Source organism: Micromonospora sp. RTBAU3-60 (genome assembly GCF_054963695.1).
In genome coordinates, this window is sequence record NZ_JBUEGB010000016.1 from 111,678 (window position 1) to 169,348 (window position 57,671).

45 protein-coding genes, 1 pseudogene and 1 riboswitch (2 of these 47 cut by a window edge) are annotated in these 57,671 nt (G+C 73.8%); of the genes and pseudogenes, 22 read left to right on the forward strand and 24 right to left on the reverse strand.

Annotated features, from left to right (window positions below):
- The 3 genes from ACY34I_RS18300 to ACY34I_RS18310 all read left to right on the forward strand — a co-directional run.
- Positions 1 to 528, forward strand: partial view of an alpha-1,4-glucan--maltose-1-phosphate maltosyltransferase gene (locus ACY34I_RS18300; RefSeq protein ID WP_462756194.1) — the 3' portion only. 1,569 nt of this gene lie to the left of the window's left edge; only the last 528 of its 2,097 coding nucleotides appear in the window; its start codon lies off the left edge, out of view; the stop codon is at positions 526 to 528.
- Positions 516 to 2,618: a 1,4-alpha-glucan branching protein GlgB gene (glgB, locus tag ACY34I_RS18305; protein WP_462756195.1), complete on the forward strand. Its 2,103-nt coding sequence runs from the start codon at positions 516 to 518 to the stop codon at positions 2,616 to 2,618. Before ACY34I_RS18300 ends, glgB begins: the two co-directional genes overlap by 13 nt.
- A 75-nt stretch (positions 2,619 to 2,693) precedes the next feature.
- Positions 2,694 to 4,181 (forward strand): M48 family metallopeptidase, encoded by a 1,488-nt coding sequence (locus ACY34I_RS18310; RefSeq protein ID WP_462756196.1) that lies wholly within the window; start codon positions 2,694 to 2,696, stop codon positions 4,179 to 4,181.
- Between the two features lie 139 nt (positions 4,182 to 4,320).
- On the opposite strand, the gene ACY34I_RS18315 is transcribed toward ACY34I_RS18310, so the two are convergent.
- From ACY34I_RS18315 to ACY34I_RS18325, 3 genes and pseudogenes are all read right to left on the reverse strand, one after another.
- Entirely contained in the window at positions 4,321 to 4,641 is a 321-nt protein-coding gene (locus ACY34I_RS18315) for a helix-turn-helix domain-containing protein (RefSeq protein WP_462756197.1), read from the reverse strand.
- 76 nt (positions 4,642 to 4,717) lie between these two features.
- Positions 4,718 to 5,043, reverse strand: a pseudogene (locus ACY34I_RS18320) (type II toxin-antitoxin system RelE/ParE family toxin); the annotation flags it as partial.
- Positions 5,044 to 5,186: 143 nt separating this feature from the next.
- Positions 5,187 to 6,227, reverse strand: a complete 1,041-nt coding sequence (locus ACY34I_RS18325; RefSeq protein ID WP_462756198.1) for an App1 family protein — start codon at positions 6,225 to 6,227, stop codon at positions 5,187 to 5,189.
- 128 nt (positions 6,228 to 6,355) lie between these two features.
- Here ACY34I_RS18325 and ACY34I_RS18330 point away from each other — a divergent pair, with 128 nt between their 5' ends.
- The 4 genes from ACY34I_RS18330 to ACY34I_RS18345 all read left to right on the forward strand — a co-directional run bounded on the left by ACY34I_RS18330 (position 6,356) and on the right by ACY34I_RS18345 (position 10,607).
- Positions 6,356 to 7,966: an ArnT family glycosyltransferase gene (locus ACY34I_RS18330; RefSeq protein ID WP_462756199.1), complete on the forward strand. Its 1,611-nt coding sequence runs from the start codon at positions 6,356 to 6,358 to the stop codon at positions 7,964 to 7,966.
- Between the two features lie 22 nt (positions 7,967 to 7,988).
- Entirely contained in the window at positions 7,989 to 8,786 is a 798-nt protein-coding gene (gene yaaA, locus ACY34I_RS18335) for a peroxide stress protein YaaA (RefSeq protein ID WP_462756200.1), read from the forward strand.
- A 96-nt stretch (positions 8,787 to 8,882) separates the two neighbouring features.
- Positions 8,883 to 9,548: a hypothetical protein gene (locus ACY34I_RS18340; protein WP_462756201.1), complete on the forward strand. Its 666-nt coding sequence runs from the start codon at positions 8,883 to 8,885 to the stop codon at positions 9,546 to 9,548.
- A gap of 96 nt (positions 9,549 to 9,644) precedes the next feature.
- A complete protein-coding gene (locus ACY34I_RS18345) occupies positions 9,645 to 10,607 on the forward strand; it encodes a TAXI family TRAP transporter solute-binding subunit (RefSeq protein ID WP_462756202.1) in 963 nt (320 codons plus the stop codon).
- A 36-nt stretch (positions 10,608 to 10,643) separates the two neighbouring features.
- Here the strand turns inward: ACY34I_RS18345 and ACY34I_RS18350 are convergent, their stop codons facing one another.
- Positions 10,644 to 12,092, reverse strand: coding sequence for a sensor histidine kinase (locus ACY34I_RS18350; RefSeq protein WP_462756203.1), 1,449 nt, complete (start codon positions 12,090 to 12,092; stop codon positions 10,644 to 10,646).
- 10 nt (positions 12,093 to 12,102) lie between these two features.
- Positions 12,103 to 12,759 carry a response regulator transcription factor gene (locus tag ACY34I_RS18355; RefSeq protein WP_462756204.1) on the reverse strand — a complete coding sequence of 219 codons (657 nt, stop codon included), beginning with the start codon at positions 12,757 to 12,759 and terminating at the stop codon, positions 12,103 to 12,105.
- 118 nt (positions 12,760 to 12,877) lie between these two features.
- Between ACY34I_RS18355 and ACY34I_RS18360 the strand changes: the two genes are divergently transcribed.
- Positions 12,878 to 14,140, forward strand: a complete 1,263-nt coding sequence (locus tag ACY34I_RS18360) for a hypothetical protein (RefSeq protein WP_462756205.1) — start codon at positions 12,878 to 12,880, stop codon at positions 14,138 to 14,140.
- A gap of 214 nt (positions 14,141 to 14,354) precedes the next feature.
- Positions 14,355 to 14,906 carry an acyltransferase gene (locus ACY34I_RS18365; RefSeq protein WP_148794223.1) on the forward strand — a complete coding sequence of 184 codons (552 nt, stop codon included), beginning with the start codon at positions 14,355 to 14,357 and terminating at the stop codon, positions 14,904 to 14,906.
- Positions 14,907 to 14,985: 79 nt separating this feature from the next.
- Here the strand turns inward: ACY34I_RS18365 and ACY34I_RS18370 are convergent, their stop codons facing one another.
- The 6 genes from ACY34I_RS18370 to ACY34I_RS18395 form a co-directional block, all read right to left on the reverse strand.
- Positions 14,986 to 16,269, reverse strand: a complete 1,284-nt coding sequence (locus ACY34I_RS18370; protein WP_462756206.1) for a nucleotide sugar dehydrogenase — start codon at positions 16,267 to 16,269, stop codon at positions 14,986 to 14,988.
- Positions 16,270 to 16,271: 2 nt separating this feature from the next.
- The gene (locus ACY34I_RS18375; RefSeq protein WP_462756207.1) at positions 16,272 to 17,831 is read right to left on the reverse strand and encodes a glycosyltransferase family 2 protein; all 1,560 of its coding nucleotides are present in this window, start codon (positions 17,829 to 17,831) and stop codon (positions 16,272 to 16,274) included.
- The gene (locus tag ACY34I_RS18380) at positions 17,828 to 19,390 is read right to left on the reverse strand and encodes a glycosyltransferase family 4 protein (protein WP_462756234.1); all 1,563 of its coding nucleotides are present in this window, start codon (positions 19,388 to 19,390) and stop codon (positions 17,828 to 17,830) included. The genes ACY34I_RS18375 and ACY34I_RS18380 overlap by 4 nt, the downstream gene beginning before the upstream one ends.
- Before the next feature lie 255 nt (positions 19,391 to 19,645).
- Entirely contained in the window at positions 19,646 to 21,895 is a 2,250-nt protein-coding gene (locus tag ACY34I_RS18385; RefSeq protein WP_462756208.1) for a glycosyltransferase family 4 protein, read from the reverse strand.
- Positions 21,892 to 23,328 (reverse strand): glycosyltransferase, encoded by a 1,437-nt coding sequence (locus ACY34I_RS18390; RefSeq protein ID WP_462756209.1) that lies wholly within the window; start codon positions 23,326 to 23,328, stop codon positions 21,892 to 21,894. The genes ACY34I_RS18385 and ACY34I_RS18390 overlap by 4 nt, the downstream gene beginning before the upstream one ends.
- Positions 23,329 to 23,389: 61 nt before the next feature.
- Complete coding sequence (locus tag ACY34I_RS18395; protein ID WP_462756235.1) at positions 23,390 to 24,925, reverse strand: glycosyltransferase; 1,536 nt, start codon at positions 24,923 to 24,925, stop codon at positions 23,390 to 23,392.
- A gap of 242 nt (positions 24,926 to 25,167) precedes the next feature.
- On the opposite strand from ACY34I_RS18395, the gene wecB reads away from it, so the two are divergent.
- From wecB to ACY34I_RS18410, 3 genes are read left to right on the forward strand one after another with little or no spacing between them, the layout of a single operon-like run.
- On the forward strand, positions 25,168 to 26,256 hold the full coding sequence (gene wecB, locus ACY34I_RS18400; RefSeq protein ID WP_462756236.1) for a non-hydrolyzing UDP-N-acetylglucosamine 2-epimerase: 1,089 nt from the start codon (positions 25,168 to 25,170) through the stop codon (positions 26,254 to 26,256).
- A 51-nt stretch (positions 26,257 to 26,307) separates the two neighbouring features.
- A complete protein-coding gene (locus tag ACY34I_RS18405; RefSeq protein WP_462756210.1) occupies positions 26,308 to 27,732 on the forward strand; it encodes a glycosyltransferase in 1,425 nt (474 codons plus the stop codon).
- The gene (locus tag ACY34I_RS18410) at positions 27,729 to 29,864 is read left to right on the forward strand and encodes a glycosyltransferase (RefSeq protein WP_462756211.1); all 2,136 of its coding nucleotides are present in this window, start codon (positions 27,729 to 27,731) and stop codon (positions 29,862 to 29,864) included. The genes ACY34I_RS18405 and ACY34I_RS18410 overlap by 4 nt, the downstream gene beginning before the upstream one ends.
- 100 nt (positions 29,865 to 29,964) lie before the next feature.
- Here ACY34I_RS18410 and ACY34I_RS18415 read toward each other — a convergent pair whose 3' ends face one another.
- From ACY34I_RS18415 to ACY34I_RS18430, 4 genes are all read right to left on the reverse strand, one after another.
- Positions 29,965 to 31,560 carry a glycosyltransferase family 4 protein gene (locus ACY34I_RS18415; protein WP_462756212.1) on the reverse strand — a complete coding sequence of 532 codons (1,596 nt, stop codon included), beginning with the start codon at positions 31,558 to 31,560 and terminating at the stop codon, positions 29,965 to 29,967.
- A gap of 31 nt (positions 31,561 to 31,591) precedes the next feature.
- Positions 31,592 to 32,629, reverse strand: a complete 1,038-nt coding sequence (locus tag ACY34I_RS18420; RefSeq protein WP_148794228.1) for a Gfo/Idh/MocA family protein — start codon at positions 32,627 to 32,629, stop codon at positions 31,592 to 31,594.
- Positions 32,626 to 33,735, reverse strand: a complete 1,110-nt coding sequence (locus tag ACY34I_RS18425; protein WP_462756213.1) for a DegT/DnrJ/EryC1/StrS family aminotransferase — start codon at positions 33,733 to 33,735, stop codon at positions 32,626 to 32,628. The genes ACY34I_RS18420 and ACY34I_RS18425 overlap by 4 nt, the downstream gene beginning before the upstream one ends.
- 100 nt (positions 33,736 to 33,835) lie before the next feature.
- Positions 33,836 to 34,486, reverse strand: a complete 651-nt coding sequence (locus ACY34I_RS18430; protein ID WP_462756214.1) for a TetR/AcrR family transcriptional regulator — start codon at positions 34,484 to 34,486, stop codon at positions 33,836 to 33,838.
- A gap of 150 nt (positions 34,487 to 34,636) precedes the next feature.
- On the opposite strand from ACY34I_RS18430, the gene ACY34I_RS18435 reads away from it, so the two are divergent.
- The 4 genes from ACY34I_RS18435 (at position 34,637) to ACY34I_RS18450 (ending at position 39,757) form a co-directional block, all read left to right on the forward strand.
- On the forward strand, positions 34,637 to 35,536 hold the full coding sequence (locus ACY34I_RS18435; protein WP_462756215.1) for an ABC transporter permease: 900 nt from the start codon (positions 34,637 to 34,639) through the stop codon (positions 35,534 to 35,536).
- A complete protein-coding gene (locus ACY34I_RS18440) occupies positions 35,529 to 36,344 on the forward strand; it encodes an ABC transporter ATP-binding protein (protein ID WP_148794232.1) in 816 nt (271 codons plus the stop codon). The genes ACY34I_RS18435 and ACY34I_RS18440 overlap by 8 nt, the downstream gene beginning before the upstream one ends.
- 171 nt (positions 36,345 to 36,515) lie before the next feature.
- A complete protein-coding gene (locus ACY34I_RS18445) occupies positions 36,516 to 38,039 on the forward strand; it encodes an SDR family NAD(P)-dependent oxidoreductase (protein WP_462756237.1) in 1,524 nt (507 codons plus the stop codon).
- Positions 38,040 to 38,041: 2 nt separating this feature from the next.
- Complete coding sequence (locus ACY34I_RS18450) at positions 38,042 to 39,757, forward strand: CDP-glycerol glycerophosphotransferase family protein (protein WP_462756216.1); 1,716 nt, start codon at positions 38,042 to 38,044, stop codon at positions 39,755 to 39,757.
- A 6-nt stretch (positions 39,758 to 39,763) separates the two neighbouring features.
- On the opposite strand, the gene ACY34I_RS18455 is transcribed toward ACY34I_RS18450, so the two are convergent.
- The 5 genes from ACY34I_RS18455 to ACY34I_RS18475 form a co-directional block, all read right to left on the reverse strand.
- Positions 39,764 to 40,522 (reverse strand): alpha/beta fold hydrolase, encoded by a 759-nt coding sequence (locus ACY34I_RS18455; RefSeq protein ID WP_462756217.1) that lies wholly within the window; start codon positions 40,520 to 40,522, stop codon positions 39,764 to 39,766.
- Between the two features lie 103 nt (positions 40,523 to 40,625).
- A complete protein-coding gene (locus ACY34I_RS18460; RefSeq protein ID WP_462756218.1) occupies positions 40,626 to 41,459 on the reverse strand; it encodes a C39 family peptidase in 834 nt (277 codons plus the stop codon).
- A 211-nt stretch (positions 41,460 to 41,670) separates the two neighbouring features.
- Positions 41,671 to 41,812, reverse strand: a riboswitch (cyclic di-AMP (ydaO/yuaA leader).
- A gap of 290 nt (positions 41,813 to 42,102) precedes the next feature.
- Complete coding sequence (locus tag ACY34I_RS18465) at positions 42,103 to 42,888, reverse strand: hypothetical protein (protein ID WP_462756219.1); 786 nt, start codon at positions 42,886 to 42,888, stop codon at positions 42,103 to 42,105.
- Positions 42,889 to 43,036: 148 nt separating this feature from the next.
- Positions 43,037 to 43,588 carry a hypothetical protein gene (locus tag ACY34I_RS18470; RefSeq protein WP_462756220.1) on the reverse strand — a complete coding sequence of 184 codons (552 nt, stop codon included), beginning with the start codon at positions 43,586 to 43,588 and terminating at the stop codon, positions 43,037 to 43,039.
- A gap of 126 nt (positions 43,589 to 43,714) precedes the next feature.
- Positions 43,715 to 44,878: an acyltransferase family protein gene (locus ACY34I_RS18475; protein WP_462756221.1), complete on the reverse strand. Its 1,164-nt coding sequence runs from the start codon at positions 44,876 to 44,878 to the stop codon at positions 43,715 to 43,717.
- Between the two features lie 303 nt (positions 44,879 to 45,181).
- Here ACY34I_RS18475 and ACY34I_RS18480 point away from each other — a divergent pair, with 303 nt between their 5' ends.
- Together ACY34I_RS18480 and ACY34I_RS18485 are read left to right on the forward strand one after the other, a co-directional pair.
- On the forward strand, positions 45,182 to 45,817 hold the full coding sequence (locus ACY34I_RS18480; RefSeq protein ID WP_462756222.1) for an alpha-ketoglutarate-dependent dioxygenase AlkB: 636 nt from the start codon (positions 45,182 to 45,184) through the stop codon (positions 45,815 to 45,817).
- A 168-nt stretch (positions 45,818 to 45,985) separates the two neighbouring features.
- The gene (locus ACY34I_RS18485) at positions 45,986 to 47,332 is read left to right on the forward strand and encodes a uracil-xanthine permease family protein (protein ID WP_462756223.1); all 1,347 of its coding nucleotides are present in this window, start codon (positions 45,986 to 45,988) and stop codon (positions 47,330 to 47,332) included.
- 202 nt (positions 47,333 to 47,534) lie between these two features.
- Here ACY34I_RS18485 and ACY34I_RS18490 read toward each other — a convergent pair whose 3' ends face one another.
- The gene (locus tag ACY34I_RS18490) at positions 47,535 to 50,024 is read right to left on the reverse strand and encodes a DNA gyrase/topoisomerase IV subunit A (protein ID WP_462756224.1); all 2,490 of its coding nucleotides are present in this window, start codon (positions 50,022 to 50,024) and stop codon (positions 47,535 to 47,537) included.
- 33 nt (positions 50,025 to 50,057) lie between these two features.
- Positions 50,058 to 52,115: a DNA gyrase/topoisomerase IV subunit B gene (locus tag ACY34I_RS18495; RefSeq protein WP_462756225.1), complete on the reverse strand. Its 2,058-nt coding sequence runs from the start codon at positions 52,113 to 52,115 to the stop codon at positions 50,058 to 50,060.
- 231 nt (positions 52,116 to 52,346) lie between these two features.
- Between ACY34I_RS18495 and ACY34I_RS18500 the strand changes: the two genes are divergently transcribed.
- A complete protein-coding gene (locus ACY34I_RS18500) occupies positions 52,347 to 52,964 on the forward strand; it encodes a class I SAM-dependent methyltransferase (RefSeq protein WP_462756226.1) in 618 nt (205 codons plus the stop codon).
- 42 nt (positions 52,965 to 53,006) lie between these two features.
- On the opposite strand, the gene ACY34I_RS18505 is transcribed toward ACY34I_RS18500, so the two are convergent.
- A complete protein-coding gene (locus ACY34I_RS18505) occupies positions 53,007 to 53,459 on the reverse strand; it encodes an RrF2 family transcriptional regulator (protein WP_462756227.1) in 453 nt (150 codons plus the stop codon).
- 161 nt (positions 53,460 to 53,620) lie between these two features.
- Between ACY34I_RS18505 and ACY34I_RS18510 the strand changes: the two genes are divergently transcribed.
- On the forward strand, positions 53,621 to 54,832 hold the full coding sequence (locus tag ACY34I_RS18510) for a globin domain-containing protein (protein WP_462756228.1): 1,212 nt from the start codon (positions 53,621 to 53,623) through the stop codon (positions 54,830 to 54,832).
- A 61-nt stretch (positions 54,833 to 54,893) separates the two neighbouring features.
- On the opposite strand, the gene ACY34I_RS18515 is transcribed toward ACY34I_RS18510, so the two are convergent.
- Entirely contained in the window at positions 54,894 to 55,679 is a 786-nt protein-coding gene (locus ACY34I_RS18515; RefSeq protein ID WP_462756238.1) for a YwiC-like family protein, read from the reverse strand.
- Positions 55,680 to 55,908: 229 nt separating this feature from the next.
- On the opposite strand from ACY34I_RS18515, the gene ACY34I_RS18520 reads away from it, so the two are divergent.
- Both ACY34I_RS18520 and ACY34I_RS18525 read left to right on the forward strand, forming a co-directional pair.
- A complete protein-coding gene (locus ACY34I_RS18520; protein WP_462756229.1) occupies positions 55,909 to 57,561 on the forward strand; it encodes a carbamoyltransferase family protein in 1,653 nt (550 codons plus the stop codon).
- Positions 57,558 to 57,671: the 5' end (the start) of a glycosyltransferase family 2 protein gene (locus tag ACY34I_RS18525; RefSeq protein ID WP_462756230.1), read on the forward strand. The gene runs 918 nt beyond the window's last position; only the first 114 of its 1,032 coding nucleotides appear in the window; its start codon is at positions 57,558 to 57,560; its stop codon lies beyond the right edge, outside the window. The genes ACY34I_RS18520 and ACY34I_RS18525 overlap by 4 nt, the downstream gene beginning before the upstream one ends.

A 57,671-nucleotide genomic window follows, 5' to 3' on the forward strand; every position in this document is an offset into this window, starting at 1 on the left:
GAGCTGCGCCCCCGAGAGTGGGCCGAGGCCCAGGCGCAGGGCCGCTCACTCGCCCCGTTCATCGCCACCCTCAACCGGGTACGCCGCGACAACCCCGCCCTGCACCGGCTGCGCAACCTGCGTTTCCACGACATCGACAACCCGGCCCTGCTCTGCTGGTCCAAGCACGACCCGGACACCGGCAACACCGTGCTGGTGGTCTGCTCGTTCGACTCCCGCGAGGTGCAGTGGGGCAACACCACGCTGGACATGCCGGCGCTCGGCCTCGACTGGCACGAACGCTTCACCGTGCACGACGAGCTGTCCGGGGCCAGCTACGAGTGGGGACAGCGCAACGCCGTCCGGCTCGACCCGTACCTGCAACCCGCGCACGTCTTCACGGTGCGGCGGCCCGACGCGCCGGCCGCACCGGAACCGGAGCACCCGGCGGCGCCCGACCTGACCGTCGAGGACGTACCCGCCGACCTGTCCGGCGGCACCGCCCCGACCGCACCGGCCGTGGAGGATGACGAACGATGGAGCAGCTGATCTCCGGCGAGGCGTACGACCCGCACACCGTGCTCGGCGCGCACCCGGCGGCCGGGCGCACCACCGTCCGGACCATGCGCCGGGGCGCGGCCGACGTGGTCGTGCTCGTCGGCGACCAGCGGCACCCGATGAAACGAGTGCACGACGTCGGCGTCTTCGAGGCCGTGCTGCCCGGCGAGGTGCTCGACTACCGGGTCGAGGTCGACGGCACCGTGCTCGACGACCCCTACCGCTACCCGCCCACCCTCGGCGAGCTGGACCTGCACCTGATCGGCGAGGGGCGGCACGAGCGGCTCTGGGACGCGCTCGGTGCCCGGGTGTTCGACGAGGGCGTGGCGTTCACGGTCTGGGCGCCCAACGCCCGCGGGGTCCGGGTGGTCGGCGACTTCACCGGCTGGGCGCCGGACGACGGCTGGCCGATGCGCTCGCTCGGCGCCAGCGGGGTGTGGGAGATCTTCGTGCCGGGCGTGCCGGCCGGCGCCCGCTACAAGTACCGGATCCTCGGCGCCGACGGGCACTGGCGGGACAAGGCCGACCCGATGGCCGCGCGCACCGAGGTACCGCCGGCCACCGCCTCCGTCGTGCACCACTCGACGTACGAGTGGGGCGACGCCGCCTGGTTGGAGCGGCGGGCGAAGCGGCGACCGCACCAGGAGCCGATGAGCGTGTACGAGGTGCACCTCGGCTCCTGGCGGCCGGGCCTCGGCTACCGGGAACTGGCCGAGCAGCTCACCGAGTACGTGACCGGCATGGGGTTCACCCACGTGGAGTTCCTGCCGGTGATGGAGCACCCGTTCGGCGGCTCCTGGGGCTACCAGGTCACCGGCTACTACGCCCCCACCGCCCGGTTCGGCGACCCGGACGACTTCCGCTACCTGGTCGACCGGCTGCACCAGGCCGGCATCGGGGTCCTCCTCGACTGGGTGCCGGCGCACTTCCCGCGCGACGAGTGGGCCCTGGGCCGCTTCGACGGCACCCCGCTGTACGAGCACCCCGACCCGCGCCGCGGCGAGCACCCCGACTGGGGCACGTACGTCTTCGACTTCGGCCGCCGGGAGGTGCGCAACTTCCTGGTGGCCAACGCGCTCTACTGGTGCGAGCAGTTCCACGCCGACGGGCTGCGGGTCGACGCGGTGGCCTCGATGCTCTACCTGGACTACTCCCGGCCGGAGGGCCAGTGGGTGCCCAACGTGCACGGCGGCCGGGAGCATCTGGAGGCCATCGCGTTCCTGCAGGAGACCAACGCCACCGTCTACAAGCACCACCCCGGCGTGGTGATGGTCGCCGAGGAGTCCACCGCCTGGCCCGGCGTCACCCGCCCGACCGGTGAGGGCGGGCTGGGCTTCGGCTTCAAGTGGAACATGGGCTGGATGCACGACACCCTGCTCTACACCTCGAAGGACCCGATCTACCGGCAGCACCACCACCATCAGCTCACCTTCTCCCTGGCGTACGCCTGGAGCGAGAACTACGTGCTGCCGATCAGCCACGACGAGGTGGTGCACGGCAAGGGCTCCCTGGTCGGCAAGATGCCCGGCGACACCTGGCAGCGGCTGGCCAACGTGCGGGCGCTCCTGGCGTACATGTGGGCGCACCCCGGCAAGCAACTGCTCTTCATGGGCTGTGAGCTGGCCGACGACCGGGAGTGGAGCGAGGAGCGCGGCCTCGACTGGTACCTGCTGCACGACCCGGCGCGGGCCGGCGTGCAACGCCTGGTCGGCGACCTGAACCGCGTCTACCGGGCCACCCCGGCGCTGTGGGCGCAGGACACCGAACCCGCCGGCTTCCGCTGGATCGCCGGGGACGACGTCGCCAACAACAGCGTCTCGTTCGTGCGGATCGCCCCGGACGGCGCCACGCTGGTCTGCGTGGCGAACTTTTCCGCCCGGCCGCTGGAGGGCTACCGGGTCGGCCTGCCGGCCAGCGGCACCTGGACCGAGGTGATCAACACCGACGCCGAACACTACGGCGGGTCCGGGGTGGGGAACCTCGGCGCGGTGCACGCGGAGAGCGTGCCCTGGCATGGGATGGCCGCCTCGGCGACGCTGCGGGTGCCCCCGCTCGGCGTCCTCTGGCTCCGCCGCGACTGAGTCCACCGGAAAGGGTCTTGTTCCGCTTCCTCCCCCGTCGATAACGTGCTCCGGCGAATCGGGGAGGAACAACGGATGATGACGTCGCTCCGGGCACTGCTGTCCGTCGCCCTGCTCATCGGCTTCTACGTCCTGGCGTTCGGCCTGGTCGTGGCGGTCGGCGCGGTCGGATTCGGGATTGGCACGGACCGGGACAGCTCCGGCAACGTTACGGTTCGGCCGTTCCTGATCGGCGGTGCCATCGCCCTCCTCGTCGCGCTGGTGGTCGCCCTCGGCAGGGTGCTGGCCCTCCGACCGTCCCCGCCGGCGGGCGTCCGGCTCACCCCGGAGCAGGCCCCACAGCTGTGGGAGATGGTGCGGGACCTCGCCGCCACGGTGAGCACCCGCGAGCCGGACGAGATCCGGCTGGTCGCCGAGGCCAACGCTGCCGTGACCGAGGAGTCGAAGCTGTTCGGCCTGATCCCCGGCTGGCGCACGGTGATCCTCGGGCTGCCGTTGCTGCGGTCGTACACCGTCGACCAACTGCGGGCGGTCCTCGCGCACGAGATGGGGCACTACTCCGGGCGGCACACCGCGATCGTGCGCCTCGCCCACCGGGGTCGGATGGTGATCGTCGAGACCGTGCGATACACCATTGACGGCGTGCTGAGCACGATTCTCTCCTGGTACGCCCGGCTGTACGTCGCCGTCGAGCAGGCCGTCAGCCGGCAGATGGAGTTCGAGGCGGACCGCTACGCCGTGGGCGCTGCCGGCCGCGACGCCATGGTCAGTGCGCTGCGCGAGATCCGCGTGGTGGGCACCGCCTGGGACGAGTACCTGGAGCGACATGTGCTGCCCGCCTACGACCGCGGGCACCTCCCGGAGGACCTGTTCGGCGGCTTCGACGCGTACCGGGCCGCGTGTGAGGAGGGGATCCGCGAGCGCAGTGTCGAGGTGGCCCCGGCCGAGCCGGCCTGGTGGGAGTCCCACCCGCCCATCGGGGAACGGATCGCCGCGCTGCGCTTCCTGCCGGACGTGTCTGTCGCCGTGGACGCCCGCCCCGCCAGCATGCTGCTGCTTGACCTCGAAACGGCCAGCCGGCAACTGCAGGTGGGCCTCTTCGAACGTGCCGGCATCCGGCTGCTGCCCTGGGACCGGCTCAGCCCGACCCTCGCGCACCGGTCGGCCCTGGGCCTGGCCCATCCGCTGTTCCAGGCCGCCACGCGACTGACCGGGCGCCCCGACGCCGACCTCGACCTGCTGCTCGACCTCTTCACCGCCGACCGGTACGCGGACCTCGCCAGGGAACTGACCCCGGACGCCGACGGTGAGGACGGTCTGTTGGCGTTGACGGCGGCCTTCGAGGGCGCGGTGGAGGCAGCGGCGGTCGACTCTGGCGCCGCCACATGGCGGCATTCCTGGTCCGGGTCGCCGGAACTGCTCACCACCACGGGTGGACCGCTGCCCCTGGGCGAACTGGTGGAGTTGGCGGCCGACCCCGCAACCGTGCCGGCCGCCCGGGAACGCCTCGCCGCCCTGGGGATCCGCTCGTCGGCCACGACGGTCGGCGCGGGCACCGCCTGACGATGCGGCTGCCGGGTCCGGGCGCGACCGGCCCCATCTGGACAGTGCGACCCGGACGTCGACGCGGCGGCCCGGATCGCCAACCGGCAGGCCGTGTTGCCCCGCCGACGTCCACGCCGGCGGTCTCGGCGACTGCGACTCAGGCAACCTTAAGTTGCTCGTCACCGAAGTCGGCGATGAGCTTCAGGGTGCCGCCGAGGGCTTCGATGTACCGGTTGAGCACGTCCTGCGTGGAGACCGCGCCACTTTCGATCTGTGAGACACGTGCCGTCGAGACGTTCATCCGGTCCGCGACCTGCTCCTGCGTCAGGCCGCGCCGCTTTCGCAGGTCCGCGAGCCGCCAGCCCCGCGCCTCGTCGAGCATCTTTCCCATGGCGGCGTCGAACGCATCCTGACCACCGGCGGTTTCCACTGCCCGCTCCAGATGCCCAGACTCTCGCCAACGGCGAACTTCGCTCATCGCCCCAACTCCTTCTCGCGTTCCTTGCCAGCAGCGCGGCGTCGATGGCTCGACCGAAGGCGACGAACCAGGGGTCCAGATAGGTCGCGTACAGGTCCTCCGCCTCAGGTATCGCGTCTCGGTACCACCGGCTCCACTGCCCCGCCTTGTCACCGGCGACCAGGAGGATCGCGGAGCGCCATGGGTCGAGCACGAACAGGATCCTGATCTCCGTACGCCCGCTCGACGGCGGACGCAACTCCTTCATGTTCGAAATCCTCGACGCGGTCACGGCGTCCACGAGAGGTCGCCCTTCGGTGGGACGTTTCGCTCAAGCACGAGGATCGCCTGATTCACAAGGCGATGGCTGGTCGGGTCCGCCTCGTAGAGATCGTCAAGGAAGCTCTCGACCTGGGCGGTCATCAAGATCTCCCAGTTCACCCTGCCCCCTCAGACGACTCCGACAGGTTAAGCATATCCTTAAGTCTGCGTGTTCATTGGCTACGCTCGCGGCGGCTCCGCGCGCCGGAATCCCGCCCGAGATCACGCGGACCAGAATGCGTAGCTCAGACCAGGCCCGCGTCCCGCAGCAGCTTCCAGAGCCCGGCGCCGTCCGGTGCGGAGAGCCACTTCTGGCCGACCGGGCCGGCGGAGGGGCGTCCGGGCGCGGCCGGCAGGCTACCGGCGAGCACCGACTGGGTGGGCGACAGCCGGCGGATCGCCACCCCGGCCACGTTGTCCGGGTGCGCGGCGGCGAACTCGCGGTAGATCTCCTGGTCGTGCTGCCCGTCGTCGCCGATCAGCAGCCACCGGACGTCCGGGAACTCCCGGGCCAGCCGGGCCAGGGTGGCCCGCTTGTGCTCCTTGCCGCTGCGGAACCACCGGTCGGCCGTCGGCCCCCAGTCGGTGAGCAGCAGCGGCCCCGCCGGATAGAGGTGCCGGGAGAGGAACCGGGTGAGCGTCGGGGCGACGTTCCAGGCGCCGGTGGACAGGTAGAAGACCGGGGCGCCGGGGTGGGCGGTGACCAACCGCTCGTACAGCACCGCCATGCCGGGCACGGCGGCCCGGGCGTGTTCGTCGAGGACGAAGGTGTTCCAGGCGGCGAGCAGCGGCCGGGGCAGCGCGGTGACCATGACCGTGTCGTCGATGTCGGAGAGGATGCCGAACCGGACGTTCGGGTCGAGCACGCGGACCAGAGCCTCCACCGGCTCGGCGTCGGGGACGCTGAGGCGTACGGAGGCCCAGCCGGGGATGAAGTCGGCCTCGATGACGGTGTCGACGAAGCCGCTGCGGTCCGCCGTCGTCTCGTGGCGTACGTCGCCGGCCTCGATGGTCACGGTGGCGTACTTGGCGGGCAGGGTGGCGAAGCTGCGCCAGCCGCGGACCTTCTCCGGCCGGGCCCGCTGCCGGACGTCCGGGCGGCCGAGCAGCACCCGGCACAGCACCCGCGCCCAGCCCGGGGCGCCGTACCCGGCGTACGCGATGATGTTGACCCGCCACCCGGTGCGCCGCAGCCGGCGCGCCACCAGGTTGTGGACGGCGTCCTCGATCCGTGCGGCCCGGTGCAGCCGCGGTACGGCGAGTTCTCCGGCAGGTGTGGCGGGCACGCTGCCACCCTGCCACACCGGGGCGACACCGGCCACGCGAGTGCGGCCGGCCCGACTCCGCCGATCCGCCCCGCCCCCGGGCGGCACCGTGACAAACTGCGGTCGGGACGACGACGGGGGCGTTGGTCGTGTCGACAGCAGGGCAGCACCGTGGGTGGTGGCACCCCACGCTCGACCGGCCGGCGCTCGTCGCGCTGGTGCTCGGGGCGGCCGGGGTCGGTTACCGGCTGGTCCTGACGCTGCTGACCCTGCCCACCTCGAACAGCGACGAGGCCACCTTCGGCATCGCCGCGCTGCACATCGCCGCCGGCCACGAGCGGCCGGTCTTCCTGTACGGCCAGCACTACATGGGCGTGCTGGAGTCGTACCTGGCGGCGCCGCTGGTCCGGTGGGCCGGGCCGAGCTGGCCGGTGCTGCGCCTGCCCCTGCTGGCGCTCTACGCGGTCTTCCTCTGGCTGGCCTACCGGCTGACCCGCCGCCTCTTCTCGCCCTGGCTGGCCACCTTCGTGGTCGGGCTGCTGGCGCTCGGCTCGGAGCGGGTGGTCCGCGACCAGCTCACCGTGGTGGGCGGCCGACCGGAGGTGAAGCCGGCGGTGCTGGCGATGCTGCTGATCGCGGTGGCCCTCGGCGAACGTCGGGTGCGGCACCGCTGGCTGGCCACCGGCGTGTTCGGGCTGCTCGCCGGGCTGTCGCTCTGGTCGGACTGGCTGATCGTGCCCTACCTGGCGGCGGCCGGGCTGGTGCTGTTCTGGGCGGCGCCCCGGGATCTGGTCGGCTGGCCCGGCGTGCTGCTGATCGCCGGCTTCCTGCTCGGGGTCGCCCCGATGATCAAGGACAACCTGGTCGCCCCGCCCGGGCAGGACTCGCTGTCGGTGTTCCGGCAGATCAGCACCCGGCCGGGCGCGGTGCCGTCCTGGTCGGACCGGGTGCACGGCGGCCTGCTGGAGGGGGTGCCGCTGGCCGGCGGGCTGTGCCGGGCGGCCGGCTGCGCCCGGTGGCAGGAGTGGTTCGGGTTGCTCTACCCCGTGCTGCTGGTGGCCGCCGCCGTGCTGGGGCTGGTCGCGTACCGGCGGGCCGCCGTCGCCGCCGGACGGGTCCGGGCGGTCGCGCAACTCGCCCTGGTCGTCGGGGCCGCGCTGACCCTGCTCCTGTACGTGCGCAGCCCGCTCGCCGCGACCGACCCGCTGGGCAACGCCCGCTACCTGTCGGTGCTGCAGATCTCGCTGCCGGCGGTGCTGTGGCCGATCTGGCTGGCCGCCGCGCACGCCTGGCGGGGTACGGCGGGGGTGGCGGCGCGGATCGGCGGTGCGGTGGCACATCTGGTGCTGGCCGCGCTGGCCGTCGCCACGCTGGCGGCGACCGTGGCGTTCGTCGCGGACGCGCCGTCGCTGCGGGCCGAGGAGCGGCGGGCCCGCGAGTTGGCCGACGCGGTGCGCGGGGCCGGGCTGCACGAGGTGTACGGGGACTACTGGACCTGCAATCGGCTGATCTTCAACACCGGCGAGACGGTGGCCTGCGGGGTGCTCGACGGCAACCTGACCCCGGGGCAGAACCGCTACCCGCCGTACTGGCGGCAGGTCGGGCGGGCGGCCCGGCCCGGTTACGTGCTCGAGGCCGGGTCGTCGGCGGAGCGCGCGCTGCGCCGCTGGCTCGGCGACGGGGCGGACGCGGCCGTGGTCGCCGAGGTGGGCGGCTATCGCGTGTACCACCCGGAGAGCGCCGTGCGGCCGTGGCGCTGAGGGTGGCCCGTAGGCTGAGCCGATGCTCATCCTGCTGCCTCCGTCCGAGGGGAAGGCCGAGGCCGGCACCGGCCGGCGGCTGGACCTGTCCCGGCTCTCCCTGCCGGAGCTGACCCCGGCCCGGGAGGAGGTGCTGACCGCCCTGGTCGCGCTCTGCGCCGGGCCGGACGAGGCGGCGGCCCGGGCCGCGCTGGGCCTCAGCGAGGGGCAGGGCAGCGAGCTGCGCCGCAACGCCCGGCTCCGGGCGGCGGCGACCGCCCCGGCGGGGCGGATCTACACCGGGGTGCTCTACGAGGCGCTCGACCTGGCCTCGCTGCCGCCCGCGGCGGAACGGCTGGCCCGGCGCTCGGTGCTGATCAGCTCCGGCCTGTGGGGCGCGGTACGCCTCGCCGACCGGATTCCGCCGTACCGCTGCCCGGTCGGGGCGCGGCTGCCGGGGATCGGGGCGCTGTCGGCGTACTGGCGCCGGGCGCTGGAGCCGGCGATGGCGGCGGCAGCCGGCCGGGGGCCGGTGCTGGACCTGCGCTCCGGCGCGTACGCGGCCACCTGGGCCCCGCGCGGGGCGGTCGCGGAGCGCACGGTGACGGTGCGGGTGCTGCACGAGCGCGAGGTCGACGGGGTGCCGACCCGGTCGGTGGTCAGCCACTTCAACAAGGCCACCAAGGGCCGGCTGGTCCGCGACCTGCTGACCCCCGGCGCCCGGCCGCGCACCCCCGCCGCTCTGGTGGGCGCGCTGCGGGACCTGAAGTACACGGTCGAGGAGCAGCCGGCAGTGTCCGGCCGGCCACGCCAGATCGACGTGGTGGTTACGGAGCTGTAGCCGCAATTTTTGCTCAAGGCTCGGGCGCAGCGGTTTCGCCGTGCCAGCCAGGGGGCCACGGTAGGGGAACCCCGACGCCGACAAGGAGTTCCTCCCATGGCCTCCGACTCCACGCTGCTCGACCGGCCGCACCGTTCGCTGCCGCCCCCACCGCTGGACTGGCTGACCCTGGCTGACGCATTCGAGGTCGCCTGCCTGGTGCGCTGCACCCCGCCCCCGGCCATCGACGGCCGCCGCGTCGACACCGGCACCTACCGGGGCGGGGTGGCCGAGTTCAACCACGAGGCCGCGGCGCACCGGATGCGGCAGCTGCTCGGCCGCCTAGACGTGCCGGTGGAGCACGAGCTGGCCACCGGCGGCCTGCGCCGCCGCTACGAACTGCACCGGCTGTCCGTGCCCCGCGAGCACCGCACGGCGTACGCGATGCTGCTGGAGGCCGGCTGGCGGCAGGGCCGCCGGGAGCTGCTCGGCGGCCCGGTCCCCGGCGCCTCCCCGGCCCGGCGGGTGTGGCGGCCCCGGTTGGCCGCCGCAGCGTGGCGCGCGGCGCTGCTGGCCGGTGGGCGGCACGTCCGCCGGCACTGCCTCGGTGTCCGGCTCACCGATCGGGACCTGGCCGCGGTGCTGGTCCGCAGCGCGGCGCTGCTGGACGTCCCGGCGGTGCTCCGGCCCGGCGGCGGCTGCTTCCTGGTGAGCGTGCCCAACGGCCCGCACCGCGCACGGATCGTGGACAGCGCCACCCTCGCCCCGGCGCCGGCCTGCTGAGCCGTTCACCCGGCCCGGCCCACCCGTGCCGGGCGGGTACAGCTACCCGCCGGTTGGGCTTGCGCGGCGGCGGGTGCACGGCGCAGAGTGCAGCCCGTGAGCCGACGCTGGTCTGTGCGCGGCCGGCGGCGGACCCCGATGCCGGCGGCCCTGGTGCTGCTGCTGGTGTCGACCCTCGGCGGGCTCGCCGGCTGCCGGGACGAGCCGACCCGGCCGGTGCGGATCCGGATCGCCACGGGCAGCCCGACCGCCGTCTACCACGCCTTCGGCCAGTCGCTGGCCGCGATCCTCAACCGAGAGCTGCCCGGGGTGCAGGCCAGCGTGGTGGTCACCGCGGCCTCCGCGCAGAACGTGCGGCTGGTCGGCTCCGGCGCGGCGGAGCTGGGCTTCACCCAGGCCGACGTGCTGCCGCCCCGGTCCCCTGAGCATCCCGCCGTGCTCGCCGTGGCCCGGGTCTACGACGACCTACTGCACCTGGTCACCACCGCCGGCGGTCCGGTACGCACGCTGGCCGACCTGCGCGGCCGGCGGGTGTCGGTGGGCGCCGACGGCTCCGGCACCGAGGTCACCGCCATGCGGCTGCTGGAGGTGGCGCAGCTCGGCGGCGACCAGGTCCGGCAGGAGCATCTCGGCCTGGACGACTCGGTGGCGGCGCTGCGCGCCGGCCGGATCGACGCGTTCTTCTTCTCCGGCGGCCTGCCGGTGCGCGGCGTCGCGGAGCTGGCCGGGAGCACCGCCATCCGGGTGGTCGACCTGGGTGAGTGGACCGAGCCGCTGCGCCGCCGGTACGGGCAGGTGTACGTGACCCGGGACATCCCCCGCTCGGTGTACGGCGTGGACCCGGTCAGCACGGTGGCCAACCCGAACTACCTGGTCGTCCGCGCCGACCTGCCAGAGGCGCTGGTGCGGGACCTGACCCGGCTGCTGATGGACCGCCGGGAGGAGCTGGCGGCGGCCCACCCGGCGGCCGGCCGGATGAGTCCCCGCTCCGCGATCGTCACCACCCCGCTCCCCCTGCATCCGGGCGCGGCGGGCTGGTACCGGTCGACCAAACCCTGACGCCGGGTGCCGCGTCGAACCGGCGGCGGTGCGGGCTCAGCCGGCGGCCGAGCGGACCCGCTCGGCCGAGTCGGTGCCGGTCGCGCCGGCGCCGCTCCCCCGCTCCGCGGCGGGGTCGTCCGGGCTCGGGAACCACAGCTCGGCGACCAGGCCCCGGGGCTGGCCCTGGCGCATCGTCAACCGGCCGTCGGAGGCGTCGACCAGCACCGCCACGATGGTCAGCCCCAGCCCGGCCCCGTCCACGTTCTGCACGTCCGGTGCCCGCCAAAACCGCTCGGTGGCCTGGCCGAGCTGGCTGGCCGTCATGCCCGGGCCGGTGTCGCGCACCTGCAACGCGATCCCCCCGTCGGCCGGGCGTACCGCCACGGTCACCTCTCCGCCGGGGTCGCTGAACTTGACCGCGTTGTCGATCAACGCGTCGAGCGCCTGGTCGATCGCCGTCGGCACGGTCCGGGCGTACGCCGACGCCGTAGCCGTGTCGAGCCGAAGGTCGATGGACCGGTGCCGGGCCAGCGGCAGCCAGGCCGCCACCCGGGAGGCCGCGACCTCGGCGGCGTCCACGCTGACCCGCTGGTTCTCCGTCCGCTCGGCCCGGGCCAGGGTGAGCAGGGCGTCGAGCAGGGTGGCCAGCCGGTCCGTCTCCTCCAGCGCCAGCCGGTGCTCGGCGCGGCCGTCGTCGTCGGTCAGGCTCGGTCCCAGCTCCTCCACCCGTAGCCGGAGCGCGGCCAGCGGGTTGCGTAGCTGGTGGCTGGCGTGCGCCACGAACGCCCGCTGCCGGTCCATCACGTCGGAGACCACGTCGGCCATGTTGTTGAAGCTCGCCGCCAGCCGGCGCAGCTCCGGCGGGCCGAGCCGGGGGCGTACCCGGGCGGTGCCGTCACCCTCGGCGATCTCATGGGTCACCGCGTCCAGCTCGGTGACCGGGCGGAGCACCCAGCCGGCCAGCCCGAACGCGGTCGAGACGCAGGCCAGCACCGCGAGCAGGCCGATCGCAGCCAGCAGCAGCCACCAGGAGGCCACGGTACGCCGGACGTTGCCGGGCGGAGTCACGGTGACCACCGCACCGAGCACCTCGCCGCCGTCGGTGACCGGGACCGCCACCACCACCGGCCCATCCACCCAGGGCCACACCGAGTCCGGTGCGCTGAACTGCTGGCCGGCCAGCGCGGTGTCCAGGGCGACGGCCGTCCCCGGGCCGGACTCCCAGCTCACCGAGGCGGTCACGGTACGACCGTCCCGGTCGACCAGCGCGGCCCCGATGCCGTACAGGTCGTCGTAGGCGGCCAGTTCGCCGTCGAGCGGGCCGGCCCCGCCGCCCCGCAGCGCCGGGCCGCCGAGCGAGGCGAACCGGCTCGCGTCGGCGAGCCGGTCGGCCCGGACCCGGTCGGTCTCCCGGGTGGCCAGGGTGGCCGCCAGCGGCGTCTCCAGGGCCAGCAGCACGAGCACCATCAGCAGCAGGTAGCTGATCACCAGACGGCGCCGCACCCCGGCCCCCTCACTCGCCGCGGAGCCGGTAGCCGACTCCGCGTACGGTCTCCACCAGCGTCGGGTCGCCGAGCTTGCCCCGCAGCGAGCCGACGTGCACCTCGACCGTGTGCCGGTCCGCCCAGGTGGTGCCCCAGACGTCGAGCAGGATCCGGTCCCGCGGCACGGCCACGCCGGGCTGCCGGGCCAGGGAGAGCAGGATGTCGAACTCCTTGCGGGTGAGCGTCACCGGTCGGCCGGCCACGCTGACCGTCCGGCCGCCCACGTCGATGCGGACCGCGCCCGCCTCGATCAGGTTGCGCTCCGGCACGGTGTGGGCGGCCCGCCGCAGCACCGCCTCGATCCGCGCCTGGAGCTCCACCATCGAGAACGGCTTGACGACGTAGTCGTCGGCGCCCAGCCGGAGGCCGAGCACCCGGTCGCGTTCCTCGCCCCGGGCGGTCACCGCGATGATGCCGATCTGGCTGCTGCGCCGGCGCAACTCCCGGCACAGGTCGGTGCCGTCCCCGTCGGGCAGGGTCAGGTCGAGCAGCACCAGGTCGCAGGGGGCGGCGGAGAGCGCGGCTTCCACGGTGGCGGCGTGCTCCACCTCGTAGCCCCGCCGGATCAGCGCGGACGACAGGGCGCCGGCCACCCGACGATCGTCCTCGACCAGGAGGATCCGCACCCGTGCCTCCGTCCCTCGACCTGCTGCCCACGCATCGTGGCAGACCGGCGCGCGCGGCGGGAGCCCCGGGCACGCCATGGGTGGGGCGGGCCGGATCGGTGGGCTATGGTTCTGCCTTGTGTCCGCTCCCGCCCCCGCGCACGACGGGTCGTTCCGCCACGACGTCGACGCCCCCACCGCCCCGCAGCAACGCCCGGTCGACACGCGGACCCGCGCCGACGCGGCGGGCCGGACGGACGCCGCGGCCGAGGAGCGCCCGGGACGGGGCTGGCACCGTCACCCGGCGGTGGCGGCGATGGGTCTCTACGCCCTGCTGCGGCTCAGCGGACTGGTCGTCCTCGCGCTCTTCGCCCACCGGTCGGGCGCGGACTTCTGGTCGCTGCTGCACAGCCGCTTCGACGGCATCTGGTACGTGGGCATCGCCGACGACGGGTACGACACCGGGATGGTCGGCAACCACCCGAAGTCCCACAGCACACTGCCGAACCTGCCGTTCTTCCCGCTCTACCCGGGGCTGATCGCGGCGGTCGCCGCCGTCACCCCGTTCTCCACCCCGGCCGCCGCGCTGATCGTCGCCTGGACGGCCGGCCTGGCCGCCGCCTGGGGCATCTACGCCGTCGGCGCGCACCTCGGCTCGCGCCGGGTGGGCCTGATCCTGGTCGCCCTCTGGGCGGTCCTGCCGCACGCCATCGTGCAGAACATGGCCTACACCGAGACGGTGTTCACCGCGCTCGTCGCGTGGACGCTCTACGCGGTGCTACGCCGGCAGTGGCTCACCGCCGGCCTGCTCTGCCTCGTCGCCGGCCTCGCCCGCCCGACCGCCACGACCCTGATCGCGGCCGTCGGGCTGGCCGCTCTGGTGGCGATCGTCCGCCGTCAGGACGGCTGGCGGCCATGGGTGGCGGGGGCGCTCGCCCCGCTCGGCTACCTGGGTTACCTGGCCTGGATCGGGCACCGGCTGGGCTCGCCCGGCGCCTACTTCACCATGCAGGAGAAGTACTGGCGGATCGGCTTCGACGGCGGCGCCTCGACGGTCAAGACGCTGAAGAAGGTGCTGATCGCACCGACCTCGCTGCCCATGTACGTGTCCGCCCTGCTGCTGGGTGTCGCGGTGGTGCTGCTCGCGCTGCTCGTGCTGCACCGCTACCCGCTGCCCCTGGTGGTCTACTCGGTCACGTTCTTCCTGATCAGCATCGGCACGGAGAACTACTTCTGGGCGAAGGGCCGCTACCTGATGCCCGCCTTCGCGCTGCTCCTGCCGGTCGCCGTGGGGCTGGCGAAGGCGCGACGGAGCACCGTGCTGGCCGTGTTCGGCTTCCTCGTGCTCGTCTCCGCCTGGTACGGCACCTACCTGAGCCTGCAGTGGAAGTACTCCCCGTGACGCGCCCGGCGCGCTGACCGGCCGCCGACCCGGTGGCGGCGCCGCGCGGCAGGGGGCTCGTTATGCTACGCCGAGTCCGACTATCGGCCGGCCGATGCAGGCAGCCGGGTGTCGGCTGGTCCCGGCCCGCGCGGCCGCCTCGGTCCCCCGGCGCGGTCCGACGCACGGCTCCGCTGGCGCGACGGCGCGCCCGACGATGCGAGTTGATTGAAGGATGACTGACACCAACGACCGTTCCCCGTCCGTGTTCGTCCACCCGACGGCCGACGTGGAGGACGGTGCCCAGGTCGGCGACGGCACCAAGGTCTGGCACCTGGCCCACATCCGGTCGAGCGCCCAGGTCGGTGCCGGTTGCGTGATCGGGCGCAACGTGTACGTCGACGCGAACGTCACCGTCGGCGACCGCGTCAAGATCCAGAACAACGTCTCGGTCTACCAGGGCGTCACCATCGAGGACGAGGTCTTCGTCGGGCCGTCCGCGGTGTTCACCAACGACTTCCGCCCGCGCGCCCAGAACCCGGACTGGACGATCACCCCGACCCTGGTCCGGCGAGGCGCCTCGATCGGCGCCAACGCCACCCTGGTCTGCGGCATCGAGGTCGGCGAGTACGCCATGATCGCCGCCGGTTCGGTGGTCACCAGGGACGTCAAGCCGTACCAGCTGGTGGTCGGCAACCCGGCGCGGCCGAAGGGCTGGGTCGACGAGAAGGGCGAGGTCGTCTCCCGGGACGTCGACAATCCTCCGGCGGGCCTGACCCAGGGCTGAGCGGCGGGCGGCCGGCCCCGTCGACGAGAGCGGGCCCTGACCGGTGATCCGGTCAGGGCCCGCGTCGCGTTGGCCGGGGTCAGCCGCCGATGACCACCCGGCGGACACCCTCCCAGCGGGCCGGGTCGGTCACCCGACGCCCGTCCACCAGCACGGTCACACCCGGCAGGTCGGCCGGGGTGAGGGTGCGGTACTCGGCGTGGTCGGCCTGGATGACGGCGGCGCCGACCGGCTCGCCGTCGTAGCCGGGCAGGCCGTGCGCGGCCAGCTCCTCGTTGGTGTACATCGGGTCGGAGACGTACGGCTTGGCGCCCCGGGCCCGCAGCGCCTCCACGGTCGGGAAGACGCCGGAGAAGGCGGTCTCCTTCACGCCGCCGCGGTAGGCGGCGCCGAGCACCAGCACGCCCACGTCGGTCAGGTCGCCGTACGCGGCGGCGAGCAGGTCGACGGCGTACTGCGGCATGGCGGCGTTGGCCTCGCGAGCCGAGCGGACCACCGTGGCGGCCGGGTCGTTCCACAGGTACATCCGCGGGTAGATCGGGATGCAGTGCCCACCGACGGCGATGCCCGGCTGGTGGATGTGGCTGTACGGCTGGGTGTTGCAGGCCTCGATGACCTTGGTGACGTCGACGCCCACCGTGTCTGCGAAGCGGGCGAACTGGTTCGCCAGGCCGATGTTCACGTCCCGGTAGGTGGTCTCGGCGAGCTTGGCCAGCTCGGACGCCTCGGCCGAGCCGAGGTCCCAGACACCGTTCGGGCGGTTGAGGTCGGCCCGGTCGTCGAAGTCCAGCACCGCCTCGTAGAAGCGCACGCCGTGCGCGGCGGACGCCTCGTCGATGCCGCCGACCAGCTTCGGGTAGCGGCGCAGGTCGGCGAAGACCCGGCCGGTGAGCACCCGCTCCGGGCTGAACACCAGGTGGAAGTCCTTGCCGGCGGTGAGGCCGGAGCCCTCCTCCAGCATCGGCGCCCAGCGGTTGCGGGTGGTGCCGACCGGCAGGGTGGTCTCGTAGCTGACCAGGGTGCCCGGCTTGAGGCCGCGGGCGATGGCCCGGGTGGCGTCGTCCATCCAGCCGAAGTCCGGCACGCCCTCGGCGTCCACGAAGAGGGGCACGACCACGACGACGGCCTCGGACTCGGCGACCGCGGCGGCCGTGTCGGTGGTCGCGCTGAGCAGCCCGGCGGACACGGCCTCCTTGAGCTTGGTGTCCAGGTCGGTCTCACCGGGGAACGGCACCGCCCCGTCGTTGACCAGCTGCACGACCCGCTCGGAGACGTCCGCTCCGATCACCCGGTGGCCCTTGGACGCGAACTGCACGGCGAGCGGCAGCCCGATCTTGCCCAGGGCGACGACGCAGATGTTCATGGCTACTTCTTTCCTCCTAGTGGAAGCCTGCGCCGCAGGCGGGCCAGCAGCCGGCGCGGCGTCAGAGGTGCTACGGCGATCACGAGCTCACCCTTGTGGTTCGTCGTGGCGGTAAGGACGTGCAGGTGGCCTCCCCGCCGCTGCACCGTGCGCTGTGGCACGGGCCGCGCCGGTCCGCGCAGGGCCGTCTCACCAACGGTACCGAACGCCTCGACCTCCGCCCGGACCACCCGCAGCTCGCCACCGGGGGCGACGCCGGCGAGCAGCCCGGCCAGCGGAAGCTGCGCCCGGACCAGGGTCCCGGTGCCGTCCGCCTCGACCGTGGCGTCGGCGCTGACGGTCTCGCCGGCGCGGAGCCGGACCGCGGTGGCCAGCCGCGGCAGGTCTCCGCGGGGGCTACGGGCGGCCACCGTCAGCGCCCGGTTGCCGAGGAACGACACGGAGACGGTGTCCAGCCGGGCGATCCAGTCGGCGACCCGGTCGGTGACCTCGAACCAGCGGTCGGGCATGCCGAGCCGGGGATCGCGGAATCCCGGGTAGCCGGCGTACCAGCGGTCCCCGTCGACCACGGCCGGCGGGATGCCCTCCTCGGCGTCCTGCCGGATGACGGCGAGCAGGTCGTCCAGTTCGCCGTACCGGGCGGCGCCCAGCCGCACCCGCGCCTGGATCGGCAACTGGTCGCGGATCTCGTCGGTCAGGTACCGCTCGACCAGCGCGCGTACGCCGGCCTGGACCTGCTCCTGCACGCCCCGCTCCAGCGCCAGGAAGTCGTTCTCCAGCAGCCTTGCGACTTCCCAGCTGAAGTGCCGCACCAGGATCGCGTCGCGGCGCTTGCCCGCCTCGACCAGGCCGGCGACGAACTCCACCAGTGACTCGGCGCAGCGCAGCCGCTCGAGGTGGCGGCTGCGGTAGGTGATGTTGCGGGCGTTGAGCCGGCGCACCGCGTAGTAGTAGTCGTAGTCGGCCAGCACGGAGATCCGGCGGGCCCGGACGCAGGCCTCGATGGTGAACGGCTGGTCGCTGCCGACCGGCATGTCCTCCGGGTACCGCAGCCCGTACCGCTCGATCAGGTCCCGCCGGAACAGCTTGGTGTTCGACAGGGACCAGGGCAGCGCCGAGTCGAACAGGTCCAGGTCGGGCTCGTTGCGGGCGAAGACCGCCTGGTGGATGTTACGGCTGTTGACCCCGACGGTCCGGCCCAGCACGACGTCGGAGTCGTACCGATCCGCCGCCGCGACGAGCCGCTCCAGCGCCTCCGGGCCGAGGTAGTCGTCGGAGCCGATGAAGAAGACGTACCGGCCGGTGGCGTGCTCCAGGGCGCGGTTGCTGGGCGCGGCGGGCCCGCCGGAGTTGGGCTGGTGGACGACCTTGACCGTGCCCGGGTAGAGCCGGGCGAACCGGTCCAGCTCCCGGCCGCTGCCGTCGGTCGAACCGTCGTCCACCGCCACGACCTCCAGCCGGTCCCGCCCGATCGTCTGCTCCACCAGCGAGGTGAGGCAGCGGGTGAGGTAGGGCATGGTGTTGTAGACGGCCGTGATGACCGTCACGTCGGGCTGGGTCACCGGGCGACCCCCACGGGCGGCTGCGCGCCCGGCTCCGCCGGAGTGCCGGCCGCGGCCGTGCCGGGCCGGCCCGGCAGCAGCCGGGAGTAGACGCCGTCGAGCACCTCGGCCTGTGCCTCCCAGGTCCAGTTCGCCAGCAGGCCGGGGCGGTCGTACGCGGCTCGGTAGCGGGCCGGGTCGGCCAGGACGGCGCGCACCGCCCGCACGTAGTCGGCCACGTCCTCGGCGCGGAACACCTCACCCTGGCCGGTGGACCGCACGGTCCCGGCCATCGTCTTCACGTCGCTGACCACCAGCGGCAGCCGGGCGTGCGAGTACTCGAAGAACTTGGTGATCAACGCGATCTCGTGGTTGGGCCAGTGGTGGATCGGGATGACCCCGGCGTCGGCGCCGGACAGGAACGGCACCACCTGCCAGTGTGCCACGTAGGGCAGCGCATGCACCCGGTCGGCGATGCCGAGCTTCGCGGCGCGGGCCAGCACCCCGGAGACGTACGGCCCGGTCGGCTTGTTGACCACCAGCGCCACGTGCACCCCGGGCAGCTGGGGCAGCGCGTCGACCATGATGTCGAGGCCGCGCTGCCGGGCGGCGGCCCCGCTGTAGACCAGCAGCGGCACGTCGGGGCCGATCCCGCAGAGCGCCCGCAGGTCCGGCGCGGGGGCGTCCGGGACGAGCTCCTCGTGGTGGGCGGCCGGGGCGTTCAACACCACGTCCGGCGTCTCGGCCAGCCCGTGCTCCCGCTGCAGCAGCTCGGCCAGGCCGTCCGAGACCGTCATCACGGCGTCGGCGTACGGGGCGTACTCCCGCTCGTGCGCCCGGTGCGCGGGCAGCCAGCGGGCGTTGTCCTGCCACGGCTTGAGCCCGGGCAGGAACTCGTGGGCGTCCCAGACCACCTTGACGTCCCGGCCCTCGGCGGCGGCGCGGATCTTGGCCCGGGCGGCCACGCCGAGCATCCGGAAGTCGTTGGCGTGGATCAGGTCCGGTCGCAGCTCGTCGACCACCGGCCCGTAGGCCAGCTCGTAGTCCCACAGGCCGGGCTCGAGCCGCCGCCAGGCGCCGTCGCCCTTCGCCAGCTGCCAGAAGAGGGTGTACGCCCGGTCCCACGGGTTGCGGAAGCGCCGCCGGCGGTGGGCCTGCGTCAGCATCCAGTAGCGCAGCGAGACCCACTTGCCGGCCGCCCGGGCGGCGACCTCCTCGGCCCGCAGCGCGCGCCGGCGCAGGCCGAGCCGGGGCGTCGCCGGGTCGGCCACGGCGAGTTGCGCCGCCCGCACCGCGAGGTCCGCCCGCCACGCCTTGACGCTCTGCTGCCGGTGCGCGGCGATCCCGCTGGGCGGGTACGCCAGCGGCCAGCGCAGCCAGGCGCGACGGAACTCGTGCCGGCGACGGGCGAGCGGGGCGGGCACGGCCAGCAGGCGCACCTCGGCCCGGCCGAGCTGCCAGGTCTGCGGCAGGCTGCCGGGGGACCGGCCCAGCAGGACCACCTCCCAGCCGGCCTCGGCGGCCGAGCGGGCGGCCTTCTGCACCCGGGAGTCACCGTTGACGCCGTTGTCGACCAACATGACAACCCGCCCGCGCGGCTGCGCGGCAGTGCCGTCCATCGCCATCGTGCCCGTTTCCGCCTCTCTGGGAACCGCTGGTTCGCCTAGGGGACGGCCCGCGCCGACCGGGGCCGTCGACCTGACACGCCGTAACCGGCCGGCGAGCCGTCGCGAGTCTACGCGAGGCTCGCCCCGATCTGCCGCCACCTCACCTTGCCCGGTTTGCGGATGATTCGACCCGCCCGGCCGGCCTGTCCGGTGCGGGTCGGGCGGCGCTCAGGGCGCCACCGGCTCCGGCGGCACGAGGGACGTGGTGACCGTGAGGTCGGGTCGCAGGCGGCCCAGCTGCCACCCGATCGACACGCCGAAGACGCCGGCCACCACCACCCGTTCGGTCCGCGCCAGGTCCAGCTTCGGCAGCACGTCCCGGCGCACGATCCGCCATAGCACCTGGGAGCGGACCACCCGGTAGCCGGGGTAGAAGACCGACGTGTGGAACCAGCGGGCGGCCGAGGCGTGGCCGCGTTCGAGCCGGGACACGACCAGCTCCGGCCAGAGCGCGTCCTTCCCGCGAGCCCGCTTGCGGGCCACCGCGAGGGCCTTCCCCGGCGCCCGGTAGACGAACAGCTGCTCGGTCCAGAGCACCGGCCGCTTGCGCTCCGCGGTGTCCAGGCGCAGCAGGCGGACCCGCTTGTCGACCTCCGAGCGGCGCCACTGCAGCGGGTCGTTGGTGATCACGTCGACGGCGTAGCCGCGCTCGATGAGGCGCCGGACGTACTGCCGGACGACCTTGAACTGCGGCGGGCTGATCGCCACCAGCACCACCCGCGGCGCGTCCGGGTCGTCCGGGCCGGCCGACGCGACGTCGTTAGCGGCCGGCGCGACCTCGGCGGCGGCCGGCGGGGCCACCTGCGCCGGGGCGGCCGCCTCGACCGGGGCGGTCGGCGTGGCCACCTCGACCGGGGCGGGCTCGGGGGGCGCGTACACCTCGCGGAGCCGGGCCGCCACCGCCTCCCGCCCGTACCGCTCGACCAGGCTGGCCCGGGCGGCCGGCAGGTCCAGCTCGTCGATCCGCTTGCGGAGTTCCCGGTAGCCCTCGACCAGCACCGCCGGGTCCTCGCTGATCTCGACCAGCAGGCCGGCGCGTCCGTTCAGCCCGCCCAGCGTCTCCTGCGGGCCGAGGCTCTCGGCCACCAGCACGGGGGTGCCACACGCCACCGCCTCGACCACGGTCATCCCGAAGGTCTCCGCCGGGCTGGCGTGCACCAGCAGGTCGTGCGTGCGCATCAGCTCGGGCACCTCGGCCGGCGGCACCGCCGGGCGGAGGTCCACCCGGTCCCCGTACGGGCTGCGGGCCAGCTCCGCGCGGATCTGGTCGACCAGCGGACCGGTGCCGACCAGAGTCAGCGTGGCCGCCGGCTCCTCGGCCGCGATCGCGAGGAACGCGGCGAGCACCCGGTCGACGCCCTTCTGGGTGCTCAGCCGGCCGACGTAGAGCCAGCGCAACAGGTCCCGGGGCGGCTTCGGCCGCGGCGTGAAGTCGCTGAAGTCGATCGCGTTCGGGATGACGCGCAGCTTGTGGGCGTGGTGCGGGAACTGGTCGCGGATCTCGTTGCGCAGGTGCTGGCTGACGCACAGGAACACGTCGGCCCGGTGCAGCGCCTCCTCGTAGAGCCGGCGCGCGGCGGGCTGCTTGAAGATGTTGTAGAGGAAGCTGGCGTGCTCGGTGACGATGATCCGGGCGTCCGGCCGGGCCAGCCGCTGGGCGACCACCCCGCCGTAGATGCCCGTGTGGGCGTGCACGAGCGGGGCCTCGATCCGCCCCGTCGGCAGGGTCCGGCGGATGGCCTCGACGTGGCCGAGGGCCCAGGCGGCGTAGTCGCGCTTGGACGAGATGGGCACCGGAACCCGGGTGACCTCCCCCGCCGCCGTGTCCTGGATGACCGGGCCGACGCGGGCCGCCAGCCGGTCGGCCGCGACGGAGATCGCCTCGACGTTCGACGCGTCGTAGCGGTAGGGCCAGTCCTCGGTGTGCAGCACCGAGATCCGGGGGTGGTCGGCCCGCACCGCGCCGATGGTGGGCGGGACGAAGGCGCCGGCCAGCGGGTTGTTGGCCGACGGGTACCAGGGCGTGACGACGGCCAGGTCGGCGGGGGCCGGGCGGCGGGCCGGGTCCGCCGTCGGTTCGAGGGCGACGGCGAGGTCCGGCCGCCGCGCGACGGCGTCCCAGGCCGCCGGGAAGGCGTACGGGTCGCCGATCACGAGCAGGTCGGCGTCGTGCAGCGGGCCGCTGCGGTCGCGCAACAGCCGCCGGGCGGCACGCGTCGCGGCGCGCGGGTCGGGGGCGTCGACCCGGTGCACCCGCACGTCCTGCGGCACGTCGACGTCGCGCCACTCGGGCAGGTCGGGCGCGACGAGCTCGACCCGCGCCCCGTCGGCGGTCAGCTGCGCCACATGCCGCTCGGCGGCCCGGACCCGGTGCGGGCCCAGCGCCAGGAAGACGACCTTACGGGCATTCGCACTCAACGGGACTCCTCCACCAGCGCGCGCATCCGGGCCTCCCAGGGCTGCAGGGTCGCGGTCCGGGTGTACTTCTCGGCGTGGGCCTGGGCGGCGGCGTGCCGGGACGGGTCCAGCTCGCGGGCCGCCTTGGCCGCGGCCACGAACGACTCGGCCACGGTCTCCGCGTCGAGCCGGTCACCGGCGAACCAGAGCGGGTAGCCCTCCAGCACCTCGGACGCGGCGATGTCCGGCCGGTGCACCGACACGATCGGCTTGCCCGAGGCCATGTACTCGAACACCTTGCCCGAGGTGACGTACTTCGCGCCGGGGACGCAGAAGACCAGCGCGTCGGTCTCCCCGTACACCCGCGGCACGTCGGCCTTGCCGAACGAGCCGCGGTAGTGGACCCCGGCGTCCTCGTGGGCGGCCAACCGCTCGCGCAACTCCTCGGCGGTCTGGGCGAAGAAGCCCAGATGGCCGTGCACGTGCAGTTCGGCGTCGGCCAGCACCGGATCCTTGCGCGCCAGGCGCCACCCCTCGAAGAGCTCGTCGAGCGGCAGGTACGGGGTCACGGTGCCGAGGTAGCCGAAGCGCAGCGGACGATCCGGCGCCGGTGGCTGGAACTCGGGACGGCCGACGAACTCCGGCTCCCAGCCGTTCGGCACCACGGTCATCCGGTCGGCGGCGAAGGGGTACTGATCGGCGTACCACTGCCGCATGCCGTCGTTGACGAACACGACCTCGGCCGCGTCCCGCACGATGCGGGACTCCCAGGAGGCGGTACGCGTGCCGGGGCCGAACCGGACCTGCTCGGTGAACTGGTTGAAGGTCCAGGCGTCCCGGTAGTCGACCGCGTAGGGCACCCGCCACGTCTTGCCTAGGAACCAGGCCGCGGCGAACGACACGAACGGGTTGCCGGTGGCGATGACCAGGTCGAAGCGGCGGCGGGTGTGCAGCTTGAACGCCCGGCTCAACAGCCCGGGGATCCACCCGATGTAGTGCTCCGGCAGGAACCACCGCTGCATCCGCCGGTAGAACCGGTCGGCCACCACGGGCATGGCCTTGCGCAGCCGGCTGAACCGGCGGACGTCCGTCTCCCAGTGGTAGGTGTTCATCGGGGGCCGCTCGACGCGTACCCGGGGGTCGACCGTCGCCTCCAGGGTCTCGTCGCTGCCGCCGTCGAGGTAGTAGCTGAAGAACTCCCGGGGCGCGGTGATGACGGTCACGTCCCAGCCGGCCTCGGCGTAGTGGTTGGCCGTGGCCCGGGCCCGGAACACCCCGCTGCCCCGGCTCGGCGGGAAGAAGAACGCGAGGTAGAGCAGGCGGGGCCGCCGACCCTCCCGCTGCGCGGTCTCCTGCGGCCCGGTGGTGGAGCTGCTGTCGTTGTCGGCGGATCCTGTCGACCAGTCGGCCCCGCTCGCGTCGGTGGGGCCGGTGGACTTCACGTCTCGTCGCATCGCGCTTTCTTCGGTCGGTGTCGTGGCCACGGCGGGGCACCGGGCCGGCGGTCGGCGAAGCTCAGGCGGAAAGGGTGCTCCCCGTCCTTCCATGGTGCCGCACATCGGCCGTACCCGCCTCGCCGGCGGGGCCGGCGGGCGCGGCCGGCAGGAGCCGGGAGTACAGGTCGTCCAGCACCCGCGCCTGCGCCTCCCACGTCCAGCCGGCCAGCAGCCCGGGCTGCTCGTACGCCGCCCGGTAGCGCTGCGGATCGGCCAGCACGTGACGAACGGCACGGACGTAGTCGGCCACGTCCTCCGCCCGGAACACCTCGCCCTGGCCCGTCGAGCGCACCGTCGCCGCCATAGTCTTCACGTCGCTGACGACCAGCGGCAGTCGGGCATGCGAATACTCGAAGAACTTCGTGATCAGCGCGATCTCGTGGTTGGGCCAGTGGTGGATCGGGATCACCCCGACGTCGGCGCCGGCCAGGAAGGGCGCGACCTGCCAGTGCGGCACGTACGGCAGCACGTGCACCCGGTCGGCCACCCCGAGCTCCGCGGCCCGGGTGAGCAGCCCCTGGACGTAGTCCCCGTCCGGCCGGTTGACGACGAACGCGGCGTGCACGCCGTCGAGCTGGGGCAGCGCCTCGACCATCGTGCCCAGCCCGCGCTGCTCGGCCGCGGCCCCGCTGTAGACCACCAGCGGCACCGCCGGCCCCAGCCCGCACCGGGCGCGCAGGTCCGGCACCGGTTCGCCGTCGTCGGTCGGCCGGTCGGACTGCGCCTCCGGGGCGTTCAGCACCACGGTCGGCAGCTCGGGCAGGCGGTGCGTGGTGCGCAGCAGCTCGGCCAGCGAGTCCGAGACCGTCAGCACCGCGTCCGCGTACGGGGCGTACTCCCGCTCGTGGGCGGCGTGCGCCGGCAGCCACCGGGCGTTGTGCGCGACCGGCCGGACGCCGGGCAGGAACTCGTGGGCGTCCCAGACCAGCTTGATCTCGCGTCCCCGGGCCCGGGCGCGGATCTTGGCGCGGGCCCCGACCCCGAGCATCCGGAAGTCGTTGGCGTGGATCAGGTCCGGCTTCAGCCGGTCGATCAGCGGCCCGAACGCCAGCTCCCAGTCCCACAGGCCCGGGGCCAGCCGCCGCCACGCCCGGTCGCCCATCAGCCGCTGCCAGAACGCCGTGTACGTCCGGTCCCAGGGCCCGTGCAGGGTCCGCGGCGAGCGCTTCTGCTGGGCCGCGCGGAAGTCGACCCAGCGCTCCAGCAGCCCGGCCGCCTTCTCCTCCGCCCGCAGCCGGGACGAGGCGCCGGAGCGGGCCGCGCGCAGGCGCAGGTCGGCCCGCCAGGCGCGGACCCACTGCTTGCGGTGGGCGGCCAGGCCACCCGGCGGGTACGCCAGCGGCGCGCGCAACCAGCGGCGGCGGTACTCGTGCCGGTGCTTGGCCAGGGTGGCCGGCACGGGCAGCAGCCGGACCTCGGCCTCCCCCAGGTGCCAGGTCTCGGGGAGCCCGGACGGCGACCGGCCGAGGAGGATCACCTCCCAGCCCGCCGCGGCGGCGGAGCGGGCGGACTTCTGGACCCGGGAGTCACCGGTGACGCCGTTGTCCACCAGCATCACGATTCGTCCGCGCCGGGCGCCGTCGGCACCTGTGGACATCATCCGGCCCGTGTCCCTCCCCGTCGTCTCCCGCCCCTGCGGGGGCCTGGCGAGTCTACGGTAGTCACTGTCCCGGACTGGCTAGACTCCCTGTTGCAAGGTAGCCGCAGCGCATGATCAGCGCCGGCCCGCGCGTCGGGGCCCGGACCCGCGGCACGACATCGGCCCGCGCCGGCCTGCAGGACTTGGAGTACCGCCACGTGAAGGTCGTCAGCATCGTCGGCGCCCGACCCCAGCTGGTCAAGCTCGCACCGATCGCCGCCGCCTTCGCCGGCACGGCGCATCGGCACGTCATCGTGCACACCGGCCAGCACTACGACGCCGACCTGTCCGACGTGTTCTTCACCGGTCTGGGCATCCCGGCGCCCGATGTCCACCTCGGGATCGGCTCGGGCAGCCACGGGGTGCAGACCGGGCAGGCGCTCGCCGCCCTCGACCCGGTCCTGGCGGCCGAACGGCCCGACTGGGTGCTGGTCTACGGCGACACCAACTCGACCCTGGCCGGGGCGCTGTCCGCGGTGAAGCAGCACCTGCGGGTGGCGCACCTGGAGGCCGGGCTGCGCTCGTTCAACCGGCGGATGCCGGAGGAGCACAACCGAGTGCTCACCGACCACGCCGCCGACCTGCTGCTGGCGCCCACCGAGGAGGCCATGCGGCACCTCGCCACCGAGGGCCTGGCGAGCCGGTCGGTGCTGGTCGGCGACGTCATGGTCGACGTCTGCTTCACCGTGCGGGACACCGTGCTCGCCGGCGCGCAGCCGGCGCCCGCGCTGCCGGCCGGGATCGACCCCACCGAGCCGTACCTGGTCGCCACCCTGCACCGGGCGGAGAACACCGACGACCCCGAGCGGCTCGCCGCCCTGGTCGACGCGCTGGCGGCCCTGCCGGTGCCTGTGGCGCTGCTCGCCCACCCCCGGCTGACGGCCCGGGCCGACGAGCACGGCGTGAAGCTGGACCGGGGCGCGCTGCGGGTCGGCCGCCCCCTGCCGTATGCGGGCATGGTGGCCGCGGTGCTCGGCTCGGTGGGCGTGGTCACCGACTCCGGCGGGCTGCAGAAGGAGGCATACCTCCTGGGCCGGCCGTGCACCACCCTGCGCCCGCAGACCGAGTGGCCGGAGACCCTCGACGGCGACTGGAACCGCCTGGTGCCCGACCCCCACCAGTTGGGGACGGCGGCCCTGGCGGCGGCGCTGACCCGACCGGCCCCGACCGCTCCCCGCGGCGAGCCGTTCGGCGACGGGCGGGCCGCCCACCGCGTGGTGGAGGTCCTGGCCGACGCTCTCGCCTGACCCACGCACGACACCCCTCAATCCCTGCCGGAAGAGATCGCCAGCAGCACGATGCAGAGCAGACTTTCCCCCCTCGCGGCCCTGACCCGGGCCGGCCGCCGTCCCCGCCGGGGCGCCCGGCCACACGTCATCTACCTGGCCATCGGCTTTCCGCCGGCGGCCAAGAGTTCCGCCTACCGGATGCGCGAGACCGCCAACCAGTTCGCCGCGGCCGGCTGGGACGTCACGGTCATCACCATCGCGGACGAGTCCTGGGAGCGGGAGTACGGGCTCGACCACACCCTCTCCGAGGGCGTCGACCCGCGCATCGTCATCGAGCGGCTGCCGCTGGCGCGGACGGACCTGGAGACCGACATCCGGGCGTTCTCCGAGGCCCGCTCGCTGCACCCGCAGCGGTGGATCGAGCAGCAGCGCCGGCAGGAGCTGCGGATCTTCCCCGAGCCGGTCTTCGGTGGCTGGCGGCCGGAGTTGGAGAAGGCGGTGCTGCGCGTCCACCAGGAGCACGCGGCGGACCTGCTCATGACCACCTGCGCCCCGTACGTCAACCTGGCCGCGACCTGGCGGCTGTGGCAGGAATACCAGGTGCCGTACGTGGTGGACTTCCGCGACGGCTGGTCGGTGGACGTGATCGGCGGCGGGGCGGCCTTCACCAAGGACTCCGCGGCGGGCCGCTGGGAGGAGAAGGTGCTCGCCGAGGCCCGGGCGGTGTGGTGCGTCAACGAGCCGATCGCCGACTTCTACCGCGAGCGCTACCCGGCGCTGCGCGACCGGGTGCGGGTGGTGCGCAACGGTTACGACGAGGACTGCGTCCCGGCGACCCCGCACCGCCCCGATCCGGAGGCGGGGCTGACCTTCGGCTACCTCGGGTCGATCAACTTCGCGCCCGCGCTGCTCGACTCGGTGCTCACCGCCTGGCGCATGGCGCGCCGCGAGGACCCGCTGCTCGTCCGGAGCCGGTTCGAGGTGCGCGGGCACATCGGCGCGGGCGCGCTGCGCGAGGCGAACGCGCACATGGAGCTGCTGCGCGCTGCCGCAGGCGACGGCGTGGAGTTCGGCGGGCCGCTGGCCAAGGCGGAGGTGGCCGCCGCCTACGGCCGCTGGGACGCGCTGGTGCTGATGCTGGTGGGTGGCCGCTTCGTCACCTCCGGCAAGGTCTACGAGTACGCCGCCAGCGGGCTGCCGGTGGTGTCGGCGCACGAGGTCGACCATGACGCCGCCACCGTCCTCGCCGGCCATCCCCTGTGGACCGGAGCGGTGGGGCTGGACCCGCGCCGGCTCGCGGACTCGTTCACGGCGGCGGCGCGGCTCGCCGTCGAGGCGACCGACGAGCAGCGGGCCGCCGCACAGGCGCACGCCCGCCAGTTCGCCCGCGGCGCGCAGCTCGCCCCCGCCGTCGCCGAGGCGACCGCGATGGTCACCGGAGCGGCGACCGGCCCGGGCAGTGACAGCACCTCCAGCGAAGGCGGACAGGCATGACGAAGGTGCTCATCGTGGCCGGTGAGCGGCCACAGCAGAAGTCCGTGCTGGTCGAGGCGTTGCGTCGGTTCCGCGCGCAGGGCGCCTCGGTCGGCATCGTCGGCGACGTCGACGCGGACGCGCTGGCCCTGGAGCCCGGTCTCGCCGAGGTCCGCACGCTCGCGGCCGAGCCGGCGGACCCGCGGCTGCGCCGGGCCCTGGCCCGGATCACCCAGCCGTCCCGCGCCCTCTGGGTCCGGGCCTGGGCCGATCCGTGGACCCGCCGCTGGGTGCGGACGGCCGACGTGCTGGTCGCGCTCGATTCGACGGCCGTGCACGCGGTGTGGGAGATGGCCCAGCGGCAGCCGCGGGCGGACGCCTGCAACGGGATCGGGGCGGCCGGGCGGATCGTCCGGGCCCGCCACGAGGGGACGCACCGGGTCGCCCGGCGGGCGTCGGAGCGGCTGTCCGCCCGGGCCGGCATCGTGGTACGCGGGGCGCGGCGCGCGGCGGTGACCGGGGCCCGGGAGTCGCTGGAGGCGGCGATGGCGCCGGCGGTGCTGCGCAGCCGCGTCGGCGGTCGGCTGTGGCGCTCGGCGGTGGCCGCCCCCGGTCTGCCGGAGCGGGTGCGGGTGGCCCTCGCGTACCGGGTGCACCTGCGGTCGGTGCAGGCGGACGCCCCCCGCCTCGCGGCGGCGACGACCGCCGCCGCGACCGGCCGGATCGGCGGCCGCAAGAGCCGGGCCGACCTGCTGACCCGGGAGGCCACCGCCGAGCTCGACCTGGGTCGCGTCCCGGTCTGCCTGACCGAGGCGGTCACGGCCGAACTCGCGCTCGCCGACGAGTTCCTCCCCCGCCAGCAGGCCCGGGCGGCGAAGTCGTTGTACAAGGCCATGCGGTTGCTGTTTCACCGGGTGCCGCACTTCGACCAGCTCAGCTCACCGCTGGCCGAGCGGCCGGCCGAGTTCCTGGCCCCGCTGCGGGCCAGCGCGACCGCCCGGGCGATGGCCACCCCGCGCGGGCGGGCGACGCCGGCGGCCACACCCCCGGCGGACCGGCCGCTGCGCCTGCTCATCATGACCAACGGCAACGCCCACTTCCTGCGGGAGATCAAGGAGCGGTACGCCGAGGCGCCCGGCGTCGAGCTGCGTTACCTGCACCTGGCCGACGATCCGGTCGCGGCGCCGCTGACCCACAACCCGGCCGGCATCGTCGAGCATCTCGTCGCCGGCCGCAGCGAGTACGGCAACCGGGTCGAGGAGTGGCTGCGGCCGCACCTGGACTGGGCGGACACCCTCTTCGTCGACTGGTGCGTCGCCGCCGCCGGGATGACCACCCTGGTCGACCCCGGCGACACCCGGGTGGTCATGCGGCTGCACAGCTTCGAGGCGTTCAGCTTCTGGCCCCACCTGATCGACTTCTCCCGGGTGGACGACCTGGTCTTCGTCTCGGACCACCTCCGGGACCTGACCTGCGAGGTGGTGCCGGCGCTCACCGGGGAGCAGGCTCCCCGCCTGCACGTCATCCCGAACGCCATGGACCTGCGGCGGTACGACCGCCCGAAGGAGCCGTCCGCCCGGTTCACGCTCGGTCTGATCGGCACCAGCGCGGTGGCCAAGGACCCGCGCTGGGCGATCGAGGTGCTTCGCCGGCTGCGGGCGGACGACGAACGGTACCGGCTGGTGCTGGTCGGTGGCGGCCTCGACCCGAAGGCGAGCGAGTCCGTCCGCCAGTACCAGGCCGCGTTGACGGCGGACCTGGCCGAGTTGGAACCGTCCGGCGCGGTGACGCGGATCGGGCACACCGACGACGTGCCCGGGGTGCTCAGCGGGATCGGGGTCATTCTCAGCAGCTCGGTGCGGGAGAGCTTCCACTGCGCCCTGGTCGAGGGCGCGGCCAGCGGCGCGGTCCCGGTGGCGCGGGACTGGCCGTTCTTCGCCGGGCGGGAGGCCAGTGCCCGGACGCTGTTCCCCGCCGACTGGGTGGTCGGCACCCCGGCGGAGGCGGCGGAGCGGATCCGGGCGGCGACCGCCACCGAGGACGGCTGGCGGGCGGAGGGCGCCGCCGCGGCCGGGCACGCGACGAAGACCTGGGACTGGAGCGTGGTCCGGCACGACTTCGACGAGCTGTTCCTGCCGGGTCGCCAGGCATAGGCGTACGACCTCGGTCGGCCCGGACCATGCGGGCCGGCCGAGGTCGTCTGGCAGGGGTGGGGCGACCGGCGGCACGAGAGGTGGCCCGTGCCGGTGCGGGTCAGCCCGCGGCGACCGCCGCCCCGGTGGGCGCCGCGGCCGGCGGCGCCAGGTCGGGCCGGAGCCGGCGGTAGACGCCTTCCAGCACCTCGGCCTGCGCCTCCCAGGTCCACCCGTCCAGCAGGCCGGGGCGGTCGTACGCGGCCCGGTAGCGGGCCGGGTCGGCGAGCACCGCCCGCACCGCGCGGAGGTAGTCCGCGACGTCCTCGGCGCGGAAGACCTCGCCCTGGCCGGTCTCCCGGACCGTGTCGGCCATCGTGCGGACATCGCTCACCACGATCGGCAGCCGGGCGTGGGAGTACTCGAGGAACTTCGTGATCAGCGCCAGCTCGTGGTTGGGCTTGTGGTGGATCGGGATGACGCCGGCGTCGGCGCTGGCCAGGAAGGCCGGCACCCGCCAGTGCGGCACGTACGGCAGCAGGTGCACCCGGTCGGCGACGCCGAGTTCCACCGCCCGGGCCCGCAACGCCTCGGAGGCCGCGTTGCTCGCGGTGGGGTGCAGGGTGACCAGGGCGACGTGCAGCTTCTCCAGCTGCGGCAGTGCGTCGATCATCAGCTCGACACCCCGGGACGGGTTCACCCCGCCGCAGTAGACCAGCAGCGGCGTCGCCGCGTCGATGCCGCACGCGTCGCGGACGTCCGTGCTGCCATCGGGCACGCCGGTGACCGGCCGAGGCGGGGCGTTGAGCACCACGTCGGGGCGGACCGGGAGCCGGTGCGTGCGCTGGAGCAGCTCGGCCAGGGTCGCCGAGACGGTGATGACGGCGTCCGCCGCGTCGATGTACTCCTCCACGTGGGCGACCTGGGCGGGCAGCCAGCGGGGGTTGTCGGCGCGGCCGAGCACCCCGCCGACGAACTCGTGCGCGTCCCAGACCAGCTTGGTGCCGAGCCCGCGCGCCCGGGCCCGCCGGGCCGCCCGGGCACCCACGCCGATCATGCGGAAGTCGTTGGCGTGGATGATGTCCGGCGCCAACTGGTCGATGACCGGGCCGAACGCCAACTCGTAGTCCCACAGCCCGCGGTCCAGCCGGCGCCAGCTGCGCGGGCCGAGCAGCGTCTGCCAGAACCGGATCGACGTGCGGGTGATCAGGTTGTCGGGGTCCTGCTGGCGCAGCCGGAGGCGGTGCAGCTCGCCGCCGCGGAACTTGGCCCAGCGGCCGAGCGCCCTGGCGGCCAGCGAGGCCGGCGGGGCGAGCAGACCGCCGAGGCGCTGGGTGAGCGAGGCCGAGCCGGTGCGGCGGGCGACCGCGAGGGCCACCCGCCGTTCCGCGATCGCCGCCTGCCAGGCCTTCATCCGCTGGATCCGGTAGCCGCCGTGCCGCCCGGGCGGGTACGCCAGCGGCCGGCGCAGCGAGCGGTGGAACTGGCTGGGGTGCTGGCCGAGCGACCGGGGCACGCGGATCAGCCGGACCCGCGCGTCCCCGATCGACCAGTTCTCCTGGGCACCGTTGCTGAGGATGCCGAGCAGCACGACGTCCCACCCGGCCTCCGCTGCCGAACGGGCCGTCTTCTGGACCCGCGAGTCGCCCTGCACGCCGTTGTCGACGAGCATGACGACGCGGCCACGGGTCGGGCGCGGCGTGCTACCGGCTTCCATCAGGTGCCCTGCCTCCTCGTGCAGTCGGCCGTCAGGACGCGACGGCGGACGGCAGCGGGTCGCCGCTGTCAGACGGCGCGACCGAGACGGTCACCCCGGCCGACGCGGACTCCAGCAGTGCGGCGGCGACCTGCACGGTCCGCAGGCCCTGCCGCAGGGTGACGATGTCGCTCTCCTTGCCCTCGACCGCGTCGCGGAAGCGCTCGTGCTCGACCAGCAGCGGCTCCCGCTTCGGGATCGCGTACCGGATCATGTCGCCGGTCGCGACGCCGCGGAAGGTCCGCAGCGCCTCCCACTCCATGTCGATGGCCGCGTTGGCGTAGAAGGTGAGGTCGGCGGTGAGCGTGTCCGCGACGAAGCAGCCCCGGTCGCCGGTGATCACGGTGGACCGCTCCTTGAGCGGGCTCAGCCAGTTCACCAGGTGGCTGACCATGGTGCCGTCGGTGAGCTGCCCGACCGCGGCCACCATGTCCTCGTGCAGCCGGCCGCTGCGGGACACCGTGCGGGCCGACACCGAGGTGTATTCCCGCCCGGTCACCCAGCCGGTGAGGTCGATGTCGTGGGTCGCCAGGTCCATGACCACGCCGACGTCGGCGATGCGGTGCGGGAACGGGCCCTGCCGCCGGGTGACCACCTGGTACACCTCGCCCAGCTCACCGGCCTCCAGGCGCACCCGCAGGTTCTGCAGGGAGGGGTTGTAGCGCTCGATGTGGCCCACGCCGGCGACCAGGCCGGCCGTCTCGAACGCCTCGACCAGGCGGACCGACGCCTCCACCGACTGGGCCAGCGGCTTCTCGATCAGGGCGCTGACCCCGTTGCGGGCCAGCTCCACGCCGATCGGCTCGTGCAGCGCGGTGGGGCAGGCCACGACCGCGTAGTCGATGCCGAGGGCGAGCAGGTCCTCCAGCGTGGGCAGCACCGGCGCGCGGAGCTGCCCGGTCGGGTCACCGGCGGGGTCGACGATGCCGACCAGCTCGACTCCGTCCAGGCCGGAGAGCACCCGGGCGTGGTTGCGCCCCATCGCGCCGAGGCCGATCAGGCCGGCGCGCAGCTGCTTGCCGCGGCTCATCGGGCGCCCCCGGCGAGGTTCGCGCCCTCGGCGATCCGCTCCAGGTCGGCCGCGCTCAGCGACGGGTGCACCGGCAGCGAGACCACCTCGGCGGCGGCCCGCTCGGTCTCCGGCAGGTCCCACGGGCCGGGCTTGCCGTCCTCGGTGAGGTACGGCTTCAGCCGGTGGATCGGGGTCGGGTAGTAGACGGCGTTGCCGATGCCCAGCTCGGTGAGGCGCTTCTGGGCCGCGTCCCGGTCACCGCGGACCCGGACCGTGTACTGGTGGTAGACGTGCACCGCGGCGTCGGCGACCGGCGGGGTCACCATGCCGGTGATCTTCGAGTCGAGGAACTTGGCGTTCGCCTGGCGCTGGGCGGTCCACTCCGGGAGCTGGCGCAGCTGCACCCGGCCGATCGCCGCCGCCACGTCGGTCATCCGCATGTTGGCGCCCACGATCTCGTTGGCGTACCGCTGCTCCATGCCCTGGTTGCGCAGCAGCCGCAGGGTGCGGGCGACGCCGGCGTCGGCGGTGGTGATCATGCCGCCCTCGAGGCTGTGCATGTTCTTCGTCGGGTAGAAGCTGAAGCAGCCGGCGGCGCCGAAGGCGCCCACCGGGGTGCCACCGAGGCTGGCCCCGTGCGCCTGGGCCGCGTCCTCGACCACGGCCAGGCCGTGCCGCTCCGCGATCGGCATGATCCGGTCCATGGCGGCCGGGTGGCCGTACAGGTGGACGGGCATGATCGCGACCGTGCGGGGCCCGACGGCCGCCTCGACGGCGGCCGGGTCGATGCAGAAGCTGCCGGGCTCGATGTCCACGAAGACCGGCGTGGCGCCGACCAGGCGGACGGCGTTGGCGCTCGCGGCGAACGAGAACGAGGGCACGATGATCTCGTCGCCCGGGCCGAAGCCGAGGGCCATGAGGGTCAGCTGCAGGGCGGAGGTGCCGGAGTTGACCGCCACGCAGTGGCGGCCGGCGACGAGGTCGCCGAACTCCTGCTCGAAGGCCGCCACCTCAGGGCCTTGGACGACCATCCCGCTGCGCAGGACCCGCACAGCCGCCTCGATCTCGGCCTCGCCGATCACCGGCCTGGCTGGGGGGATGAACTCTGCATTGGGCCCAGACATGGGCTTCCTCCTGTCGGTTGGAGCTCGTCCGGCCGCGATGCTAACCGGTACGGATTCGGGTGGGATGGGCGGTACGGGTGGGACGTGTGGGGCGGGTGTGTCACTGCTGCTGGGCAACCAACTGCCCCTCGTCCTGGTTCGGCAGGGGCGTCTGGCAGGCGGCCTGGAGGGCGCCGGCGACGGCCGCGGCGAGCCGGGGGATCTCGGCGGGGTCCAGCGGCACCCGCGCGATGGCCAGCCGCCAGTAGAGCGGGCCGACGATCAGGTCGGTGGCGGCGACCGGGTCGATCGCGGTCAGCTCGCCCCGCGTCACGGCGAGTCCGATCAGCCGCTCCCCGAGCGCCTGCTGGTTGTTGCGCAGCACCTCCTGCAGGGTCTGCCCGATCTGCGGGTTGCGGGCGGCCTCGGCGAGCAGGTCCGGGATGATCTGTGACGCCAGCGGGTGGCGCAGGGCGCGCGACATGATCAGGTAGACCACCTCGAGGTCGCCGGTGAGGCTGCCGGTGTCCGGCAGCAGCAGGCGCTGGCCGGCCACCGACCCGACGATCTCCAGGACCAGGTCGAGCTTGGAACTCCAGCGGCGATAGACGGCCGCCTTGCTCACCCCGGCCCGCCGGGCCACCGCCTCGATCGACAGCCGTGCGTAGCCTACGACGGCGAGTTCGTGCATGACGGCGTCCCGGATCGCGCTGGTGATGTCGTCTCGGAGCACCGCCGCGCCGGCCGGAGCACGCCTCTTCTCGGTCGCCACGTGGAACAATGTAGCGCAGCGACGGAACGGTTGCGTCGCGACGTACCCATGGACTACCTTGCGTCCAGCGAGCGGGCGGGGCGACGGCTTCGCGCCCCACCTTCCGTTGTCGCGCTCATCCCGCACACCGAAAGATCGGAGCGCCTACCCATGGCCAACACGGCGGTGGCCGACCCCGACGCAGGACTGACGCAGAGGCAGCTCGCCGAGCGTTACGGCCTGACGTTCGCCGGGGCCCGCCCCTCTCTGGCCGCGTACACGCGGCAGCTGTGGTCCTACCGACACTTCATCGCGGCGTACGCGAACGCCAAGGTGGTGGCGTCGTTCAGCACGGCCCGGCTCGGCCGGCTGTGGCAGGTGCTGACCCCGCTGACCAACGCGGCGGTCTATTTCCTGATCTTCGGTGTGATCCTCAACACCCGCGGCGGCGTCAGCAACTTCATCGGGTATCTCTGCATCGGCCTGTTCGTCTTCACCTTCACCTCGGCCGCGGTCTCCACCGGGGTGTCGTCGATCAGCGGCAACCTGGGCATGATCCGGGCGATGCACTTCCCCCGGGCGACCATGCCGCTGGCGGCCACCCTGATCCAGCTGCAGCACCTGGTCACCGCCATGGTGGTCCTGGTCGGCATCGTGCTGGTGACCGGCGAGCCGATCACCCTGGAGTGGCTGCTCGTGGTGCCCGCGGTGATCCTGCAGTCGATCTTCAACGCCGGCCTGGCGCTGGGACTCGCGCGGGTCGGCGCCAAGATCGTCGACATCAAGAACCTGATGCCGTTCATCATGCGGACCTGGATGTACGGCTCCGGCGTGCTCTACAGCGTGGACAAGTTCGCCCAGAACATCCACAACCCGATCGCGATCGAGATCGTGCACGCCAACCCGCTGCTGATCTACATCGAGCTTGTCCGGCACGCGCTCATGGAGAACGCCCCGCTGAGCTCGTCGGCACCCCGGCTCTGGGTCATGGCGGCCGTCTGGTCCGCTGTGATCGGCGTCGGCGGCTACCTCTACTTCTGGCGCGGAGAAACGGAGTACGGCCGTGGCTGAGACCACCACCCTCCCCCAGCACGCGAAGACGACGGCCGACGGGCGGCGCATCCCCACGGTGATCGTCGACGACGCCCACGTGATCTACCGGGTGCACGGCGCCGGCTCGGCCAACACCAACACGCCGGTGAGCGCCCTGAAGCGGATCCTGACCCGGATGCCCGCCCCCACCGTGCGGGAGGTGCACGCCGTCAAGGGCGTGACCTTCACCGCCTACCGGGGCGAGGCGATCGGCCTCATCGGCAGCAACGGCTCGGGCAAGTCCACCCTGCTGCGGGCGATCGCCGGCCTGCTGCCGGTGACCCGGGGCGCCGTCTACGCCCAGGGCCAGCCCGCCCTGCTCGGCGTCAACGCGGCCCTGCTCAACGACCTCACCGGCGAGCGGAACGTGGCGCTGGGCCTGCTGGCGATGGGCTTCTCGCCCGAGGTGGTGAAGCAGCGGACGCCCGAGGTCATCGAGTTCTCCGGCATCAACGAGCGCGGCGACTTCGGCTCGCTGCCGATGCGGACGTACTCCTCCGGCATGTCGGCCCGGCTGCGCTTCGCGATCTCCTCGGCGAAGGACCACGACGTGCTGCTCATCGACGAGGCCCTCGCCACCGGTGACCGGAAGTTCCGCCGGCGCAGCGAACAGCGGGTTCGCGAGCTGCGCGAGAGCGCCGGCACCGTCTTCCTGGTCAGCCACCAGCTCAGCACCATCCAGGAGACCTGCGAGCGGACGATCTGGCTGGAGTCGGGCGTGATGCGGGCCGACGGGCCGACCGCCGACGTGATCGCGCAGTACGAGGCGTTCACGAGCGGCAAGTAGTGCGGAAACGGGCACCCCGACGCATCGGCCGGGGTGCCCGTCCCGCGTCGTTCGGGCCGGGCCGGGAGCTATGGTCGTACGACCCGAGCGCTCGGCGGATCCGCGCGACGACTCCCGCAAACCCGGCTCGGTGAACCCGTGAGCAACATTGGTGACAACGGTGAGGACCGCATGACCCAGCATCCGGCCACGGCGCCGGCCCCCGCCCCCTGGCGCCCCAGCCGGACCGTGGCGGTGATCCTGGCCGGCGGCACGGGCACCCGGCTCGGCCTGGGCATTCCCAAGCAGCTGCTCAAGGTCGCCGGCAAGCCCATCATCGAGCACACCCTCGCGGTCTTCGAGGCCGCGCCGGAGATCGACCAGATCATCGTGCTGATGGCGGCCGGCCACGTCCACGACGCCGAGCGCATCGTCGAACAGGCCGGCTTCCGCAAGGTCACCTTCATCGGCGAGGGCGGCGACACGCGCAACGCCACCACCCGGCTGGCCCTGGACGTGATCGGCCCCGAGGACTGCAACATCCTCTTCCACGACGCGGTGCGACCGCTGGTCAGCGGCCGGATCATCCGCGAGTGCGTGAACGCCCTCTGGACCTACTCGGCGGTCGACGTGGCCATCCCGTCCGCCGACACGATCATCCAGGTGGACGAGCACGACTGCATCACCGACATCCCGGTCCGCGCCGCCCTGCGCCGGGGCCAGACCCCGCAGGCGTTCCGGTCCGGCACCATCCGCGAGGCGTACCGGCGGGCCGAGGGTGACCCGGACTTCGCCGCCACCGACGACTGCGGCGTGGTGCTGCGCTACCTGCCCGGCACGCCGATCAAGGTGATCGACGGCTCGGACGAGAACATCAAGGTCACCCACCCGGTCGACGTGCACCTGGCGGACAAGCTCTTCCAGCTCGCCGCCGCGCAGACGCCCCGGGTGACCGACCACCGCAGCTACACGGAGGAGCTGACCGGCCGGACCGTGGTGGTCTTCGGCGGCAGCTACGGCATCGGCCACGAGCTGACCGAGCTGGCCCGCCGCTACGGCGCCCAGGTCTTCCCGTTCAGCCGCTCCACCACCGGCACCCACGTGGAGCGGGCCGAGGACGTGGCGGCCGCGCTGACCACCGCCTTCGAGGCGACCGGCCGGATCGACCACGTGGTGGTCACCGCCGGGATCCTGGAGAAGGGCGCCCTCGCCGAGATGGACGAGGCGACGATGGACCGGCTCCTGCAGGTCAACTTCGTCGGCCCGGTCACCATCGCCCGGCAGTCGCTGCCGTACCTCCAGCAGACCAAGGGCCAGCTGCTGCTCTACACCTCCAGCTCCTACACCCGGGGCCGGGCCCGGTACGCGCTCTACTCCGCCACCAAGGCCGCCCTGGTCAACCTGACCCAGGCGCTCGCCGACGAGTGGGCCGAGTTCGGCGTACGGGTCAACTGCGTCAACCCGGAGCGCACCGCCACGCCGATGCGTACCAGGGCGTTCGGCGAGGAGCCGGAGCACACCCTGCTCTCCGCCGAGGCGGTCGCGCAGGCCTCCCTCGACGTGCTCATCTCCGACCTGACCGGCCAGGTCATCGACGTCCGCCGGGCGCCGGGTGAGCCGGCGGCGGGCGGCGAGCAGGTCGCCGTGGTGCCGGCCCAGCCGGACGCGCACCCGGCGCCGACGTCGGGCCGGGCGACCAGCGGGACGGGGTGGTAGCGATGCGTGGTGACCTGGTCCGGAAGCTGCTCGCCCGGGCACTGACCACCGGGCTGGCGGTGCTGGCGTTCCTCGTCGTGGCGCTCACCGGGGCGACGGGTTGGGGGCTGGCGATCGCGGTCGCCGCCCTGGCCGCCGCCGCGTGGGAGCGCCGGGTACGGCCCACCGCCGACGGCGTCGCCGAGTCGGTGCTGGTCGCCGCCGGGATCCTGGTCGGCTACGCCCGCCGGCTCGACGCCGGCTTCGACCCGGCGCTGGCCGCCACCGCGCTGGTGCTGCTCGGCCTGGTGCTGCTGGTCGGGCCGCTGCGCGAGGCGGGGGCGCTGGAGATCCGCGCCGCCAACCTGCCGGTCCGCACCTGGACGCCGCTGGTGGCCGCGCGGCTCGGTGACGCGCTGCTGGTGCTGCTCGCCGTGGTGGCGGTGGCCGCCGGCCTGGCCCTCCCGGCCTGGCTGGCGCTGGTCGCCGCCCTGCTCGTCGGCGTCGGGTGCGGTGCGGTCGGGCTGGACCTGGCCCGCCGGCGGTTCCGGCCGCCGGCCGGGGGCGGCCCGGTGGGCCGGGCGCTGCGCCGCCACCAGCCCGAGTTCGTGCTCCACTTCTCCGCCCCGCCCGGGTCGGAGTACCAGGTCACCATGTGGCTGCCCTATCTGGAACGGATCGGTCGGCCGTTCCTGGTCATGCTGCGGGAGCCGGAGTTCCTGCCGACGATCGCCGCCGCGACCCGCGCGCCGGTGGTCTTCTGCCCGACCCTCAAGGCCATGGACGAAGCGCTGGTGCCCAGCCTGCGGGCGGCGTTCTACGTCAATCACGGCGCGAAGAACAGCCACTGCATCCGGTTCTCCCACCTGACCCACGTGCAGCTGCACCACGGGGACAGCGACAAGGCGCCCAGCGCCAACCCGGTGTCGGCGATCTTCGACCGGATCTTCGTGGCCGGGCAGGCGGCGATCGACCGGTACGCGCGGGCCGGCGTGGAGATCCCCGCCGAGAAGTTCGTGGTGGTCGGCCGTCCCCAGGTGGAGGCGATCGAGGTACGCCGGGAGCCGGCCCGCGGCCTGACCAACCCGACGGTGCTCTACACCCCCACCTGGACGGGACACCACGCCGATGCGAACTACTGCTCCCTGCCGGTGGCCGAGACGGTGCTCCGCCGGCTGCTGGACCGGGGCGCCACGGTGATCCTGCGGCACCACCCGTACACCGCGCAGAACCCGGCCTCGGCGCGGCAGCTGGCCCGGCTCACCGAGCTGCTCGCCGCGGACAAGGCGAAGACCGGTCGGGAGCACGTGTGGGGCACGGCGGCCACCCGCGAGCTGACCCTGACCGACTGCGTCAACCGCTCCGACGCGCTGGTCTCGGACGTCTCCGGGGTGATCTCCGACTACCTCTACTCCGGCAAGCCGTACGTGGTGACCGACATGGGCGCCGACGGCGACGAGTTCGTCGCACGGTTCCCCCTGGCCGGCTCCGGCTACGTGCTGCGCCGGGACATGTCCAACGTGGACGAGGTGCTGACCGAGCTGCTCGACACCGACCCGAAGGCCGCCGAGCGCTGGGCCACCCGCACCCGCTACCTGGGCGACTTCCCCGCCGACTCGTACGCGGAGGCGTTCCTCGACGCCGCCCGCCGGCAGCTCGAACCGGGCTGGACCGCGCCGGCCCCCCGCGCCGCCGACCCGGTCGCGCCGGACGGCTCGCCGCTGTCACCCACCCCCTGACGGCGGTCAGTGGTACGCGTCGAGGAGGGCGAGCACCGCCTCCGGGTCCTCCAGGTGCGCGTTGTGGCCCAGCCCCGGCAGCGTCGCCACCGGCACGCCCAGCTCCTTGAGCTGCGCGTCGCTCACCATCGGGTCCTGCTCGCCCCGGGCCAGCAGCACCGGCACGTCGGTCGCGGCGAGCAGGGCGGGCAGCTGCGGCTCCCCCACCGCGAACGCGGCCGGGTCCATGGCCAGCCGCCAGCGGCCGTCCTCGCGGCGCAGTCCGGCGTCCACCACCGGGTGGTCCGGGGCGAACAGCCCGGTCAGCCCGGCCACCCGTAGGTAACGGCGGGCCGCCTCGTCCCGGCTGGCGAACCAGGTCACCGGCCGCTCGGCCAGCTCGCGGGCCTTGGCCAGCTCGGCCGGGGACCAGGCGACCTTGATGCCGAGCCCGACCACCCCGTCGATCGGGAGCTGCCGCGCCCGCGCGGCCAGCGCCAGCGCCACCACCCCGCCGAGCGAGTGCCCGAGCACCACCAGCCGGTCCCGGGGGCCGAGCCGCTCGGCGACCGGACCGAGCCCGGCCAGCACCCGCCCCGCGAGGGCCTCGAAGGAGTACGCCGGCAGCGGCGGCGACCAGCCGTGGCCGGCCAGGTCGGGCGCCAGCCAGCGCCCCGCCCAGCGGCGCTCCAGCAGCGGCGCCCAGGGCAGCCACACCTCACCGGTGGCGCCCATGCCGTGCAGCAGCAGCAGCAGCAGATGGCGGGTACCCGTCTCGTCACCCATACGGCGCAGTGTGCCACCGGACGGACACCAGGCGCGAGACCGGACCCGGATACGACGTCGGGCACCGGCTCCAGGAGCCGGTGCCCGACGTGCCGGGGTGGGATCAGGCGGAGTAGCCGCGGGTGCCCGCCCAGTTCGCCAGATCGATGGTGGTGATCCAGTACTCGGGCAGCGCCGGGTTCGCCGAGTCGGCGATCCGCACGGTCCGGCCGTCGTCCTTGTAGCCGATCACGGCGATGTAGTGGCCGCCGGGGAACGAGTGCCAGCCGCCGTCGGTGTCGGTGGCGGAGCCGGCGATGTTGACCACCACGCCACGGCCGTCGGTGATCGCCTTGACCACGTCGGCCTGGAGCTGGTCCATCTGCGCCGGGGTCGCGGCCTGGCCGGGGATCATGTGGGTCCGGTACGGGTTGCCCTTGACCATCTGGTTGAGCCCGCGGGTGGTGTCCTCGGCGGAGTTGGTGCCGTTCACGCCGGCGTTCAGCGGGGCGACCATCGCGTCCTGGGTGGTCTCGACGCCGCTCGCGCTGAGTGCGTTGCGTACCGCGGCGGGGCCGCAGTTCCAGTAGGCGGTCTGCGCCTCGTAGGAGTAGTCGAGGACCTTGGTCGACGGCGGCTTCGGCTTCGCCTTCGCGGTCTTCGTGACGTCCGGGTCCGGCTTGGCCGAGCTGGGCTTCGCCGAGGGCGACGCGCTGGGCGAAGCGGTCGGGGACGGGGCGGCGACCCGGGCTTCGCTCCGGGTGGCGACGTCACCGAGGCGCGGGGCCAGTTGGGCGACGGCGGCGGTGGTCTCCTGCCGGACGGGCGCGTCGTTGGTGCTGGCCAGGGCCGCGCTGGCGCCGCCGGCCAGCACGAGGGCCGCGGCGGAGCCGGCGACGATCTGGTACGGGCGCTCGCTCGCGAGGCGCCGCAGCTGACGCTTCAGGTGGTGCTTCACGTGTTCCTCCACGGGGGGCCGGAGCGGCACACGTCGACCCGACGCGCGGAGGAGCTCACGCGCGTTGCTGGGGCGGGTGGCCGCGGGAAAAGAGCGCCCGGCGGGCCGGGCTGCGGGGGTCGGTTACCGGAACTCGCCGGTCAGGCGAGCGCCGGCACCGTGGCGCCGTGGAGGCGGGGGGAGGATCGGGGGGTGGTTCGCACGAGGTTGGAACTCCTTCCGTGGCCGCCTACCGGGTTAGCTGACGGATTCGGGCGGGAAGTAGGCCCTACCGCGGGCGTCGGCTCGCGGATTCACCCCGGTGTTGCACTGGGTCCCCGGTTCGTGAGATCACGATTGAGCGGGTCGGCACGGCGTCGCCACTTGCGATCGGAAACCGCACCGGACGCGCTGACACTACCGGTGGGTACTCCGCCTGCCAAGCGCCCCCACCTGCGTAAACGTCAACCACCGTTACCGAGACCGGAACAGCTGGTCACTGACGCGACTCAATGGGACGACCGTTTTAGCGGGAACCGTAGGGGCCACTTTCGGACATCCGGGCGCCGATCGCACGGGAATTGCGGGGCTCGATCACCCGGCCTGATCCGGATGACCGTTTTCCCGGTCGCCGTGACCGGGCTCACCCAAATCGGATAACGATTCAGCCGACCCGCGCCGGCCGCCACCGCGCGGCGGGCACCCCGGCGGCGCCGGCCGCCACCGGGGCGAGGGTCTGGGTCACCGCCTCGGCGGGGCGTACCGGGACCGCCTCGGGCCGGACCGCCTCGGCGGCCGCGTACGCCTCCACGGCCAGCACCCGCGCGGCCTCGGCGGCGAGCTCGGCGTCCCGCCAGGCCCGCCGCTCCCGCTCGGCGACCGCCTGCCAGCGGGCCCGCCCGCCGTCGCGTACCGCCCGGGCCAGGACGATCTCCTGCTCGGCCGGGTGTCGGCGCGGATCCCACCCGTTGCGGCCGGCGAGGACGTCGGCGAGTTGCCGGGCGGTCAGGTCGCCCCGCCAGTGCGCCGTCATGGCGGCGTGGTGCAGCCACCGCTCCCGGGCCGCGTACTCGGCCGGCGTCCGGGGCGTCCGCGGCGCGCGTAGCACCGCCGCCCCCGCCAACCGCCGGGCGGCCGCCTCGGCCTCGTCGTACGCCCGCCAGGCCCGGTCGAGCTCGTCGTGCGCGGTCAGCCACTGTTCGCGCCACCGGCGGGCGGTCTGCGCGGCCCCGGCGGCGGCCACCGCCACCTCCTCGGCGTAGCGGCGTAGGTCGGCGCGGCGGGCCGCCTCCTCGGCGGCCGGGTCGGGGGCGGGATCCGGCGGGGTGTTCGGCTCGGGCCGGGCGACCAGGGCGGCGAGCACGGCCATGGCGAGCACGAGCAGGGCCGACCAGATGGCGGCGGCTGCGGGAATCTCGGTCAGGAAGTGGTGGAGAACGGTCTGCTTCAAGGTCGGCACCTTACGGAACGACGTGGTGGAGAGGTCCGCACGGCCGGCGGGGCGGGGCGCGACCGGTCACGGCTGCCGCCGGGCCGCCGGGCGGGTGCGGGGGTGAGGTTCGGTGGTACGGCGTGGGCGGGCGGGCCCGCCGGGCTCGTCAGCGGGCGGGTGGGGCCCGGGAGCCGACGGTCGCCGGGAGCAGCCCGACCAGGACGCGGTGCCGGTCGGAAGGGGCGACCACGACACCCCGGACCATCGGGTCCAGGACGTCGACCGGGCCGACCTGCCGGTCGCCGGCGGCGACCGCCCGCGTGGCCACCGGACCCACCGCCACGGCACTGTCGGCCTCGGCGGAGCCGGACGCCGTCCACCCGGCCGCCTCGGGCGATCCGGTCCCGATCCGCGCGGCGGGACCGGACGATCCCGCGCCGGCCCGAGCGACCGCGTCGGCGGCCCGGTCGGACCAGCGGATCAGCGCCCGGAGGGCCCGGTCAGCGCCGGTCGACCGGACGTCGCCGAGCTGCCCGGCGCCGAGGGCCGCGCGGTCGACGGCGACCGTGGGGGAAGCCGCGTGCGCCGTCGCGGCCGGGCCGAGGGGCAACGTGGCGGCGCCGAGCGAGCAGGCGACGACCACGGCCAGGCTGGCCAGCATCCGCGCCGTCCAGCGCGCCACCCACCACACGGGACAGGTGAGCGCGATCGGAAGCACGTGCCCAAATTACCGCCGAAACGGCCGTATCGCACCATCGCCGGGCGTGTCGCACCGCCGGTGGACTGGCGCACCGGCCAGGGTGGACAGCGGCCGGCGTACATCGCCTGTCGTGCTCCGGCCCGCTCAGGGCGGGTCGCGCCGCCCGGCGTACTCGATCGACCTGGGCCGCGGGATGCGGACCTCGACCGGTTCGGCGGGGGCGACCGGCGCGCGGTCCCGGCGGCGCGGTCCCAGCCGGCGCATCAGCGGCATCTCCACCCAGCGGTGCAGGGCTGCGGCGAGCAGCAGGTTGACCAGCAGGAAACCGAGCACCGCGAGCGGGCCCCACCAGCCGCGCAGCCCCTCGCCCCAGTGCCCGGTCAGGCGCAGCACCGTCTGCATCACCAGCACGTGCACCAGGTAGAACGCGAACGAGACCTCACCGAGCCAGACCATCGGTCGGGACCGCCACGGGGTGCGCCGCCCGCGCACGTCGGCGTCGGCCGCGGCGGTGATGACCAGGAGGTACGCCACCGCGAGCAGGGCCGCCCAGAGCTCCGCGCGGACCCACTGCGCGGCGACCACCCAGGTGGCGACGAAGAGCACGGTGGCCGGGATCAGCCCGGGACCCCGCCAGCGGCCCCGGCGCATCAGCTCGGCCGCCGCCACGCCCATCCAGAACTCTAGCGACCGCACCACCGGGAAGACCTGGGCGAACCACCAGCGGCTCTCCTCGGGCACCAGGCGCTGGCCGGGCCAGAGGGCCAGGATGAGCAGCGGCGCGGCGACCACCACCGCCCAGAGCAGGCCCGGGCGGGCGCGGCGCAGCGCCGGCAGCACCCACGGCAGGCACAGATAGAACGCGAGCTCGCAGGATAGCGACCAGCTGACCGTGTTGACGCTGTAGAAGTAGCCGGGGGTGGGATTCCACGCCTGGGTCAGGGTGAGGTTGCCCAGCGCGGCCCAGGGGGCGACCGGGTCGGCGAACCAGAACGCGACCAGCAGCGCCGCCACGAACGTGACCAGGTGGTTCGGGTAGATCTTGGCCAGCCGGCGGCGCAGGAAGGTACGCCGGGGCTCACCGTCCCGGTAGGACCAGACCAGCACGAATCCACTGAGGATGAAGAAGAACTCCACACCGGACAGACCGAGCGTGAAGAGCCAGTCCACCACGGCCTTGTAGTCGGGCTCGGCGACGATCCGCATGGTCCCGGCGTGGAAGCCGAAGACCAGCAGGGCGGCGATCCAGCGCAACCCGGTCAGCGACGGCAGCCGGACGGCGCGGACGCTGGTCGGCGCGCTGGTCATGCCGGCAGCCCGACCGTCAGCAGGATCACCAGCATGCGTCTCCCCCTCCGGCGGTCGGCGACGGGCGGCACCGGGACCACCCGGGGCGGCGCTCCACCGCGACGCCGCCGCCGGGCACCCTACCCGCCGAGGCCCCGGACCGCCGCCCGCGCCGTCGCGCCGCCCGGTCATCGGGACGCTCCGACCTCGCGTGTCGCCCGGTCATCGGCGCCCTCCGGCGTCGCGTGTCCGGCCATCGGGACGCTCTGGCGTTGCGCATCGCGTCGTCGTACGCCTGTTCGAGAAGGAGGTAGGATCGGCGGCGTGTCCGACGTCGCGTACCAGCCCTCGATGCTCGACTTCGCCGAGCAGGGGCCGACCCTGGGCCCGCTCGCCGGCCAGTTGCGCCGGCACGAGCTGAGCCGGGGAGCCTGGGTCGACCACCTGCCGGGCTGGGTGCGGGGCTCCGACGGGGTGCTCGACACGTTGCTGCGCGACGTGCCGTGGCGGGCCGAGCGCCGCACCATGTACGAGAGCGAGGTCGACGTCCCCCGCCTGCTCTGCTGGTACGCCGCCGGCCGGCCGCTGCCCCATCCGGTGCTCACCGCGGCACGCGAAGCGCTGACCCGGCACTACGCGGCCGAGTTGGGCGAGCCCTTCGTCACCGCCGGCATGTGCCTCTACCGGGACGGCCGGGACAGTGTGGCCTGGCACGGCGACACCCTGGGCCGCTCGGCGCACGGCGACACCCTGGTGGCCATCGTGTCCTTCGGCTCGCCGCGCCCGCTGCTGCTGCGCCCCCGGGGTGGCGGCGCGAGCCTGCGCTTCCCGCTCGGCCACGGCGACCTGGTGGTGATGGGTGGGTCGTGCCAGCGCACCTGGGAGCACGCCATCCCGAAGACCGCCCGCGCGGTCGGCCCCCGGGTCAGCGTCCAGTTCCGCCCCGCCGGCGTGGCCTGACGGCCGCCCCGCCGCCCCGCCGGACGCCACCGGACGGATCGGCCGCCTCGGCCAACGTTCGTGGTCCGGGATCCGGCCGACCGCGCCCGGACGCGGATCGGTGACGTGCTAGAAACGACTCTCAGGGTCGATCACGCCCCCGTCACCTGACGACGCGAAGGGCGCAGCATGTCCCAGTCCCCCACCGAGCCGCGATCCCGCTGGTCCCCGTGGCGCCTGCACGGCGACGGCCGCTCCGTCCGCCCCGGCGACGTGGTGCATCCCGACGAGCGGCTCTCCTGGCCGCGTACCGTCGGCGTCGGCGTGCAGCACGTCGTCGCGATGTTCGGCGCCACCTTCACCGTGCCGCTGATCACCGGCTTCCCGCCGGCCACCACGCTCTTCTTCTCCGGGCTGGGCACGCTGCTGTTCCTGCTGATCACCGGCAACCGGCTGCCGTCGTACCTGGGCTCGTCGTTCGCGTTCATCGCCCCGGTGCTGGCCGCCAAGACCGGCGGTGGCATCCCGGCCGCGCTCGGCGGGATCGTGGTGGTCGGCGCGGTGCTGGCCCTGGTCGGCGCGGTGGTGCAGTGGGCCGGCGCGCGGTGGATCGACGCGTTCATGCCGCCCGTGGTCACCGGCGCGATCGTCGCCCTGATCGGGCTCAACCTCGCCCCGGTCGCCTGGGACGGCGGGGGCAGCGGCACGGGCGTGAAGGCGCAGCCGCTGATCGCGGTGGTCACCCTGGTCGCGATCCTGGTCGCCACGGTGGTGTTCCGCGGCTTCCTGGCCCGGCTCTCCATCCTGCTCGGCGTGGTGGTCGGTTGGGTGCTCGCCGCCGTGCTCGGCGAACTCGACCCGAAGGCGGTCACCGGCCTGAAGGAGGCCGCCTGGGTGGGGCTGCCGCAGTTCCACGCCCCGAACTTCAGCGTGCGGGCGGTGGTGCTGGTCATCCCGGTGATCCTGGTGCTGATCGCGGAGAACGCCGGGCACGTCAAGGCGGTCGCCGCGATGACCGGCCGCAACCTCGACCGGGACATGGGCCGGGCGTTCCTGGGTGACGGCATCGCCACCGTGCTGGCCGGCTCGGGCGGCGGCTCCGGCACCACCACGTACGCGGAGAACATCGGCGTGATGGCGGCGACCCGGGTCTACTCGACCGCCGCCTACTGGGTGGCCGGCGTGGCGGCGGTGCTGCTCGGGCTGAGCCCGAAGTTCGGCGCCCTCATCCTCACCGTGCCGGCCGGTGTGCTGGGTGGGGCGACCACCGCCCTCTACGGCCTGATCGCCATCCTCGGCGCGCGGATCTGGATCGAGAACCGGGTCGACTTCCATGACCCTGTCAACCTGATGACCGCCGCCGTGGCGGTGATCGTCGGCGCGGCCAACTACACGATCACCGCCGGCGACCTGTCGTTCAACGGCATCGCCCTGGGCACCGCCGCCGCCCTGATCATCTACCACGGCATGCGCCTCATCGCCCGCCTCCGCGGCACCACGGCGGCGTCCCGCCGCGGCCCCGAACCCGAACTCTGACCCCACCCCGCCTCCGCCCCGCCTCGCCGGACTCGCCGGACTCGGGCCCGGTGATCATGAAGTTAGCGGTGACGAAACGGACATTCCGTGCGGCCAACTTCATGATCAACTCCGCCCGGCGGGCGGGGCAGGTGGGCGGGTAGGCGGGACGGGAAACGCTGCGGGGCCGGCGGCTCACGCCGCCGGCCCCGCATGGCGTGGGTCAGTCGCGTTCGATCTGGTGGCCGACGACGGTGGGGCCGAGCATGACGGCGAACCCCGAACCGTCGCGGCGGGGATCCGCCGGCGGCAGTTCCACCGGATCGCCGTTCGCGGTCGCGCCGACCGGGCGCGGGCCCACCCAGGCCACCGCCAGGTCCACCTCACCCTTGAGGAACCGCTGCGCGCGCACCCCGCCGGTCGCCCGCCCCTTCGCCGGGTACGCCTTGAACGGCGTCACCTTGACCGTGGCGCCGGTCGAGGTGACCACCATCGGCTCCCCGTGCCCTGGGTCGTCGGTGCGGACCGCGCTGAAGAAGACCACGTGCGCCCCGGCCGACAGGTTGATGCCGGCCATGCCGCCGCCCTTGACGCCCTGCGGCCGCACCAGCGATGCCGCGAAGCGCAGCAGCGACGCCTCCGAGGAGATGAACGTCAGGGCCTCGGTGCCGTCGGTGAGCCAGGTCGCCCCGACCACCTCGTCGCCGTCGCGCAGCGAGATCACCTCGAACTCGTCCGAGCGCACCGGCCACTCGGGCGCGCAGACCTTGACCACGCCCTGCCGGGTGCCCAGCGCCAGACCGGGCGAGCCCTCGGCGGTCGGGCCGAGCGGCGCCAGCCCCACCACGGTCTCCCCGGGCTCCAGCGGCACCAGCTCGGCCGCCGACATGCCGCCGCGCAGCGACACCGTGCCGGACTGCTCGGGCAGCACCGGCAGCGGCAGTACGTCGATCTTGAAAGCCCGCCCGGCGCTGGTGACCAGCAGCACCCGGCCCCGCGCCGTGGTGTGGACGACCGCGCGTACCGCGTCGTGCTTGACCCGGCCGCTGCGCCGGCGCCCCTCAGCGGCCTCCTCCGACTCGGCCGCGGTCCGGGCGACCAGCCCGGTGGCGGAGAGGATCACCTGGCACGGGTCGTCGGCGACCTCCAGCGGCCCGGCCGGTACGGAAGCCGCGAGGACCTCCTTGAGGTCCCCGTCGACCAGGGTGGTACGGCGCTCGGCGCCGAACTGCTTGACCACGGCCGCCAGCTCGTCGGAGACCAGCTTGCGCAGCACTTTCGGGTCGTCGAGGATCCGCGACAGGTCGGCGATCTCGGCGCGCAGCTTCTCCTGCTCGGCCTCCAGCTCCAGCCGGTCGTACTTGGTCAGCCGACGCAACGGAGTGTCCAGGATGTAGGTCGCCTGGATCTCGGAGAGCTTGAACTTCTGCATCAGGCCGTCCTTGGCGGCCTGGGCGTCCTCGCTGGCCCGGATCAGCTTGACCACCTTGTCGATGTCGAGCAGGGCGATCAGCAGACCGTCGACCAGGTGCAGCCGCTCCTCCCGCTTGCGCTTGCGGTACGAGCTGCGCCGGGTGACCACCTCGTAGCGGTGGGCGAGGAAGACCTCCAGCAGCTGCTTGAGCCCCAGGGTCTGCGGCTGACCGTCCACCAGGACCAGGTTGTTGATCCCGAAGGACTGCTCCAGCGGGGTGAGCCGGTAGAGGTCGGCCAGCAGTGCCTGCGGGTTGACCCCGACCTTGCACTCGATGACCAGCCGGGTGCCGTTCTCCCGGTCGGTGAGGTCCTTGACGTCGGCGATGCCGGTCAGCCGCTTGGTCTTGTTGACCTCGTTGGTGATGGCCGCGATGACCTTCTCCGCGCCGATGCCGTACGGCAGCTCGGTGACCGTGATGGCCTGCCGGCCGCGGCTGCCCTCCAGGGGGCCGATCTGCACCCGGCCGCGCATCCGCACCACGCCCCGGCCGGTCTCGTACGCCCGGCGCACCTCGTCCAGGCCGAGCAGCAGCCCGCCGGTGGGCAGGTCAGGGCCGGGGACGAACTCCATGAGCTTGTCCAGCGTGGCGTCCGGGTGGTTGATCAGCCAGCGGGCGGCCTGGACCACCTCGCCGAGGTTGTGCGGGATCATGTTGGTGGCCATCCCGACCGCGATCCCGGACGCGCCGTTGACCAGCAGGTTGGGGAAGGCGGCCGGGAGCACGGTGGGCTGGGTGAGCGAGCCGTCGTAGTTGGGCTCGAGGCCGACGGTGTCCTCGCCCAGCTCGCCGACGAGCAGCATCGCCTCCCGGGACATCCGGGCCTCGGTGTAGCGGGCGGCGGCCGGGCCGTCGTCCGGCGAGCCGAAGTTGCCGTGCCCGTCGATCAGCGGCACGTTGAGCGAGAAGTCCTGGGCGAGGCGGACCATCGCGTCGTAGATCGCGGCGTCGCCGTGCGGGTGGTACTTACCCATCACGTCACCGACGATCCGGGCCGACTTCACGTGCCCCCGGTCGGGGCGGTGGCCCTGCTCGTACATCGACCAGAGGATGCGCCGGTGCACCGGCTTGAGGCCGTCCCGCGCGTCCGGCAGGGCGCGGGAGTGGATGACCGAGAAGGCGTACTCCAAGTAGGAGTCGGAGACCTCGGTGACCAGTGGGTTGTCGAAGACCCGCGCGCCGGCCTGGTCGAACGCGGACAGGTCGGCGCGGGCGCGGTCGTCCCTACGGCGTGCCATGGTTCAGCTTTCCTTCCGAAACGAACCCGGTGGTCAGGCGTCGATGGCTTCGCGGTCGACCCGGTCGGCCGAGTCGATCAGCCAGTTGCGGCGGGGTTCGACCTTCTCCCCCATGAGCAGTTCGAGGATCTGCTCGGCGGCCTCGACGTCGTCGAGGGTGATCCGGCGGACCGCCCGGGTGGCCGGGTTCATGGTGGTCTCCCAGAGCTCGTCGGCGTCCATCTCGCCGAGGCCCTTGAAGCGCGGGATCGGGGTGACGATCTGCTTGCCGGCCTTTTCCAGCTTGCGGACCGTCGCCTCCATCTCGGCCTGGGTGTAGGTGTAGATGGTCTGCGGGTTGCGCCCCTTGGTGGTGATCTTGTGCAGGGGCGGCATCGCCGCGTAGAGCCGGCCGGCCTCGATCAGCGGCCGCATGTACCGGGCGAAGAGCGTGATCAGCAGGGTACGGATGTGCGCGCCGTCGACGTCCGCGTCGGCCATGATGAGCACCCGCCCGTAGCGCATCGCCGACAGGTCGAAGGTACGCCCGGAGCCGGCGCCGAGCACCTGCACGATCGCCGCGCACTCGGCGTTGTCCAGCACCTGCTGGAGGTTGGCCTTCTGCACGTTGAGGATCTTGCCGCGGATGGGCAGCAGCGCCTGGTATTCGGAGGAGCGGGCCATCCGGCTGGTGCCGAGGGCGCTGTCGCCCTCCACGATGAACAGCTCGCTGCGGTCCACCCCGGTGGCCCGGCAGTCGACCAGCTTCGCCGGCATCGACGCGCCCTCCAGCGCGGTCTTGCGCCGGGCGGCGTCCTTCTGCTGCTTCTGGGTGAGCCGGACCCGGGCCGCGTCGACGATCTTCTGCAGCACCGTACGGGCCTCGGCCTTGGTCTTCCGGTCCTCCAGCCAGGCCTTGAGGTGCTGCTCGACCAGGCCCTGGAGCACCTTGGTGATGCCGGCGGTGGAGAGCTCGTCCTTGGTCTGCGAGGTGAACTGCGGCTCCGGGATCCGCACGTGCACCACCGCGGTCATACCCTCCAGGACGTCGTCCAGGGTGGGCGCGTCCTCCTTGGGCTTGAGCAGGCCGCGGGTGTTGCGGGCGGCCTCAGCGAGGGTACGCACCAGGGCGCGCTCGAAGCCCTTGCGGTGGGTGCCGCCGTGCGCGTTGCGGATGGTGTTGGTGAAGCACTCGACGGTGCGGTCGTAGCCGGTGCCCCAGCGGAACGCGACCTCGACCTCGGCCCGGCGCTGCACGTTGGACTGCATCACGCCGTTGGCGTCGGCGGCGTTCTCCCGGTAGGTCCCCTCGCCGGTGACCAGCAGCGTGCCGGAGACGGCGCGGTCACCGGCCGGGGCCAGGTATTCCACCATGTCGGTGAGGCCGTTGGGGAAGTGGAAGTTCTCCTCGACGACCTCCTCCCCCGTCTCGTCGCGCAACCGGTACGCCACGCCGGGGACGAGGAAGGCAGTGTTGCGCAGCTTGAGCCGGACCGCCTCGGTGTCGAGCTTCGCCCCGGTCTCGAAGTAACGCGGGTCGTGCCACCAGCGGATCGAGGTGCCGGTCGGCTGGCGGCGCTTCATGGCACCGACGATCTGCAGCCCGGGGCCGGGGGTGAACGGCGCGTCCGGGCCGTCCCCGTCGAAGATCCCGGGTACGCCGTGCCGGAACGACATCGAGTGGACCTTGCCGCCGCGGCGGACCGTGACGTCGAACCGCCGGGAGAGCGCGTTGACCGCGGAGGCGCCGACTCCGTGCAGGCCACCGGAGGTCTTGTAGCCCGAGCCACCGAACTTGCCGCCCGCGTGCAGCCGGGTCAACACCAGCTCCACACCGGAGATGCCGGACTTGGCGTGCACGTCGGTGGGGATGCCCCGGCCGTCGTCGTCGACCTGCACCGAGCCGTCGGCGTGCAGGATCACGTCGACCTTCGTGGCGTGGCCCCCGACACCCTCGTCGGTGGAGTTGTCGAGGATCTCGTTGACGAGGTGACCCACGCCACGGCTGTCGGTCGAGCCGATGTACATGCCGGGGCGCTTGCGGACGGCGTCCAGCCCCTCGAGGTGCGTCAGGTCGTCGGCCCCGTACAGGGTCTCAGGCTGTGCGGTCAACTGGTCGTACTCCCAGGTCTCGGCGGTGTGGTGCCGCTCGCCGGCTTGATCGCCTCGCGCGGCGCGCCGCAGCGAGCCTAGCCCGGCGATCCGACAGAGCCGTGGCACCGGGTGGGTGCGGCGTCCGGTTAGGGTGCGTCCGGGGTCTGTGCCCCCGCCCGGTCATGGGCGTCCGGAGGCGAGGAGGCGTCCGTGCAGCACAACCATCCGACCCGCCGGTTGTCTTCCCGCGTGACCGTTGAGGGCGATCCGACCGGCTGGTTCGAGCGGCTCTACGCCGAGGCCGAACGGGGCGAGGCGGTCGTGCCGTGGGACCTGGACCGGCCGCATTCCCTGTTCAGTGAATGGACCGGCCGGACCTGCCCGGACGGGTCCGGCCGATCTGCCCTGGTCGTCGGCTGCGGCTTCGGCCGGGACGCCGAGCACCTGGCCGGCCTGGGCTTCGCCACCGTGGCCTTCGACATCTCGGCGACGGCGGTCCGGGCCGCCCGGGAACGCCACCCCGACTCTCCGGTCCGGTACGAGACGGCCGATCTGCTCGACCCGCCGCCCGGCTGGCTGGACGGGTTCGACCTGGTGCTGGAGAGCATGAACGTGCAGGCGCTCCCGGTCGAGCTGCGACAGCGGGCGATCCCGGCGGTCGGCCGGCTGGTCGCGCCGGGCGGGACGCTGCTGGTAATCGCCATCGGCCGGCGGGACGACGAGGAGGTCGAGGGTCCGCCCTGGCCGCTGACCCGGGCCGAGATCGACGGCTTCGCGGCCGGGCCGCTGGCCCCGGCACGGGTCGAGGAGATCGTCGCACCGGACGGCACGCTCCGCTGGCGCGCCGAGTTCCGTCGAGACGCCTGACCCCTGGAGACGGTGGACCGCTCGGGCGGGCCCGGCGATGGCCTATGACCCGAGGCTCGCGCCGCGGGCCGGCGGCGCCCCGAGGCTGAGCAGGATCCGGCCGGTGGGGCCGTCCACGAGGTCGCCGAGGCGTACCTCCTCGAGCACGGCGAGGAAGGCGGCCTGGGCCCGGCGCAGTTCGCCACGGAGCCGGCAGCCGGCGACCAGCGGGCAGGCCGACTGCTCGCAGGAGACCACCTCGCCGTCCCCCTCGAAGGCCCGAACCACCCGCCCGACGGTCAGCTCGCCGGCGTGCTCGGCGAAGGCCACCCCGCCGGAGCGGCCTCGGATGGTCACCAGCACACCCAGCCGCTGCAACCGCTGCACGACCTTGGCGACGTGGCTGCGGGGCAGCGCGAGCTGGGTGGCGAGCTCCTCCACGGTCGTCCGGGCCGGAGACGCGGCGGTGAACATGGCGATCCGCAGAGCCATGTCCGTAGCCCGGTTGAGCTTCACCCCTCGACCGTAGCCAGCGGCGGGGCGGCGCAACACGGGCCGACCGGCCGGACCTGGTTGGGTGACCTGGATCATTCCCCGACCGGGACCTTCGACCCTGAAGCGGAATCTCAGATTCCTGTTCAGTGGGCTCGACCCGTTCCCCGTCTCAAGGAGTAGTAGTGCTCTCGGAATCCTCAGCAGCGGTGGTGGCGGCTACCCTGCCCGCCGTGCAGGCCCATGGTGAGGCGATCACCGGCCGGTTCTACCAGCGGATGTTCGACGCCCACCCGGAGCTGCTGGACATCTTCAACCGGGGCAACCAGGCCACCGGACAGCAGAAGGCCGCGCTCGCCGCAGCCGTGGTCGCGTACGCCGAGCACCTGATCGGCGGCAGCACGGTGTCGTGGGGGCCGATCATGGACCGGATCGCGCACAAGCACGCCGCGCTCGGCATCGCCGCCACCCAGTACCCGATCGTCGGGCGGCACCTACTCGCCGCGGTCGGCGAGGTGCTCGGCGACGCGGTCACCCCCGAGGTCGTGGCCGCCTGGGACGAGGTCTACTGGCTGCTGGCCTGCGAGCTGATCGCCCGGGAGGCGCGGCTCTACACGGTCGCCGGGGTGGCGGAGCACGGCTCCGTGTGGCGGCCGTGGCGGGTGGCGGAGAAGACCCGGGAGACCGCGGACGTGGTCTCGTTCACCCTGGTCCCGGCCGACGGCGGCCCGGTGCCCGGCTTCGCCCCGGGCCAGTACGTGTCGGTCGCGGTCGACCTCGACGGTGGCCGGGGCCAGCAGATCCGGCAGTACAGCCTCTCCGGCCGCACCGGCGCCGACCACTGGCGGATCACGGTAAAGCGAGTGCTCGGCACCGCCGGCGCGCCCGACGGCATGGTGACCAGCCACCTGCACGAGCGGGTGGAGGAGGGCGACATTCTCCGGCTGAGCCCGCCGTTCGGCGAGGTCAGCGCGATCGGCGACGACGCTCCGCTGCTGCTGGTCAGCGCCGGCATCGGCCTCACTCCGGCGATGGCCGCCCTGGCGCACCTGGCCGCCACCGCGCCCGAGCGCGAGGTGGCGCTGGTGCACGCCGACCGGGCCGGCGCCGCGCACGCGTTGCGCCACGAACTGCCCGGGCTCCAGGAGCAGCTGCCGAACCTGTCGGTGCGCCTGTGGTACGAGGACGCCGCCGACGGCGAGCTGGCCGGGCTGAAGGCGGAGGTCGCCAGCGGGCTCGTCGACCCGACGCGGATTCCGCTGGCTCCCGGGGCGTACGTGCATCTCTGCGGGCCGGTGCCGTTCATGACCCTGGTCCGCGGCGGGCTGCTGCGCCGGGGCGTGCCGGCGGAGCGGATCGCGTACGAGGTGTTCGGCCCGGGCATGCTGCAGGGCTGAGCGGGGCCGGTGCCGGGCAGTGCCCGATACCGGCCCTCGCCGACGCCCGGCCTGCCGGCCGTCAGGCCCAGTGCCCGACCACCGCGGCGAACACCAGCAGCGAGCCGACCAGCTCGATCAGCCCGACCCGGACCGGGGCGAGCCGCCGGCCGGGCAACAGCACCGCGCGGAGCAGCAGCAGCGCGAAGACTCCCGCCACCGCCGGCCCCCACCAAGCCGCCGCCACGACGAGCGCGGCGAGGTGGTACGCCCCGGAAGCCCACCGGTAGCCGACACTCCCCCGCTCGCGGATCATCGTCTTGACGTAGAGCACCGTGCCGACCAGGTAGGCGGCGACCGCGCCCGCCACCCCGGCCAGCCCGGCGGGCGGGACCCCGGCGACGGTGGCCACCACGAACACCATCAGCACGCTCTGCGCCACCGAGGCGAGGTCGTTGAGCAGGGCCCGCTCGCGACGCCGCCGGGCGTGCCCGGCGTTGACGGCGGCGAGCAGGGCGTAGAGCGGTGCGTAGCCGAGGACCTCGGGCCGGGCGAGGAGCACCGGCGTGACCAGCAGCGCGGCCGCGGCGCCGTAGAGCAGCAGCTGCGGGCGTACCCGGTCGGTTCGGCCGGTCTTCACGGCCAGCAGGGCGTAGTAGGAGAAGAGGTAGCCGGCCAGCCAGGCGCCGAGCAGCGGCAGGTGGGGCCACCGGAGGCCGGTGACGCAGACCGCCGTGGCGTACGGGAGGAGCAGCATCGGCCAGGCGCCGTGCTGCGGCGGCAGCCAGCGGTGCCGGCGACCCCGCTGCCGGCCGGCGACCTCTGACCCGGCGGTGGTGCGGGGCGTGGCGCGGCGCTCCCCGGTCAGCGCGGACGGCGATGGCGTGGACACGGTTGGTCACCTCCGGAGGTCGACTCGAGCGAGGTGGGTCATAAAACCGGAGCCGGCCGCACCTCTTTGCCCAGCTTCGTCGCTTCCGGCCCCGCCGACCAGGGACTTTGGTCACTGATCCGAGTCTCCACAGGCGACATCGAGCTCCTCGGGAGAAGTCGATGATCTACAGGTTAGGCGGTGTTCGCGGGGGTAGGGGATTCCCATGCGCGTCCTCGGAATCAACTCGATCTTCCACGATCCCGCGGCTGCCCTCGTGGTCGACGGCCGGGTGGTGGCCGCCGCCGAAGAGGAGCGGTTCAGCCGCCGCAAGCACGGCAAGCGCCCGGTGCCCTTCGCCGCCTGGGAGCTGCCGGAGTTGTCCGCCGCCTGGTGTCTGACCAGCGCCGGGATCGACGTCGACAGTCTCGACGCGGTCGCGTACTCCTTCGACCCCGGCCTCAGCCGCGACGCCGCCGAGCTGGGCCTCGACGACCCGTGGGACTGGCTGCGGGTCGACTACGCCGCGCGGGCGCCGCAGTTCCTCGCCGCCGCGCTGCCCGGGCTCGACCCGGAGAAGGTGCGGTTCGTGCCGCACCACGTGGCGCACGCCGCGTCCGCCGGCCTGGCCGCGCCACCGGCCGGCGACGACACCGCGGTGCTGGTGCTCGACGGGCGCGGCGAGGTGGCCAGCCACCTAGCCGGCGTCTACCGGGATGGCCGGTTGTCCCCCCTGTACGCGCAGCAGCTGCCGCACTCGCTCGGCCTGCTGTACGAGGACCTGACCCGGCACCTCGGTTTCCTGCACTCCAGCGACGAGTACAAGGTGATGGCGCTCGCCTCCTACGGCCGGCCGAGGCACCTGGGCATGCTCCGCGAGCTGGTCCGGGTCACCGACGACGGTGGCTTCCGGATCGACCGGATCGACTGGGCCAGCATGGCCAAGGCGCGCACCGCCGACGGCGAGATGACCGACGAGCACGCCGACCTGGCGTCCAGCGTGCAGGCCCGGCTGGAGGAGGTCGTCCTCGACCTGTCCCGCTGGCTGTACGACGCCTCCGGCGGCGCCGCCACACTGGCCATGGCCGGCGGGGTGGCGCTGAACTGCGTGGCCAACGCCCGGGTCGCCGCCGAGGGGCCGTACCGCGACGTCTGGGTGCAGCCGGCGGCCGGCGACGCGGGCACCGCGCTGGGCGCGGCCCTGCACGTGGCCGGCGAGCTGGGCGACCGGTCCACCCCGATGGCCGGGGCGGACCTGGGCCGCGGCTGGTCGGACGACGAGCTGGAGGCGGAGCTGCGCCGGGCGGCGCTGCCGTACACCCGGCCGGCATCGATCGCCGCGGAGGCGGCCCGGGTGCTCGCCGACAACGGCATCGTCGCCTGGCACCAGGGGCGCAGCGAGTACGGCCCGCGGGCGCTGGGCCACCGGTCGCTGCTCGCCCACCCCGGCGACCCGGACACCACCCGGCGGATGAACGACGTCAAGGGCCGGGAGCAGTTTCGCCCGATCGCCCCGATGGTCCGCGCGGAACGCTTCGCGGAGATCTTCGAGGGCATCTACCCCAGCCCGTACATGCTCTTCGTGCACCGGGTGAAGCCGCCGTGGCGGGACCGCATCCCCGCAGTCACCCACGTCGACGGCACCGCCCGGGTGCAGACCGTGCACGCCGACACCGAGCCGCTGGTGGCCGAGCTGCTGGCCGAGTTCGAACGGCGCACCGGGCTGCCGGTGGTGGTCAACACCTCGCTGAACACCGCCGGACGGCCGATGGTGGACACCCCACGGGAGGCGATGGAGCTGTTCGGCTCCGCGCCGGTGGACCTGCTCGCCCTCGGCCCGTTCGCGGTGCACCGCCGGGCGCTGGGCGGTGGCCGGTGATCAGCGTGGTGGTGCCCACGCTCGGCCGGCCGAGCCTGGCCGTGCTGCTGGACACCCTCGCCGGTCAGCTCGCCGACCTGCCCGAGCCCGAACTGCTGCTGGTCGACGAC

What these genes read in the sequence shown, in the direction of transcription:
- ACY34I_RS18390 (WP_462756209.1), bottom strand. Translation starts at nt 23,328, where the DNA reads ATGCGACGAGACGTGAAGTCCACCGGCCCCACCGACGCGAGCGGGGCC.
- ACY34I_RS18435 (WP_462756215.1), top strand. Translation starts at nt 34,637, where the DNA reads ATGGCCAACACGGCGGTGGCCGACCCCGACGCAGGACTGACGCAGAGG.
- ACY34I_RS18425 (WP_462756213.1), bottom strand. Translation starts at nt 33,735, where the DNA reads ATGTCTGGGCCCAATGCAGAGTTCATCCCCCCAGCCAGGCCGGTGATC.
- ACY34I_RS18445 (WP_462756237.1), top strand. Translation starts at nt 36,516, where the DNA reads ATGACCCAGCATCCGGCCACGGCGCCGGCCCCCGCCCCCTGGCGCCCC.
- ACY34I_RS18340 (WP_462756201.1), top strand. Translation starts at nt 8,883, where the DNA reads ATGGCCTCCGACTCCACGCTGCTCGACCGGCCGCACCGTTCGCTGCCG.
- ACY34I_RS18475 (WP_462756221.1), bottom strand. Translation starts at nt 44,878, where the DNA reads ATGACCAGCGCGCCGACCAGCGTCCGCGCCGTCCGGCTGCCGTCGCTG.
- ACY34I_RS18395 (WP_462756235.1), bottom strand. Translation starts at nt 24,925, where the DNA reads ATGCTGGTGGACAACGGCGTCACCGGTGACTCCCGGGTCCAGAAGTCC.
- ACY34I_RS18415 (WP_462756212.1), bottom strand. Translation starts at nt 31,560, where the DNA reads ATGGAAGCCGGTAGCACGCCGCGCCCGACCCGTGGCCGCGTCGTCATG.
- yaaA (WP_462756200.1), top strand. Translation starts at nt 7,989, where the DNA reads ATGCTCATCCTGCTGCCTCCGTCCGAGGGGAAGGCCGAGGCCGGCACC.
- ACY34I_RS18420 (WP_148794228.1), bottom strand. Translation starts at nt 32,629, where the DNA reads ATGAGCCGCGGCAAGCAGCTGCGCGCCGGCCTGATCGGCCTCGGCGCG.
- ACY34I_RS18410 (WP_462756211.1), top strand. Translation starts at nt 27,729, where the DNA reads ATGACGAAGGTGCTCATCGTGGCCGGTGAGCGGCCACAGCAGAAGTCC.
- ACY34I_RS18315 (WP_462756197.1), bottom strand. Translation starts at nt 4,641, where the DNA reads ATGAGCGAAGTTCGCCGTTGGCGAGAGTCTGGGCATCTGGAGCGGGCA.
- ACY34I_RS18405 (WP_462756210.1), top strand. Translation starts at nt 26,308, where the DNA reads ATGCAGAGCAGACTTTCCCCCCTCGCGGCCCTGACCCGGGCCGGCCGC.
- ACY34I_RS18490 (WP_462756224.1), bottom strand. Translation starts at nt 50,024, where the DNA reads ATGGCACGCCGTAGGGACGACCGCGCCCGCGCCGACCTGTCCGCGTTC.
- ACY34I_RS18520 (WP_462756229.1), top strand. Translation starts at nt 55,909, where the DNA reads ATGCGCGTCCTCGGAATCAACTCGATCTTCCACGATCCCGCGGCTGCC.
- ACY34I_RS18370 (WP_462756206.1), bottom strand. Translation starts at nt 16,269, where the DNA reads ATGAACATCTGCGTCGTCGCCCTGGGCAAGATCGGGCTGCCGCTCGCC.
- glgB (WP_462756195.1), top strand. Translation starts at nt 516, where the DNA reads ATGGAGCAGCTGATCTCCGGCGAGGCGTACGACCCGCACACCGTGCTC.
- ACY34I_RS18365 (WP_148794223.1), top strand. Translation starts at nt 14,355, where the DNA reads ATGACTGACACCAACGACCGTTCCCCGTCCGTGTTCGTCCACCCGACG.
- ACY34I_RS18310 (WP_462756196.1), top strand. Translation starts at nt 2,694, where the DNA reads ATGATGACGTCGCTCCGGGCACTGCTGTCCGTCGCCCTGCTCATCGGC.
- ACY34I_RS18485 (WP_462756223.1), top strand. Translation starts at nt 45,986, where the DNA reads ATGTCCCAGTCCCCCACCGAGCCGCGATCCCGCTGGTCCCCGTGGCGC.
- ACY34I_RS18380 (WP_462756234.1), bottom strand. Translation starts at nt 19,390, where the DNA reads ATGTTGGTCGACAACGGCGTCAACGGTGACTCCCGGGTGCAGAAGGCC.
- ACY34I_RS18455 (WP_462756217.1), bottom strand. Translation starts at nt 40,522, where the DNA reads ATGGGTGACGAGACGGGTACCCGCCATCTGCTGCTGCTGCTGCTGCAC.
- ACY34I_RS18450 (WP_462756216.1), top strand. Translation starts at nt 38,042, where the DNA reads ATGCGTGGTGACCTGGTCCGGAAGCTGCTCGCCCGGGCACTGACCACC.